48 protein-coding genes and 1 other annotated feature (2 of these 49 running past the window's edge) are annotated in these 57671 nt (G+C 57.5%); of the genes, 23 read left to right on the forward strand and 25 right to left on the reverse strand.

Annotated features, from left to right (window positions below; all coding sequences use genetic code 11):
- The 7 genes from JTM80_RS01460 to rplL all read left to right on the forward strand — a co-directional run.
- On the forward strand, positions 1–141 hold the 3' end of the coding sequence (locus JTM80_RS01460; RefSeq protein WP_172353828.1) for a glycosyltransferase family 4 protein. It extends 1062 nt beyond the left edge of the window; 141 of the gene's 1203 nt are visible here — the last part of the coding sequence; the start codon falls outside the window, past its left edge; the stop codon is at positions 139–141.
- A gap of 380 nt (positions 142–521) precedes the next feature.
- Entirely contained in the window at positions 522–716 is a 195-nt protein-coding gene (gene secE, locus JTM80_RS22565) for a preprotein translocase subunit SecE (protein WP_225906908.1), read from the forward strand.
- 14 nt (positions 717–730) lie between these two features.
- Complete coding sequence (nusG, locus tag JTM80_RS01470) at positions 731–1384, forward strand: transcription termination/antitermination protein NusG (RefSeq protein WP_172353830.1); 654 nt, start codon at positions 731–733, stop codon at positions 1382–1384.
- Positions 1385–1391: 7 nt separating this feature from the next.
- Complete coding sequence (gene rplK, locus JTM80_RS01475) at positions 1392–1817, forward strand: 50S ribosomal protein L11 (protein WP_172353831.1); 426 nt, start codon at positions 1392–1394, stop codon at positions 1815–1817.
- Between the two features lie 115 nt (positions 1818–1932).
- The gene (gene rplA, locus JTM80_RS01480; RefSeq protein ID WP_172353832.1) at positions 1933–2649 is read left to right on the forward strand and encodes a 50S ribosomal protein L1; all 717 of its coding nucleotides are present in this window, start codon (positions 1933–1935) and stop codon (positions 2647–2649) included.
- A gap of 96 nt (positions 2650–2745) precedes the next feature.
- Positions 2746–2902 (forward strand) — a sequence feature (ribosomal protein L10 leader region).
- 66 nt (positions 2903–2968) lie between these two features.
- The gene (gene rplJ / locus JTM80_RS01485; RefSeq protein WP_172353833.1) at positions 2969–3502 is read left to right on the forward strand and encodes a 50S ribosomal protein L10; all 534 of its coding nucleotides are present in this window, start codon (positions 2969–2971) and stop codon (positions 3500–3502) included.
- 102 nt (positions 3503–3604) lie between these two features.
- A complete protein-coding gene (gene rplL, locus JTM80_RS01490) occupies positions 3605–4003 on the forward strand; it encodes a 50S ribosomal protein L7/L12 (protein ID WP_172353834.1) in 399 nt (132 codons plus the stop codon).
- 261 nt (positions 4004–4264) lie between these two features.
- Here the strand turns inward: rplL and JTM80_RS01495 are convergent, their stop codons facing one another.
- From JTM80_RS01495 to nadD, 10 genes are all read right to left on the reverse strand, one after another.
- Positions 4265–5566: a valine--pyruvate transaminase gene (locus JTM80_RS01495; RefSeq protein ID WP_172353835.1), complete on the reverse strand. Its 1302-nt coding sequence runs from the start codon at positions 5564–5566 to the stop codon at positions 4265–4267.
- A gap of 285 nt (positions 5567–5851) precedes the next feature.
- Positions 5852–6562, reverse strand: a complete 711-nt coding sequence (locus JTM80_RS01500) for a diacylglycerol/polyprenol kinase family protein (RefSeq protein WP_172353836.1) — start codon at positions 6560–6562, stop codon at positions 5852–5854.
- Positions 6563–6619: 57 nt separating this feature from the next.
- Complete coding sequence (locus JTM80_RS01505; protein ID WP_172353837.1) at positions 6620–7381, reverse strand: MinD/ParA family protein; 762 nt, start codon at positions 7379–7381, stop codon at positions 6620–6622.
- A 199-nt stretch (positions 7382–7580) separates the two neighbouring features.
- Positions 7581–8675: an arginine 2,3-aminomutase gene (gene blsG, locus JTM80_RS01510; protein WP_205370429.1), complete on the reverse strand. Its 1095-nt coding sequence runs from the start codon at positions 8673–8675 to the stop codon at positions 7581–7583.
- Between the two features lie 111 nt (positions 8676–8786).
- A complete protein-coding gene (locus JTM80_RS01515; RefSeq protein WP_205370430.1) occupies positions 8787–10109 on the reverse strand; it encodes a hypothetical protein in 1323 nt (440 codons plus the stop codon).
- A 218-nt stretch (positions 10110–10327) separates the two neighbouring features.
- The gene (locus JTM80_RS01520; RefSeq protein ID WP_205370431.1) at positions 10328–11407 is read right to left on the reverse strand and encodes a HAMP domain-containing protein; all 1080 of its coding nucleotides are present in this window, start codon (positions 11405–11407) and stop codon (positions 10328–10330) included.
- Between the two features lies 1 nt (position 11408).
- Positions 11409–12980 (reverse strand): hypothetical protein, encoded by a 1572-nt coding sequence (locus JTM80_RS01525; RefSeq protein ID WP_205370433.1) that lies wholly within the window; start codon positions 12978–12980, stop codon positions 11409–11411.
- 144 nt (positions 12981–13124) lie between these two features.
- Entirely contained in the window at positions 13125–13799 is a 675-nt protein-coding gene (locus JTM80_RS01530; RefSeq protein ID WP_172353842.1) for an HAD family phosphatase, read from the reverse strand.
- 163 nt (positions 13800–13962) lie between these two features.
- The gene (locus JTM80_RS01535) at positions 13963–14586 is read right to left on the reverse strand and encodes a TetR/AcrR family transcriptional regulator (RefSeq protein ID WP_068508874.1); all 624 of its coding nucleotides are present in this window, start codon (positions 14584–14586) and stop codon (positions 13963–13965) included.
- 162 nt (positions 14587–14748) lie between these two features.
- Entirely contained in the window at positions 14749–15426 is a 678-nt protein-coding gene (gene nadD / locus JTM80_RS01540) for a nicotinate (nicotinamide) nucleotide adenylyltransferase (protein ID WP_172353844.1), read from the reverse strand.
- Positions 15427–15623: 197 nt separating this feature from the next.
- Here nadD and JTM80_RS01545 point away from each other — a divergent pair, with 197 nt between their 5' ends.
- The 3 genes from JTM80_RS01545 (at position 15624) to murB (ending at position 19350) form a co-directional block, all read left to right on the forward strand.
- Positions 15624–15779, forward strand: a complete 156-nt coding sequence (locus tag JTM80_RS01545; protein ID WP_172353845.1) for a hypothetical protein — start codon at positions 15624–15626, stop codon at positions 15777–15779.
- 723 nt (positions 15780–16502) lie between these two features.
- Positions 16503–18107 (forward strand): UDP-N-acetylmuramate--L-alanine ligase, encoded by a 1605-nt coding sequence (gene murC / locus JTM80_RS01550; protein ID WP_172353846.1) that lies wholly within the window; start codon positions 16503–16505, stop codon positions 18105–18107.
- 295 nt (positions 18108–18402) lie between these two features.
- Positions 18403–19350: a UDP-N-acetylmuramate dehydrogenase gene (gene murB, locus JTM80_RS01555; RefSeq protein WP_205370435.1), complete on the forward strand. Its 948-nt coding sequence runs from the start codon at positions 18403–18405 to the stop codon at positions 19348–19350.
- Positions 19351–19380: 30 nt separating this feature from the next.
- On the opposite strand, the gene ribH is transcribed toward murB, so the two are convergent.
- Positions 19381–19959: a 6,7-dimethyl-8-ribityllumazine synthase gene (ribH, locus tag JTM80_RS01560; RefSeq protein ID WP_172353847.1), complete on the reverse strand. Its 579-nt coding sequence runs from the start codon at positions 19957–19959 to the stop codon at positions 19381–19383.
- A 20-nt stretch (positions 19960–19979) separates the two neighbouring features.
- On the reverse strand, positions 19980–20168 hold the full coding sequence (psbZ, locus tag JTM80_RS01565) for a photosystem II reaction center protein PsbZ (RefSeq protein WP_068508879.1): 189 nt from the start codon (positions 20166–20168) through the stop codon (positions 19980–19982).
- Between the two features lie 107 nt (positions 20169–20275).
- Between psbZ and JTM80_RS01570 the strand changes: the two genes are divergently transcribed.
- The 4 genes from JTM80_RS01570 (at position 20276) to JTM80_RS01585 (ending at position 26979) form a co-directional block, all read left to right on the forward strand.
- Positions 20276–23083, forward strand: coding sequence for a CBS domain-containing protein (locus JTM80_RS01570; protein WP_205370436.1), 2808 nt, complete (start codon positions 20276–20278; stop codon positions 23081–23083).
- Positions 23084–23259: 176 nt separating this feature from the next.
- A complete protein-coding gene (locus tag JTM80_RS01575) occupies positions 23260–24198 on the forward strand; it encodes a hypothetical protein (RefSeq protein ID WP_172353849.1) in 939 nt (312 codons plus the stop codon).
- 224 nt (positions 24199–24422) lie between these two features.
- Positions 24423–26357 carry a sensor histidine kinase gene (locus JTM80_RS01580; RefSeq protein WP_225906733.1) on the forward strand — a complete coding sequence of 645 codons (1935 nt, stop codon included), beginning with the start codon at positions 24423–24425 and terminating at the stop codon, positions 26355–26357.
- A gap of 175 nt (positions 26358–26532) precedes the next feature.
- Complete coding sequence (locus JTM80_RS01585; protein ID WP_172353850.1) at positions 26533–26979, forward strand: tellurite resistance TerB family protein; 447 nt, start codon at positions 26533–26535, stop codon at positions 26977–26979.
- 67 nt (positions 26980–27046) lie between these two features.
- Here the strand turns inward: JTM80_RS01585 and JTM80_RS01590 are convergent, their stop codons facing one another.
- Together JTM80_RS01590 and JTM80_RS01595 are read right to left on the reverse strand one after the other, a co-directional pair.
- Complete coding sequence (locus JTM80_RS01590) at positions 27047–27748, reverse strand: hypothetical protein (RefSeq protein WP_172353851.1); 702 nt, start codon at positions 27746–27748, stop codon at positions 27047–27049.
- A gap of 227 nt (positions 27749–27975) precedes the next feature.
- Positions 27976–28578, reverse strand: a complete 603-nt coding sequence (locus JTM80_RS01595; RefSeq protein WP_205370437.1) for a CHRD domain-containing protein — start codon at positions 28576–28578, stop codon at positions 27976–27978.
- 266 nt (positions 28579–28844) lie between these two features.
- Here JTM80_RS01595 and argG point away from each other — a divergent pair, with 266 nt between their 5' ends.
- Together argG and JTM80_RS01605 are read left to right on the forward strand one after the other, a co-directional pair.
- Positions 28845–30083 carry an argininosuccinate synthase gene (argG, locus tag JTM80_RS01600; RefSeq protein WP_172353853.1) on the forward strand — a complete coding sequence of 413 codons (1239 nt, stop codon included), beginning with the start codon at positions 28845–28847 and terminating at the stop codon, positions 30081–30083.
- 665 nt (positions 30084–30748) lie between these two features.
- On the forward strand, positions 30749–33487 hold the full coding sequence (locus JTM80_RS01605) for a GAF domain-containing protein (protein ID WP_205370438.1): 2739 nt from the start codon (positions 30749–30751) through the stop codon (positions 33485–33487).
- A gap of 93 nt (positions 33488–33580) precedes the next feature.
- On the opposite strand, the gene JTM80_RS01610 is transcribed toward JTM80_RS01605, so the two are convergent.
- The 3 genes from JTM80_RS01610 to JTM80_RS01620 all read right to left on the reverse strand — a co-directional run bounded on the left by JTM80_RS01610 (position 33581) and on the right by JTM80_RS01620 (position 36024).
- On the reverse strand, positions 33581–34219 hold the full coding sequence (locus tag JTM80_RS01610) for a Uma2 family endonuclease (protein WP_205370439.1): 639 nt from the start codon (positions 34217–34219) through the stop codon (positions 33581–33583).
- A 107-nt stretch (positions 34220–34326) separates the two neighbouring features.
- Positions 34327–35004: a trimeric intracellular cation channel family protein gene (locus JTM80_RS01615; RefSeq protein ID WP_205370440.1), complete on the reverse strand. Its 678-nt coding sequence runs from the start codon at positions 35002–35004 to the stop codon at positions 34327–34329.
- A gap of 33 nt (positions 35005–35037) precedes the next feature.
- Entirely contained in the window at positions 35038–36024 is a 987-nt protein-coding gene (locus JTM80_RS01620) for a hypothetical protein (protein WP_205370441.1), read from the reverse strand.
- Positions 36025–36451: 427 nt separating this feature from the next.
- Here JTM80_RS01620 and JTM80_RS01625 point away from each other — a divergent pair, with 427 nt between their 5' ends.
- From JTM80_RS01625 to JTM80_RS01635, 3 genes are all read left to right on the forward strand, one after another.
- Positions 36452–37267, forward strand: a complete 816-nt coding sequence (locus JTM80_RS01625; protein WP_172353857.1) for a TerC family protein — start codon at positions 36452–36454, stop codon at positions 37265–37267.
- 92 nt (positions 37268–37359) lie between these two features.
- Complete coding sequence (locus JTM80_RS01630) at positions 37360–39921, forward strand: U32 family peptidase (RefSeq protein WP_205370442.1); 2562 nt, start codon at positions 37360–37362, stop codon at positions 39919–39921.
- Positions 39922–40632: 711 nt separating this feature from the next.
- Positions 40633–42222: a DUF3370 domain-containing protein gene (locus JTM80_RS01635; RefSeq protein WP_172353859.1), complete on the forward strand. Its 1590-nt coding sequence runs from the start codon at positions 40633–40635 to the stop codon at positions 42220–42222.
- A gap of 57 nt (positions 42223–42279) precedes the next feature.
- Here the strand turns inward: JTM80_RS01635 and mutL are convergent, their stop codons facing one another.
- The 4 genes from mutL to JTM80_RS01655 all read right to left on the reverse strand — a co-directional run bounded on the left by mutL (position 42280) and on the right by JTM80_RS01655 (position 48763).
- Complete coding sequence (mutL, locus tag JTM80_RS01640; RefSeq protein WP_205370443.1) at positions 42280–44037, reverse strand: DNA mismatch repair endonuclease MutL; 1758 nt, start codon at positions 44035–44037, stop codon at positions 42280–42282.
- A gap of 272 nt (positions 44038–44309) precedes the next feature.
- Positions 44310–44774 carry an SsrA-binding protein SmpB gene (smpB, locus tag JTM80_RS01645; RefSeq protein WP_172353861.1) on the reverse strand — a complete coding sequence of 155 codons (465 nt, stop codon included), beginning with the start codon at positions 44772–44774 and terminating at the stop codon, positions 44310–44312.
- A gap of 33 nt (positions 44775–44807) precedes the next feature.
- Positions 44808–45074: a YciI family protein gene (locus tag JTM80_RS01650; RefSeq protein ID WP_172353862.1), complete on the reverse strand. Its 267-nt coding sequence runs from the start codon at positions 45072–45074 to the stop codon at positions 44808–44810.
- 191 nt (positions 45075–45265) lie between these two features.
- Positions 45266–48763, reverse strand: coding sequence for a hypothetical protein (locus JTM80_RS01655; RefSeq protein ID WP_205370445.1), 3498 nt, complete (start codon positions 48761–48763; stop codon positions 45266–45268).
- Positions 48764–49028: 265 nt separating this feature from the next.
- On the opposite strand from JTM80_RS01655, the gene JTM80_RS01660 reads away from it, so the two are divergent.
- Positions 49029–50618, forward strand: coding sequence for a glycoside hydrolase family 57 protein (locus tag JTM80_RS01660; RefSeq protein ID WP_172353864.1), 1590 nt, complete (start codon positions 49029–49031; stop codon positions 50616–50618).
- A gap of 332 nt (positions 50619–50950) precedes the next feature.
- Here JTM80_RS01660 and JTM80_RS01665 read toward each other — a convergent pair whose 3' ends face one another.
- The 3 genes from JTM80_RS01665 to JTM80_RS01675 all read right to left on the reverse strand — a co-directional run bounded on the left by JTM80_RS01665 (position 50951) and on the right by JTM80_RS01675 (position 53654).
- Entirely contained in the window at positions 50951–51256 is a 306-nt protein-coding gene (locus tag JTM80_RS01665) for a hypothetical protein (protein ID WP_172353865.1), read from the reverse strand.
- A 549-nt stretch (positions 51257–51805) separates the two neighbouring features.
- Entirely contained in the window at positions 51806–52147 is a 342-nt protein-coding gene (locus JTM80_RS01670; protein WP_172353866.1) for a hypothetical protein, read from the reverse strand.
- A gap of 265 nt (positions 52148–52412) precedes the next feature.
- Entirely contained in the window at positions 52413–53654 is a 1242-nt protein-coding gene (locus JTM80_RS01675; protein ID WP_205370447.1) for a hypothetical protein, read from the reverse strand.
- A gap of 170 nt (positions 53655–53824) precedes the next feature.
- On the opposite strand from JTM80_RS01675, the gene JTM80_RS01680 reads away from it, so the two are divergent.
- The 3 genes from JTM80_RS01680 to JTM80_RS01690 all read left to right on the forward strand — a co-directional run bounded on the left by JTM80_RS01680 (position 53825) and on the right by JTM80_RS01690 (position 55996).
- A complete protein-coding gene (locus tag JTM80_RS01680; protein ID WP_172353868.1) occupies positions 53825–54352 on the forward strand; it encodes a hypothetical protein in 528 nt (175 codons plus the stop codon).
- A gap of 122 nt (positions 54353–54474) precedes the next feature.
- On the forward strand, positions 54475–55266 hold the full coding sequence (panB, locus tag JTM80_RS01685) for a 3-methyl-2-oxobutanoate hydroxymethyltransferase (RefSeq protein WP_172353869.1): 792 nt from the start codon (positions 54475–54477) through the stop codon (positions 55264–55266).
- Between the two features lie 274 nt (positions 55267–55540).
- Positions 55541–55996 (forward strand): hypothetical protein, encoded by a 456-nt coding sequence (locus JTM80_RS01690; protein WP_172353870.1) that lies wholly within the window; start codon positions 55541–55543, stop codon positions 55994–55996.
- A 167-nt stretch (positions 55997–56163) separates the two neighbouring features.
- Here the strand turns inward: JTM80_RS01690 and JTM80_RS01695 are convergent, their stop codons facing one another.
- Positions 56164–57671 carry the 3' portion of an amylo-alpha-1,6-glucosidase gene (locus JTM80_RS01695; RefSeq protein WP_172353871.1) on the reverse strand. 763 nt of this gene lie beyond the right edge of the window, so the window shows 1508 of its 2271 coding nt (coding positions 764–2271); its start codon lies beyond the right edge, outside the window — the gene reads right to left on this strand; its stop codon occupies positions 56164–56166.

Consider the following 57671-nt stretch of genomic DNA (forward strand, 5'->3'; position numbering starts at 1 on the left):
CGCCAGCGCGTGCTAGATCGCTATACCCTCAGCCGTAACATCAGCCGACTCGAAGATCTGTATCGACAGGTGCTAGCCCAGCATCGAACTCAGCTGATCTCGTCGCCCCCGTCGATTCAGCGAAACTGGTACAGCCACTAGACAGCCACTTGTCTGCTCAGTCCTCTTGACTTTATTGCATCAGAATCATTTCAGAAATTCTCTGTGCTATGATGGGAAAGCGCAATTTGGGCCTAGAGGGGTTGCTGCTGCGGCTGGGTGTGCCTTGGATAGGCTAAGCAGGGATAAAAAACGTTTAGAGTGATTCTGCACTCTGACTTATTCTGTCTCTCTTTGCAATCTGGTGTGAAGCGCTCTGACGCTGGTAGGCAGGTCGTCCGCTCTGGAAGATGCGCGTTTTTCTCCATCTATTCCCCGTTCAGGCAAGGAGTGTGATCGTGGCAGAGAAAAAAGAGGAAACGGCTCAGGATGTCGTCAAGTCTGCGGAGACGAAGCCTGCAAAGGGGGCTGACTCAAAGGCGATCGCCGAAAAATCAGGGTTTAACATTTCTGAGTTCCTCAAAGGAACCAAAGAAGAATTGGATAAGGTCGTCTGGCCGAGCCGCCAGCAGTTGGTCAGTGAATCACTTGCCGTCATCCTGATGGTGACCCTCTCCGCTACGATCATTTATCTATTTGATAATTTCTTCATCTGGGCTGCCGGAAAGGTGTTCTAAGGGGGTTCTGAATCATGCTTGCATCGGATGAGTCAGACAATCTGCTGTCTGTTGAGGAAGAAGCCGCCAATACCGAGCATTACGAAGATGAGTCGTCGCCCCGTGGAACGCCCCGTTGGTATGCCGTCCAGGTTGCCTCAGGCTGCGAAAACCGGGTCAAGATGAACTTGGAGCAGCGAATCGAGACGCTCGATGTAGCCGATCGCATTCTCCAAATTGAGATTCCCCAAACGCCAATCCTAAAGCCGCAAAAGGGCAACAAACCCAAAGAGGCAGCAGAAAAAGTGTTTCCGGGATATGTCCTGATCCGCATGGTGATGGATGACGAAGCATGGCAGGTCGTGAAAAACACGCCCAACGTCATTAACTTCGTTGGCGCAGAGCAGAAGCGCCGCTATGGACGGGGGCGCGGGCATGTTAAGCCAATGCCGCTCGGTCATTCGGAGGTAGAGAGAATCTTCAAGCGTGCCCAAGAGCAAAAGCCAGTCGTCAAAATTGATATGGCGGCTGGGGACAAGATCGTGGTCTTGTCGGGGCCGTTTAAGGATTTTGAAGGTGAGGTGATTGAGGTCAGCCCAGAGCGCAGCAAGCTCAAGGCACTGCTCTCAATCTTCGGGCGAGATACCCCGGTCGAGTTGGAATTTAACCAGGTTCAAAAGCAGAGTTAGTGGGGCAATGGCAAAAAAGGTAGTCGCGATTATTAAACTGGCAATTGATGCAGGCAAAGCAAACCCTGCGCCGCCGATCGGCCCTGCGCTGGGTCAGCACGGGGTCAATATCATGATGTTCTGCAAGGAATATAATGCCAGGACGGCTGATCAGGCTGGCATGGTGATTCCGGTAGAAATTTCGGTGTTTGAAGACCGCAGCTTTACGTTTGTGCTGAAAACGCCTCCGGCATCCAAGCTGATTGCCAAGGCAGCTAAGATTGACCGGGGGTCGGGTGAGCCAAACAAGAAGAAGGTTGGTTCAATTACTCGCGCTCAACTGCGGGAAATCGCCCAGACGAAACTGCCTGACCTGAACGCGAACGACGTTGAGGCGGCGATGAAAATTGTGGAAGGCACGGCCCGGAACATGGGTGTGACGATTGCCGACTAGAATCGGCGCGATTGAGTTTTGTGTGATTGAGTTTGCTGTTTGGTTTGCTTTGTTGAACTCGTTCATGATTCGGGGGAGGGCGATCGCCCGTTAACACCCCAAGGAGACTCTCAAAATGGTGAAAAAGGTATCGAAGCGCTTGCGGGAACTGCAAGCCAAGGTTGAGGATCGCCCCTACGCCCCGCTAGAGGCGCTTGCCCTGCTCAAGGAAACCGCTACGGCGAAGTTCCCGGAATCTGCCGAAGCCCATATCCGCTTGGGGATCGATCCCAAGTACACGGATCAGCAGCTCCGAACCACGGTGGCACTGCCCAAGGGCACGGGTCAGGTCGTGCGGGTGGCAGTTATTGCTCGCGGCGAGAAGGTGACAGAAGCCACGAATGCAGGGGCAGATTTGGCGGGATCTGAGGAGCTAATCGACGAAATCCAGAAAGGCATGATGGATTTTGACGTGCTGATTGCTACGCCAGACGTGATGCCGCAGGTGGCAAAGCTGGGTCGTCAGCTTGGGCCTCGTGGTCTGATGCCCTCTCCCAAGGGCGGCACGGTGACCTTTGATCTGGCTCAAGCCATTGACGAATTTAAAGCGGGTAAGCTGGAGTTTCGGGCTGACAAGTCGGGCATTGTTCATGTGATGTTTGGCAAAGCCAGCTTTTCGCCCGACGACCTGCTGATCAACCTGAAGGCGCTGCAAGAAACCATCGACCGCAACCGTCCTTCGGGCGCGAAGGGTCGCTACTGGCGAACGATGTACGTCGCTGCCACGATGGGGCCTTCGATCGAAGTGGACATTGCGGCACTGCGCGACATGAAGGCGAGTGACGCAGCCTGAGCGCTGAGTCTTCATCCAAGGAGCCAAGGAGCCGTTTCTTTTAGGCTTGTTTCCAATCTCAGGAGCATAAACGCCGATTCAAAGTTTGACCGTTTTACAACTGAATCCTGGTGGCCAGAGACAGCAGGGGCAAATGGCTTAATCATCCTGCCGAGGTCAAGTGTTGATGTTGGGTTAGAACTCGCCAAATGGTGGAGTGGTTAACTCTGTCTGGACTTGCCCTGGCGATCGCCGGGGCTTTTTCTTTTCGTTTCATGTTCAGGATTCAGCGCAACCAAGTTTGGTGATTCACACCCAAAGCTAAGGAGGTGAGACAGAGATGGGTAGAACACTAGAGGACAAAAAAGAGATTGTCGCAGAACTCAAAGAGAGTTTGAGCCAGTCTCAAATGGCCGTCGTGATTGACTACAGGGGGCTAACCGTTGCCGAAATTACCGATTTGCGGCGGCGGTTGCGTCCTTCGGGAACAGAGTGCAAAGTAACCAAGAACACGCTCATGCGGATTGCCGTGCAGGGCGACGCAACTTGGGAACCGATGACAGCTCTGTGCAAAGAGTCTTCGGCCTTTTTGCTAATCAAAGAAGACGTAGGCGGCGCGATCAAAGCCTATCAGGAGTTTCAGAAGGTCTCTAAAAAGACCGTGCTGCGCGGCGGCGTAATGGAAGGGCGTGCCCTGACCGAAGACGACGTGAAAGCCATCGGCGATCTGCCGTCGAAGGAACAACTGATGGGGCAAATTGCAGGCGCAATCAACGCGGTGGCGACCAAGGTGGCTGTAGGCATCAAGGAAGTGCCGTCTTCGCTGGCTCGCGTGACGCAGGCGATCGCCGACAAGGACAAAGATGCTGCCTAGTGGAGTGTGTAGCCCGGTTGGGGCGATCGCGCTTTGACCAATGGTTCCAATGTTTGCTCCTATCGTTTCGTGGTTTGGAAATTCAACTCGTAGAGGAAAACTATGTCTACTGCAACCGATGAAATTTTGGAAAAGCTCAAGACGCTGACCCTGCTGGAAGCGGCCGAGCTGGTGAAGCAAATCGAAGAAGCCTTCGGCGTGACGGCTGCGGCTCCTGTTGGCGGCATGATGATGATGGCTCCGGGCGCGGGCGGTGGCGCGGCTGCGGCTGAGGAAGTCGAAGAAAAGACCGAATTCGACGTGATTCTCGAAGACGTACCTGCCGACAAGAAGATCGCCGTGCTGAAGATCGTCCGTGAACTGACGGGTCTGGGTCTGAAGGAAGCCAAGGAAGTGGTGGAATCCACGCCCAAGGCTGTACGCGAAGGAGTGCCCAAGGAAGCCGCCGAAGAAGCCAAGAAGAAGCTGGAAGAAGCCGGTGGCAAGGTCGCCATCAAGTAGGGTTTGGGGGTTAGAAGTCAGCATTAAAGGCTTTGCCTCTGGCATCTGATCCCTCGTTTCTACAGCCTTGATTCCTACAAACCTAAAAAAGACAGGACTTACGCACTTGCGATAGGCTTTCTGGGTTTTGGACAATTTCTCGTGGGCTGCGCCCGCGAGAAATCGTCCAACCGCGTAATTCATAAAAGAGGTCGTCCCAATTTGCGACGACCTTTTTTGATGGCTTGCTTTTGCTGGTTTGCGTTTTTGCCGATGCGACGGCTAACGGGCTGCCAGTTCTGTTTGGCTGATGCTCGATTGAGCATAGACCCGATCGGCGACTTGCGCGAGTCGGCGCATTGCCTCAGCCAGCTCCGACTCGGAGGCAGTCAGGCTGATCCGGAAGCATTCCTGCGTGTGGGTCCAGTCCTCTTGCAGGCCGGGGAAAAACGGGCTACCGGGTACGACGATTACTCCCGCCTGCTTCAGCTGCTGATAAAACTCCCAATCGCTCATTGGCAAGTCTTTGAGCCAGAGCCACGCAAAGATCGCCCCTTCGCCCCGATGCAAGAACCAGGGTAGGTTTGTGGGCATGGCCTCGTCTAGCGTAGCCTCTAGGGCGGCAAATTTCTGCTGATAGTGGGGGCGGATGACCTGCTCGGAAATGGCGGCTAAGCGACCAGAGCGAATAGCACGGGAGGCGATCGCCTGTCCATAGCGGGGCGAATGCAGACAGAGATTCGTGAGAAATGCCTCCAGGTGTTGAATCACACGCTCGTCGCCAATGGCAATGCCCACGCGCTCACCAGGCAATCCTGCTTTTGAGAGGCTGGTGCAATGAACAATATTTGGGCCAAAAATCGGTGTCATCTCGGTGAAATTTAAACACGGGAACGGCGGCGCATAGGCCGAATCGACAAACACAGGCACATCGTAGGGTTCCGCCATTGCCGCGATTTTCCGCACCTCATCATCCGTCAGCACGTTGCCCGTGGGGTTGCAGGGCCGAGAAAACAGCACAAAGCCCGTGGTTGCGTTGATTTCAAGCTGGTCAAAGTTGGGGCGATACTTGAAGCGATGGGCGGCGGCATCGATTTCTAAACGGGGGCGATAGGCCCGCAGCGCTTCGGGAATCAGCGTCACGCCGCCATAGCCTGTATAGTCCGGGCTGAGGGGCAGCACGATCTGCTTCAGCCGTCCGTCGGTGGTGTAGCCGCCTAGCGCGTTTGCTGCCAAAAAGTAGAGCGACTGGCTACCGGGGGTGATGAGAATGTTGCGATCGCCCAGGTTCAGCCCATACCGCTGATTGTAGTCTGCGATTACGGCCTCAATGAGCGGCTGATAGCCCTGGCTAGAGCCATAGCGACACACCACCTCGCCATATTCAGGGCTGTCCAGCAGTTCTATCGTACAGTCGCGCCAAAGCTGCTCCACCTCTGGTAAAATCACCGGATTGCCCGCACTCAGGTTGATAAACTCGCGTCCCTGGGCAGTTCGCAGCGTTTCGATAATGTCCTTCATAATCGCCCGCACCCCGGTCAGGTGGGACATCTGTTCGCCAAACTGAGTGAGAGCAGGACGCATAGGCGGGTAAGGGGTGAGGGGTGAGAGATGGGGAAAGACGGCTCCGAAACGCTGACTCGAACAGGGATCGACGGGATGTAGGAAGAGGCAAGCGGCACCAATCCTTTGCACCTGAGCCTCGACTCCAGATCGGCCTCCAGATTTATATCCAGATTTAATGTCCAGATTTATGTAATGTGCGCGACAAAAGGGCTTCTGTCAATCCGACAGTTGGGGCGATTTTTGGATGGAATTGTTCTGGGCGGCGGGCAAACTTGAGAGGGAGGAGGGCGATCGCCCTTGTTTCTAACCCAAACCGCCCAGCCCAACTTGTTCCACCAAAGCAGAGGCCAGCAGGGCGCTGCCGATGGGCACGGTGAGATTATCGATGCCCCATTTTGAGAAAGTTTCGAGAACCGTCGCGGCGATCGCCACCAGGGCCGCCACGCCCCACAGCGCCGCGGTTCCCTGAGAAATTCCCAGCACCAGCCCACCGACCAAAAAACTCGCCAGCGCCATCGTCAGCGTCCCTTCCCAGCTTTTTTCGATGTCGCCAATTTTGTAGCGGCGTTGCCCCAAGGACTGGCCCACCAGCGCCGCCAGCCCGTCGCCCCACGCCATGATCAAAATGCCGAGCGCAGCATAGTGCGGACGCGCCTGCCAGAACAGGGCAATCAGCACGCCGATGCTGACGGCATAGAAAAAAGTGCCCAGGCTCTTGCGCCCGACGCTGTTGATCCCAGGCAGAATCGGGAACCGATAGGACACCAGCGCCACCAGGCTAAACAACACCGAAAAGCTCAGCCCCACCCAGGGCGGAATCTTGAGCCACCAGGCAATCAGAATCACGTTACCGGTGCCGATGTGGACGATTTTGCGGACGGTTTCCGGCTCCAATAGCTGAAACCGATTTAGCCCTTCCGCCAGCAGCGTAATTCCCGCCACCCACAGCGCCGCCGCCGCCAGTTGCAGCCACAGCGGCGGAGCAGATGCATACCAGGGGAGGGCACTCAGCAAGGGTTATCCTTTGGTGGAATATCTGGTGGAGTATCCATCCGGCGAGCCACGCGGCAACTAGGCCATGACCTGATGGGCGATCGCCTCTACCACGTTCGTCAGCGGATTGTTGGGATACTTCATTGTAAAAATGCCCGTGCTAGCCAGCACCATCATGTCGTCCGAATGGGGCAAAATGCCTGCCACAGGCGCATCGTAGGTTTCCTCAATGCGCTGCTTGAGTTGGTTAAAATCCAGCACTTGCGGAGCCTTGTTCACGACGATTAGCAGCTTGGGCACTTCCAGCTTGCGGGCCACATCCACCGTCACTGCTGTCCCCTGATAGTCCTGCTGGTCGGGACGCAGAATCAGCACCAGCACATCAGAAATCGTGATCGACAAGAGGGTTTCTTCGTTCAGTCCGGGGTGCGTGTCGATAAACAGATAGTCGAGCTTGAGGGTTTCGATCAGTTCCCGAAAGCCCTCATTCAGCAGCCCCACGTCGTAGCCCTCGCGCAGCACGCGGGCAATTTCTCCTGCCTTGACGCTGGAGGGGACGAGGTAGACTTTGCTGCGATCGCCCCCCTTGCCTTCCAGCACCGAGGTCACGTCGTAGGCTACATCAGAAATCGAGCGCCGCCCCCAGAGGTAATCATTGAGCGATCGCTCCATGTCGTCTTCTGCAAAGCCAAACAGGACATGGATTCCGGGGGACTGAATATCCGTGTCTACAATGCCCACGCGATAGCCCTGCCGCGCAATCATGGTGGCCAGATTTGCGGTCGTGTTGGACTTTCCGGTGCCGCCTCGATAGGAGTGAACGGAAACCACTTTGGACATGAAAAACCTCGAAGAAAATGCGTCGGCGGGGCGGGTAGGAAATGGTAGACCCGGAAATGATAGATCGGAAATGGCGGGTACTGGCAGCCGATCCAGATCAATACAGCTCGATACAGACCGATCGATTCGATGCAGTTTCGATGCAGTAAAGAGCGATACAGAAAGAGTGATACGGGCAATCGCTCAATCCTGGATGCTGCTAGTATCCGTCTGATTTGGCAAGGCGGAGGATTTCACCCTGATAATTTTCCAGCCAGTAGCCCTGCTCGTCACGATGAACCTGGGTTTCCCACAAGGGAATTTTGCCTAGTTTCGTAGTGACGATATATTGGGGCACGGCAAATCCGGTGGTATGACCCATTAATCCTCGCATGATTTCTCGCCCTTTTTCCACACTGGTGGCGAAGTGCGACACGCCCGTCACGTTGTCGCAATGATAGAGATAGTAAGGGCGGACGCGGATTTTGAGCAGTCCATGCAGGAGCGATCGCATGGTCTCTAGGTCATCGTTGATGCCCTTCAGCAGCACGCTCTGGTTTTGCACCGGGATGCCGTGCCGCAGGAGGCGATCGCACGCTTCAGCCGCTTCCGGCGTGATCTCCTTGGGATGGTTGAAATGCGTATTCAGCCAGATGGGATGATATTTCTCCAGCATGGCGCAAAACGCTGGCGTAATCCGCATCGGCAGCAGCACCGGATAGCGACTGCCAATCCGAATCACCTCTACGTGGGGAATCTTCCGCAATCGGGAAATAATCAGCTCCAGCTTTTCGTCAGAATAGGTCAGCGGATCACCGCCCGTCAGCAGCACGTCGCGGATTTCGGGATGGCTGGCGATATAGTCAAAATCCTGCTCCCAGGAGGCTGCCTCGCTGGTTTCAAAATATGTGCCCTCCAGGTCGGTCGTGTGAAACTTGCGGGTGCAGTGGCGGCAGTATACAGCGCATACCTCCGTCACCAGCAGCACGATGCGATCGGGATATTTGTGAACGACGCGGTTCGTTTTGCGATAAACCGTGTCGCCGACCGGGTCGGGTTCTGCGCCAGGAAAGGACTGGAACTCTTGCAGCGCGGGCACAGACTGGAGGCGAATCGGGCAGTTGGGATCGTCGCGATCCATCAGCGAGGCATAGTAGGGCGTGATGCTCCAGCGATATTTCCCAGCCGAAGCCCGGATTGCCTCTGCCTCGTTGGGTGTGACGTGGACCCACTGCTGCAAGTCTTCGAGGGTCTGGATGCGGTGCTGAAGCTGCGATCGCCAGTCTGACCAAACCAAATCCTGTGTTTTCGGCATTGATGAATTCCCCCGATTTCAGCCAAAATTTACGACAAAGGGCTTCAGTTACGCAGATTTGCGCGGTTAGTCCCTGAGAATCGAAATTTCTACACTTTGCTGCCCTGTCGCTTAGAGAGATAGTCGAGTTGTGAGCGCGTGTTGGAGAGCCAGCGCATCAGCCTGATTGGCCGCCAGAATGGCGTAGCCGATTTGATGCCGGACTAGCCCCGCGCTGTTTGTGATCACCACGCCCCAGCCCGAAGCTTGCGGAAACAGCAGATCGGCGATCGCCCTTTCCAGGTCAGCCCAGCAGTTCACCGCAGGACATGGCGCACTGGTGCGGCTGAGCAGGGTCGCTGTTTGCGCCCGGCGCTCTCCCAGCAAAAACTGGGCCAATTCATACACATGCGTTCCCCCGGTGCGCCGAGCGTTGACCTCCAACAGGTATAGGGTTCCCGCGTCATCCACAATTCCATCGAGATCAAAGTGCCCAATGTAGCCCATTGCCTGGAGTTTTTTGCCGACTTCTAAGGCGGCGGCACTCAGGTCGGCATACCAGGATGCATCGGCCCAGGACGGGCTGACCAGTTCCCCTGCATAAGCGCCCGATGGCAGCACCTGCTGGGCGCAAATGGCCGCCAGATAGGGCGGCTCAGCTCGATTCGCAGGTACGACGACTTCTGCTGAAGGAGAAAGCGCCTGAGCGCTAGGAATCTGCGCCTCCACAATCAGCAGATCATTGGCGTAGTAAGGATTTTGCCGGAGTGTTGATTGCATTTCGTCCAGGCTGGGGGCGGCTTCTGGGCGAAACACCGTATGCCCAATGCCCAAAAAGCCCGTATTGGCCTTGACGATGCAGCCCTGACCGCGCTGAAGAAACGTGTGGGCGATCACCCCTGCTTCTTCCACACTCCGCGCCACATAGCCCTCCGGCAGCCAATTCCCCATCCACTGCCCCACCAGCATCCGAAAGCCCAGCTTCGTCTGCACATACTCCCGCAGCCACAGCCGATCGGGTGCAGGACTTTCCGGCAGGTACACTGTCAGCCCATAGGTCTGTCGCAGCAGATCCGCCAGCTTGTGAACCGCAGGCGTAGTGGCGTAGGGAATGAGTTGCAGTGCGCCCGCATCGTCTGCAAAATCTACGATCCGCTGGAGCAGCGCAGACTCTCGCAAAATATCGGCACAGATGGAATCTGAGGAATGCTCTGGGCAGGCGTGCTGAAGCTGCGAATAGCCCAGCCGATCTCGCAAATAGTCCACATGAGCAACGGGCGCTTCGGTGATTACCAGCTTGCGATCGCCCAGCCACAAGAGCGATCGCTCATTGGCCACCCGAAATCCGCGAATCAGCGCCTCCCGCCTTGCCAAATCTGGCTCTCGATAAAGCAGATAGCCGTTTGCCTCTAGCGTATTGCCCAGAATGACTAAGGGAGTGGTAGGTGCGAGCATGATTGGGATTGAGCAGGTGATTGAGCAGGTGAATGGTGACGCAGCCCGGCAAATGCCAAGACCATTTGGCTTGAGCAGATCAGCTCGAGTAAATCAGCTTGAGCAGATCAGCTTGAGCAGATCAGCTTGAGTCAATTGGCTGAGCAGATCAGCCTGCGTCAATTGGCTGAGCAGGTGAATGGCTACGCCGCGTCGCCAGGCAACAACTCACCCCAAATTTATTCTTCCATTGGCCGATTTCGCAGCTTCCGCGCCTTAACGACCAAATCCTGAAAGAAATCAGTTTCCACGATTTCCTGCACCTGCTTTTGGCGTTTTACCTGATCGATTTCGATTTTGAGGCTAGCCACCTGCTGTTTGAGGGATTCTTCCCGTTGGCGCACTTTGTCTACCATGAGTTGGAACACGCGAGCAAGGGTAGAAATTTCGTCCTGCACCTCGCTTTTGCTCAGTGCAGTGAGATCCTGGCTATAGTCGCCTTCCCCGATGCGCTCGGCGGCGGCGGATAGTTCCTTCAGCGGGCGAGACAAAATGCCCGACAGCAGGTAGACCAGGCTAAACAGCGTGCCGTAGGTTGCCAAAAACGACAGCAAAAGGCGATCGCGCAATTGTTGCTGTACTTCAAATACGTGATCGGCTTCGATGTCGGCTCCCAGCACAGCGACGATTTTTCCATTCTTGTCGCGGATGGGGGTGTAGGCGGAAATCCAGCTTCCCCACTGGTCAGTGTAGAGGTCGCGGTTGACCGTTTCGCCCTCCTGAAAGGCTCGCAGCGAGTAGGGTGAGGGCTTGTCGGGTTCCAAAAACGGCAGCGCCCGTTCTGGCAAAAATCGCCAGAGGGAATCCACCAGGTATATCGCCTCCAGTTCATCGCCTGTCGTGGCTGGTTTGCCGATGCGGCGGTTTTCGCTCGGCTTGCCCAAGATGAAGCTGTAGGCGTAGACATTGGGCGAAATGCGGTGCGCGGTTTCAAACCATTCCAACTGGTGCAGATAGCGCGGATCGTCTGAAAAGCCCTCTGCGTTGCGTTCGCCCGTTTTATACAGTGCCAGCAGTTCCTCTGCGTCGATGTCGTGGGCAGTGCCAATGGCGGTACTTTCCAGATCTTGCTTGAGGCGGGCGATCGCCTTTTCGGTGGAAAAGTTGTAGAACCACCAATACACCACCGCAAACACCGTGCTGAACACCAGCGTAAAGCCCGTGAGCAGTTTCCAGCGGAGACTCCAAAAGCGCTGTCTCTCCGCCAGTTTGGCAGCAGATGCAGAGGAGGTGATCTGGCTCATGGCAACCTTTTGCACGCTAAAACTCCAGTTTGTCGAGGACGCTCTTGCCGCGCTGACGACGCTTTAGCCGCCAGTTGAGCAGGCTTTTGTCATACACGGCTCGCATCTGCAACACGGCCCACAGCGACAGCAGCGCCATTAGCCCAGCAACGCCCAGATACAGCAGGTGAGGAGGCAGGCGATCGCCCCATCCCAAGCGCCCCACCAGCAAGATGGCTCCCGTCATCAGCGCTCCCAGAATACTGCCCAAGGAAACCAAGTAGCTGTCTAGCAACAGGCTCACCCGCCCCCGCCGCTCCTCTGGAACCAGTCCGGCAAAGGCTTTGCGAGCAGTTTCGTCGATGCTGTACTGAGGGAGTTTTTGCAGCGACACTCCGGCGATCGCCCCGCCCAGTCCCGGCATTGCCAGCATCGCCGAAGCGCCCAGCAGGCTGCTGACGGGCTGAACCAGGAACAGATCCTTAAGCTGGAGATGGGTAATCAGCCGCTGGGTCAGGAAGGTCTGGATGCCCAGATAGGCGACCGTGCGCCCCAGCGTGAACAGGCTGAGGAAGGTTTGGTAGGTGCCCGCATTGGCGATCGCCCCGCCCGACACCGCATAAAATCGGTATTCCACAATCGTTTCGCAGACGATCATCGCCAGAATGGAAACCATCAAATAGCGGAACGCAGGCACCTGGCTAACAAACTCCCAGCCCTCAGACAGGGCCTCACGCAGAGTTTCCGACTTTTGCTGAATCTGCCGCAATTTGGTGTCCTTCAGCCCCATTTCCAGCCCTACATACATCAGGAAATAGAGCAGGATATTCAGCATCAGCAGTTCCTCTGGCTTGATCTGCAAATGCAAAAATAGCCCCGGCGACAGCGCCGTAATCCCAATTCCTACAAGGCTGCCTGCAAATCCCAGGCTGCCCAATAGGGGAAATAGCCGCTTGCTCTGTGCCACGTCAAACACATCGCTCGACAGCACCCAAAACGCCATCGGGAAGAAAATCAACTGCTGATCCGACAGCAGATAAAACAGCCCGTAGTTCAGCCAGCCGGGGGTTCTCAGCAAAAACATCAGCCGCAACACCATGAACGACAGCGCCAAAATCGCGCTGATGCCGCGCACCATCGTCAGTCGATCAAACCGATCGACCCAGAGAGACTGTAATCCCGTCATGGCGATGGTAATCAGGCTGCTGAGAACCAGCACCACCAAAAATTGCGACGGCCCCACGTCTACCAGAAAGTTGCTCAGGGAGGCGATTTCCGACACCTTTTGGGCGAGGGCATTGGCAAACAGCGCAAAGCCCAGCGTCAGCACCAGCCTGGTTTCGTCGGCTCGCACGTTCAGAAATTGATTAACATTCAAGGGCATGGCAAGGGCATGGGTGATTCCGCAGTTCTGGGAGGATTCCGGCGAAAGCCAGCACAGGGTCGCGATCGCGGAGATGCAGGGCGAACCTTGCCCAAAGCACCAGGCATATTCGCTGACGGCATATTCGCTGACGGCATATTCGCTGACAACGCTCTTGGCGGCCCAACTTGGGTTTGATCCAGAGTTCCTTGCAACCTGCACGGGCGATCGCCACTGGAGAGGCACCCCTACATCACGACGCTGTGTCTAATGAAGTTCGCAGTCTGTCCTATTTCGTAGGTTGCCCGGAATCGGAGCGAGTTCACCAGCCTGACAACAAGCTTTCGTGAAGGAACGCGCCTCCAGAATTGGGGATTTGAAGCCCGGTGTTTAGGAATGGGTAGGTTGCAGACTCCTGGCTGATTCCAGCAGGCTCCACAGACGCGGATCGGTGAAGTCCTGAACCACCAGCAGCGTACCCAACTGGGTTAGTTCCTCGGCCGAATGGGTTGCTGCGATGCCGATTGTGGGAATGCCCGCACCCACCGCCGAGCGAATCCCAGAGGGCGAATCCTCAAAGGCGATCGCCTCGGTTGCCAACACGCCCAGACAGTCCAGCGCCGTTTGGTAGGGCAGCGGATCGGGCTTGCCCTTGGGCAACTCATCACCCAGCACCACTACCGAAAACAGCGGCTCTAGGGCCAGGGTTTTCATCATGAACGCTGCATTTTCCACGGGCGCATTCGTCACCACAGCCCGCTGCAACTCGTGATGCTGCATCCAGTGCAATACGTCCCAGAGTCCCGGCGTTGGTTCCATGCCCGTGGCCTGTTCGCGGAATCGGGCCTCTTTTTCGGCACTCAGCTTTGCACCCGCCTCTGCCGATAAGTGCGGCAGCAAATCGCGGACAATCTGCTCGTTCAGCCGCCCGCTGAAGTGGGCATCATAAAACTCGCGGTCGATTTCCATGCCCAACTCTGCCATCACCGCCTTCCAGGTTTGGTAGTGCAGCGGGTCTGTGTTGGCAACGGTTCCATCCAGGTCAAACAATAGCGCTTTCAACATACCAAACGTCCCTCTGCCTGCGTCTTGTCACCCGCAGTATGACAGAAAGAAGAGAGGGAAAGGATTTTGGGTTTTGGATTTTGAGTTTTGGATTTTGGGCGAGGCAAGTCAACAATCCAAACTCTAAAATCGGCAATCTAAAAATCGGCAATCTAAAATCGCTTCATGCTTCGCTGGAGTCTGCCAGCACGCCGTGGAGAAAGATATCGGCGATGCCTTCGGCCATTTCCTGCATGGCGGCGGGGGAGGACTGTTCGGGCATAATCGTGTCGCGGCTAAAGCCTGCCACCGTAAACATTCCTAGAAATACCTGGGCAACTGTGCGCGGGTTCATGCGGCGATAGATGCCGTTGTCCATCGCGGTCTGGAAGAAGGCTTCGGCGACATCGGTCATTTTGCTGATGACTTCGGTCTGGATGCGATCGCGCAAATCGGGATGAAACTGTGCTTCCAAAAAGCACACCCGCAGCATGTCGGCGTTTTGGTGCAGGTTCAGCATTCGCTTTCGCATCACCTGGGCGATCGCCCTAGAGCTACCCATTTCGCTGAGTTCTGTCAGCAAGTCGGTGAGCAGTTCCACCCAGCCTTGGGTTACAACTTCCACCAAAATTGCTTTCTTGTTTTCAAAGTGTCGAAACAGCGTCCCCTCGGCCACACCTGCTTCGATTGCCAGATCGTGTGTCGTTGTGCCGTCGTAGCCCCGCCGCGCAAACAGCCGCTGCGCCGCCCGCAGGATGCGCGTGCGCGTTTCGCCTTCGGTCTGGGGGGGTCGCTGAAAGAGAGGCATAGCGCCAGTCGGAGGGGACGGGGAGCGGGGGAGATAGAGAGAGTTGTGGGGTAAGTGGTCAAGAAATGGAAGACGGAAGGGCGATCGCCCCACCGCTTATCCGTATGCAACATTGTCGATCGGGAAACCCAGAAAAGACACACCTGTTACAGAAATTAGGGATTAGGGCACTGAATAAAGCTGCTTCTCTTCGATGTATTCGCGCACGGCATCGGGGACGAGGGTGTGAATAGACAGGCGATCGCCCACGCGCTGCCGGATTTGGCTAGAGGAAATGTCTAGCGGCGACAGGTCGAGCTGCTGCCAGCGGATGTCAATCCCCTGGGACTGGAGAATCTGGACGGTGGCGGCAGGAGTGGTAGCGGGAGTAGCAGCGGCAGTGGCGGCAAGGCTACTGGGACGGCGCGGCGCAACCAGCCAGGTGCAGCGGGGAATGAGTTCCCGACGACGATACCAGCGGGGCAGCGTGGCAAAGGCATCCTGCCCGATAACCCAAAACCATTGATTATCGGCAGCTTCGATTTCATGATCGTTACTTATATATTGCGTGTATTGCGTTTCTAGCTGATGGAGCAGGTCGATGGCGTAGGAGCGATCGCCCGCTGTTTTGGGATCGACGCAGCAGAGTGCAAAGGACTTGTGAGGCGCGATCGCCCGCTTCACTAGTTCCAGCCGATGGGCGATCGACACCAGATCCTGTCCCTGGCGATGGGGCGGCACCGCCGCAGGAACCCACAGCACCCGGTCGAGTTGCACTTGGCGCAAAGCAGACTCCGCGATATGCAGATGCCCAAAATGGGGTGGGTTAAACGTGCCTCCAAAAATGCCCAGACGTTGCATAGGGGTTTGAAATCACGGGCAGGACATCTCAAGCCTGTCCGAATCTTGTCCTGAAATCAAACTTGTCCTGAAATCAGGGACGTGGGCGCTGTATTCATGAGTATTGCCAGATAACAGAACTGTCGAGCGGCGGACTTGCCCGCTTCTGCTATTATCAGGGGTCGCCATTATCAGGGTCATTCGATGGGCGCGTCGGGATGTATCCCATTGCTTGGCGACTTGCTTGGCAACTGCTTGGCGACTTGCTTGGCAACGAGGTGCATCGGGGCGATCGCCCAATCAAGCCACTCCCTCAGACTGTGGTACGCCTCAAGACAGGCTCAAAGATTCAGCAATTTCAGCAATTACCGTAATAAATTTGGGAATCTTGAGTAAGATTGTGTAAATTCCAGCCTACCTCTGAGGCAACCAGTAGTTTTTCAAGTCTTTGTGGTGCAACAAGACAAAATTCTCTAGGGCAGAGTTCTTTAGGGAATTTTGCAGAAAGTTCAGATTTGCAGAAAGTTCAGAGCTGATTAAGTGTCGGTTCAAGCGTTTATACACAATCTATGTCTCGTTTCGGAGTGTGTCGATTAAGAACTGGGAGGATCGGGCAAAGCTGGATCTTAATCCGCCTCGCGCGGGCAAAAGCAGAGCAGATTTTGCATTGCCTTGCCCCTACGAACGCTCCATGAAACAGCCAGTCAGGGGCTTCAGAGGTTTACCAAATGCTGACTTTCAAGGAGTTCCTAAACTCAACTAAATGAGTCTATGAACTAGATTTGTGCAGTTATTCAAGGCAATACTTTAGAGGCAAGTTTTAGATCGGCAGGTAGGCTGACTTTTTACTTGACTCTTTTTACAAAGCGCTGCAAGTTGGCAGTCATTATCGGCAGTTATTCAATGGGGGCACCTAGTTCTTAATTTGGTTCTTTCAGATGATGCTTCGTTTAGTCGTCAACCCTATTTGGCTCAAGATTTGGCTCAAGATATTAACCAACCAGTTATTTGAGCCATTCAGCCCCTCGGTCAATACCTCTGATCTGACTCAGGACGTGAATCGCCCCATTAGCTATCCCGAAAAAGTAATTCTTGCTATGATATCGCGTGACATTGTGTGGTGTGGTGTAGAAGGAGTGAGGACGTTGAATCCTGTTGATTTTAGCGGTATGCCGTTCCATTTCATCGGCATCGGCGGTATTGGTATGTCGGCGCTTGCCTACATCCTAGCCAAGCGGAACCTGCCCGTCTCTGGGTCAGATATCTGCCTAAATGACATTACTCGAAGATTGCAGGCAGAAGGCGCTCATATCTTTTTGAGCCAGGATGCCTCTAACCTGGAATTTTTTGGAGCGGATGCCAACGGCAAAGCAGTGGTGCGGGCTGTTCCCGAAGAAGCTGGCAATCTGGCCGTGATTAGCGTGGGTGCAGAACCCGTGGCTCGTGGGGCGATCGCCCCGAATCCCGCCCCTAGTTCCCAACTCTTGCCGCAGGTTATTTGCTCAACCGCTATTAACCCCAATAATTCTGAATACCGGGCAGCACTAGACTTGGGCTGTCCGATTTTTCATCGTTCTGACCTGCTGGCGGCGCTGATGCAGGAATATCGCGGCATCGCTGTTGCGGGCACCCACGGCAAAACCACCACCAGCAGCATGATTGGCTATCTGCTGCTGCGGGCAGGGATTGACCCGACAATTGTGGTCGGGGGCGAGGTCAGCGCCTGGGAGGGCAATGCGCGACTGGGGCAGGGCGAGTATCTGGTGGCTGAGGCGGACGAGTCGGACGGTTCGCTGGTGAAGCTGGCGGCTGAAATCGGCGTGATCACCAATATCGAGCTAGATCATCCCGACCACTATGCCACGGTGGATGAAGTGGTCAAAACCTTCCAAGCCTTTGCTGATAACTGCAAGGTGCTGGTGGGCTGCTGGGATTGTGACCTGCTGCGGGCGGAAGTGCCGCCGCATATCAGCTACAGCCTCAATCCTGCCTTGGGCGCTGATTACACGGTGGATCAGGTGGTGTATGGAGCCGCAGGGACGACGGCCCGCGTGTGGGAGCGGGGCACGCTGCTGGGTACGCTGAAGCTGACGGTGCTGGGTCGCCACAACCTGAGCAATGCCCTGGCGGCGATCGCCGTGGGTCGCCATCTCAACCTGGAATTTGACCAAATCGCCACGATTCTCAAGAGCTTTCAGGGGGCCCGTCGTCGGTTCGAGCTGCGCGGCGAAGCCAACGAAATCCTCTTTATCGACGACTACGCCCACCATCCCAGCGAAATTCAGGTGACGCTGGCGGCGGCGCGGCTGCGAGTCGAGTCTTTTGCCAGCGAGCAGCGGCGCGTGGTGGCGATCTTCCAGCCCCACCGCTATAGCCGCACGCAGGTCTTTTTGGAAGAATTTTCTCGGTCGTTTGGCGATGCCGATTTAGTAATTACCACCGACATCTACAGCGCAGGCGAAGTCAATCCGACGGGGATTTCTGGAGAAGACCTGGCAACGGCGATCGCCCAGCACCATCCCAACGTCATTTACCAGCCCACGCTGAATGACGTGTCTGCCTTCCTGGCCCGCGCCCTCAAGCCGGGGGACTTGGCGCTGTTCCTGGGTGCGGGCAACCTAAACCGGATCATTCCAGAACTGGTGTCTGCCCATCAAACCCTGGAAGCCCAGACCGCACTGGCAAGCTATCAGTCTGCCTAACAGTCTGCTTGAAGCTCTATCAGTCTGCCTGAAAGTCTGCCTAAAACGGTCGTCTTCCGGCAGCATAGCGGTCAGTTCTGGGGTCGATGCCAGGGTCAGCGCTGAGAGCTTCTGGCGCAGATTCTCGCAGGGGTGCTTTGGGCCCGGTTCAATCCGGGTTTAAACTGAAAAGCGGCATGATTCAGAACGGTGCAGCAAGAAGCCGTCTGCTGTTTTGCCGCGCTCGGAGTCTTGGCCTGGAGTCTTGACTCAGACTCTTGTGCGCTCTAGCGTCTGCACTGCGTTTCCTCAGGTTATGACATTGGCCAACCCAGTCCCTCAGCCCAGTTTTGAACCTCGCGTTCCCTTTACGCCCATTGGTGCGACCTGTGCGGTTCGCCCGATGGTCTCTCTAGCCGGGTTCACGTCTTACCGAGTCGGTGGGCCAGCGGAATGGTTCGTCTCGCCGCGCACCGTGGAGGATTTGCGGGCGTGCTTTGCCTGGGCAACGGCGGAAGGGCTGCCCCTCACGCTGCTGGGGCTGGGGTCTAACCTGCTGGTGAGCGATCGCGGCTTGCCAGGGCTGGTCATTTGTACGCGCCATCTGCGCCAAACCCAGTTTGATGAAGAAACTGGACGGCTGACGGCCGCCGCAGGAGAACCGATCGCCCGTCTAGCCTGGAAAGCGGCGGATCGGGGCTGGGCCGGGCTGGAGTGGGCCGTGGGCATCCCCGGCACCGTTGGCGGCGCAGTGGCCATGAACGCAGGCGCACACCAGGCTTGCACCGCCGATATTTTGGTAAAGGCTCAGCTGGTGACGCAAGCGGGTGAAACGCAGGAACTCTCGCCAGCGGATCTAGGCTTTCGCTATCGCACGTCCATTCTTCAAGGCGACACCAGCCGTTTGGTGACGCAGGCAACCTTCCAGCTTTGCCCTGGTGCGGGCGCTGCGGTGGTGACGGCTGAAACCCGCGCCTGCCAGGAGCGCCGCCACGCCACTCAGCCCTACCATTTGCCCAGTTGCGGCAGTGTCTTTCGCAACCCCGAACCGCGCACGTCGGGCTGGCTCATCGAGCAAACCGGGCTAAAGGGCTTCCAGATTGGCGGGGCGCAGGTGTCGCCTATGCACGCGAACTTCATCGTGAACCTGGGCAACGCCACCGCTAGTGACGTGTACCGCGTGATTCGCCATGTCCAGGAAAAAGTCTCCCAGCGTTGGGACATTACACTGGAGCCAGAGGTGAAGATTTGGGGAGAGTTTTAGCGGTTCACCAACACTAGAACCAGTCGGGCGCTAGAATCCGTCGGGATCGGTCGGGGCGATCGCACTCTTCAACGGCGACGGCAACTGCGGGTTGTTTGCCGCTGGTAGCCCGTTGCCCAGATCAGGATTTGCCGTGCGGATCTGGCGCATCAGCGTTGCCATCTCGATCGCGCTCATGGCGTAATCCCAACCCTTATTGCTCTTGATGCCCGCTCGCTCCAGCGCTTGCTGCATCGAGTCTGTCGTCAACACGCCAAACACGACCGGCACCCCCGTTTGAAACGAGGCAGCTGCAATGCCCTTCGACACCTCGCCTGCTACATAGTCAAAATGGGGCGTTTGCCCTTTGATGACTGCGCCGATGCAGATGATCGCGTCATAACGGCGAGTCAGCGCCAGTTGCCGCGCCACCTGCGGAATCTCAAAAGAACCTGGCACCCAGGCATAATCGACCTGAGTGCCCTGCGGATCTGGATCAATGCCGTGGCGCTTCAGGCAGTCCTGACAGCCCTCCAGCAGCTTACCCGTTACCAAATCGTTGAACCGCCCAATCACGATGGCAAAGCGCAACGACTCGGTTTGGGTAAACGTTCCCTCAAAAACGGCCATGAATTTACCAGACTTGGTTTCTATACCACGAAATAATTCAGCACACCAACCACAATCACCAGCGCCACCCAGGCAAAGGAACCCAGGAATAGAAGCTGCTTGGACTGATCCCAGTTGCGGGGCGAAGCGTAGGCCACAGGCACTCCCACCACCATCACAAACGACAGCAAGACCAGAGCGGCAAGCGCAAGCTGGAACAAAATGGACATCGCGTTTCCTCCCAACACAGCTAAAGATGAAATGTTATAAGGCAGACTAGAAGCAAACCCCGTGCCCCAATAGCCCCAGTAGTTAAGCTATCAGAAATTGAACCCTCATGGATCTCATCCTCTGCCATACCACGGCTGATTTCGACACGCTGGGTGCGGCGGTCGGGCTGTCGCGGCTGTGGGCGGGGGCGAGGATTGTGCTGACCGGGGGCAGTCATCCTGCGGTCAAGGAATTTTTGGCACTGCACCGGGATGAGTATGCGCTGATCGAGCGGCGGGCCGTGAACCCGCAAAATATTCGGGCGATCGCCGTAGTAGACACACAATGGCGCGATCGCCTCGGCAAAGCAGCGGAATGGCTGGATCTCCCGGTAGAAATCACCGTTTACGACCATCATCCAGAGGGCGGCGGCGACATTCCTGCCAAAACGCAGCAGATCGAAGCTGTCGGGGCAACCACGACGCTGATCGCGGAAGCTTTGCAGCAGCGCCAAATTCGCCTCACGCCTGCGGAAGCAACGGTGATGGCGCTGGGGATTCATGTCGATACGGGGTCGCTGACCTACGACCATACCACCGTGCGCGATGCGGCGGCGCTCACCTGGCTGATGCAGGAGGGTGCGACCGTGCAGGCGATCGCTGCCTATGTGGAACCGGGTCTGTCGCCCCAGCTTCAAGACTTGCTGGCGATCGCCCTCGATCAGCTCCACACCGAAACCGTGCAGGGCTATCGATTGGCGTGGGTGCTGCTGCCCACGGCAGACTATATTCCCGGCCTCTCCAGCCTGGCCAGCCACCTGACCACGCTGACGGAAAGTGACATGCTGCTGCTGGCGGCGCAGTATGGCCAAGTTGAATCGGGCGAGTCGGAGGAACGCCTGGGCGAGTCGCGTCTGACGGTGATCGGGCGCAGTCGCGGCGCAGTGGCAGACCTGGGGGCCCTGTTCAAGCCGCTGGGTGGCGGGGGGCATCCCACGGCAGCGGCGGTAACGCTGCGAACGAGCGCTCCTCAAGCCACGCTAACGGAACTGGTGCAGCGGCTACGCACTGCGATTCCAACCCCGCCCACGGCCCGCAGCCTGATGTCGTCCCCCGTCCGCACCATTCGTCCCGATGTCACCATTGCCGAGGCCCAGCGAATTCTGTTGCGCTACGGGCATTCTGGTCTGTCGGTGGTAGACGAGCAGGATCGGCTGGTGGGCGTGATTTCTCGCCGCGATCTGGACATTGCCTTTCACCACGGCTTTGGGCACGCCCCGGTTAAGGGCTACATGACGACGAATGTGAAAACCATCACCCCCAGTACGCCGCTGCCAGAAATCGAATCGCTCATGGTGACCTACGACATTGGGCGACTGCCTGTGCTGGAGGGCGATCGCCTAGTGGGCATTGTGACGCGGACGGACGTGCTGCGGCAGGTGTGGCAGCAGCGGGAAGGCGAGGCGCTGAATGGCACAACCGGGCGCGGCGGCCTGTGTCCGCTGCCGGAGGCGATTTGGGAGATGCTGGGCGATCGCCTCGTGCCCGCCCTGTGGGACATTTTGCGAGACACGGCCGACCTAGCCGCAGCGCGGGGCTGGCAGCTATACATGGTGGGCGGGTCGGTGCGCGATTTGCTGCTGCAAACCCACGGGCCGCTGCTGTTGCCAGACATTGACTTAGTTGTAGACGGCTTTCACCAGGCGGCCGATCAGGCAGCAGGTGTAGAACTGGCGCGATCGCTCCAGCAGCAGCATCCCGAAGCCCGCCTCCAGGTTCACGGCAAATTTCAAACCGCCGCCCTCACCTGGCATCACCATCCCCAGCTTGGCTCGCTCTGGGTCGACATCGCCACCGCCCGCACCGAATTTTATCCCTACCCCGCTGCCAACCCCGAAGTCGAAGCCAGCTCAATTCGCCAGGATCTCTATCGCCGCGATTTCACCATCAACGCAATGGCAATTCGTCTGACCCAACCGCGCCGGGGGGAACTGCTCGACTTCTTCGGCGGCATTTTGGATTTGCGCGATCGCCAGATTCGAGTCCTCCACGCCAACAGCTTTATCGAAGACCCCACCCGCATCTATCGAGCGGTGCGCTTTGCTGTGCGCCTGGGGTTCACCCTCGACCCGCAAACGGAGGCGCAAATTCGCCATGCGATCGCCAGCGGGGTCTATTTCCGCATTCAGGAAGAAATGAACCGGGCCCCAGCGCTGCAAACCCGTCTGCGGCGCGAACTCAAGTTCATCCTGGAAGCGCCCTACTGGAAAGCAGCCATTCGGCAACTGGCTGACCTGGACGCACTGCGCTGCCTGCACCCCGCCCTGACGCTGGACGCAGAACTATGGCAGCAACTGCGCCTGGGCGATCGCTGGCTGACCCGGTTTGACCCTGACCATCGGCTAGAACACTGGCTACTGCTGCTAGAAGTGGCGATCGCTCACCTGCCCGCCGATTCCGCCACAGACGCACCGGAACCTGCTGCACCCAACGATCCGTCTAGCGTCCGAGAGCGCATCGCCGCTGGACTCCAGCTTCCTGCCGACAGCATCCAGCGCCTCGCTAGCCTGCACGCCGTTGAAACTGCCCTGGATGACTTTGAGCAGTCAATGCACCACTCTGCCGAACCGCTGCGTCCCAGCCAGATCGTGCGCCACTTCGCCGCCTATGACCTGCCCACGCTGGCCCTGCTAACGGTTCGCAGCCCGCGCCCCCGCCGCCGCCTAATCTGGCACTATCTCACCGTCTGGTCGCAAGTGAAACCGCCCCTCGACGGCAACGACCTCAAGCGCCTTGGATACAAACCCGGCAAGCAGTTCAAACCCATGCTAGATAGGCTGTTGGCGGCGACGCTGGACGGCGAGTTGCAGGGCGACCCAGAGACCCTGCGCCAACAGGCAGAGCATCTCCTAGCTTGCCAATTTCCCCAGCGCTAGCGCTGAAAATCGCGGTAAATTGCTGTAAACATAGGAGCATCCCGATCACGGTAGGATGGTTGGGAATGGTGAAGTATTCTAAACAGCGCGGCGGCTGTTCTTCACAAGCAATCCATGGCCATCCTCTGGAAATGCTTGCCCAACAATCCGCAGTGATCCTCCCCACAACTCCGCCTATGACTCCACCCAACGACTCTGGCTCCAATTCCATCACCCCATCCGACCGCATCGACGTAGAGATGAACGGCAGCGGGGCTAGCAGCAGTGGCAACCAATCGCCTCTGGAGTCATCTCAGGCAACGCTCCAAGAAACGACTCAAGAAACAACTCAGGCAACGACTCAGGCAGCATCCCAAAAGCCGCCCCAAAAGCTGCACCAGAAGCTACCTCAGGGGGCGATCGCCGATGCAGCAAGGGGAAAGCCCAAAACAACGATCATAGTTTCGCCAGCTATAGTTTCGCCAGCTATAGTTTCGCCAACCTCTGCGCCCCCATCGTCTGGCAAGGGCAGACAGGGCTGGCTAATCGCGTCGCTGCTGCTAACCTCTGTGGTTGCTGGTCTAGGGGGTGCAGCCTTGGGCTGGGCCATCCGCCACCACTCTCAAAATCCTCATGCCGGAGAGCCACCGGCGCTGCTCGATCCGTTCGTGAATAATGAGCAATCCTTTCCGCCGATCGAAGGCTGGGTGGGAGATGACCCAGTCAGGCGGTATTCCCCAGAAGCCTTTTCGGAAGAGGTGCTACCCGAAGCGCCCCCTCATACAGCACCGATTCGAGAACGACAGTTTCAAGAGTCTCCTCCAATCCAGACCCGCCGCCAAATTCCAGAAGAGTTCGCCGATCCATCAGGTCTTCCCCCAGTCGATGAACCGGCCTGGGCCGCGCCAGATACGGTTCCTGTAGAGCCACCTCCTCAAGTTTCACAGCCCCCCGCCCCTTCCCGCTTTTCGTCGGAGCCTGCTCCGCCTGAACCTCCCCCTCCTGTGCAAGCGCCTCCTCTCTCAGAGAGCATTCACAAAACCAAGCCCAGTTCCGACATACCCGAACCCCCTCGACAAACTCAGTCCGTCGAAATCCCGGTTTTGCCAGCCCCCTCGTCGCCGTCCTCTCCCTAGCCCCCCGGCCCCTGCCTTTTTTGGGCTGCTCAGAGAGAGGAAGCCATTGCCACAAGCTAGCGGCTCAGGACATCCCAACGAATGGATGCTCTGAAGTGAGAGTTTTTCGCGGGTTATTCTGTTAAACGATTGAAAAATCGGGCATCTTAAGTAGTGAGATTCATCGCGAGATTCAGCACATCCCAGCGCTGGCCTTCCTAACCTGGATCGAGAGTGTGCCAGTTATGTCCTTAGACTTTTTGCCGCGCAGTGGCCGCTTTAGCTGCTCTACTTCACAGCCTCGCTCTCCATTTATCAGCCTCCAGTTCAAGCTCATGTTGGGCGTTGCGCTGGTCAGCGGGCTGGTTTTTGTCGGGTTATACGGCTGGCTTTATAGCAAAGCTTTAAATCGGGTGAGGGAGGGGCTAAGGCAGGACATGGTGAATACGCTGGACGGGGCGATCGCCGGTGTTGATGCGACCGAGTTTTCCCAGCTTTCCCAGTTGCCTGCGCCGCAGGGCGAGCCAGTGCCCGCCTCAAACCCGCTCTATCAGCGCCATCAAGAATGGCTGATCCGAATTCACAACGTAGAGCCACGGGCCAATCCTTATACCTTGGTGAAGGGAGCCAAACCCTACGAAGCACTCTGGATTGGGGATAGCTTGCGAGTCTTGCAGCCGGAGAACGCCACAAGCTTTCGGGAAGCCTACCTCGCCACACCGGACGAAACTCGCCTCTATCAGGGATTTTCGGAGGTGACGCTGACGCTCTCGCCCTACACCGACTCTTGGGGAAACTGGATTTCTGCCTATGGCCCGATTAAAAATGCTGAAGGGCAGGTGATTGGGCTGCTGGGGATCGATTTTCAGGCTGACGAGATCTACAGTGTTGAGCGAGACATTCGCAAAAGCTTGGCGATCGCCTTTGGCAGCACCTACCTGCTGCTGCTGGGTCTGGTGGCGCTGCTGGCTCGCTCCTTTACGCGACCGATTATCGATCTGACCGATGCCACCGAGCAAATGAGCCAAGGCGAGTACGATCGGGCGCTGACACAGTTTCATCGTCGCTATGTGCGAGATGAGATTAGCCAACTGGCAAGCAGCTTTGAGCGGATGGTAGAGCAGGTGCAGCAGCGCGAGGCAGACCTGGCCAGCGCCAACAGCAACCTGGAAGAACAAGTCCGGCAACGCACCCAGGAGCTAGAAGAGAACAACGCCCACCTTGAGCAAACCCTGCGAGATCTCAAGGCCACTCAGTCGCAACTGATTCAAACGGAAAAGATGTCGAGTTTGGGGCAGCTTGTGGCAGGTCTAGCCCATGAGATTAACAATCCCCTAAGCTTCATTCAGTCCAATTTGCTCCATGCCCGCGAGTACATGCAGTGCTTATTGGAGATGCTGAACCTTTATCAGACCCATCTCCAAAAGGTGCCAGCGATCTGCGAAAAGGCAGAGGAACTAGGGCTGGAATTCATTCAGGATGATCTGCCCAAGCTGCTGGGGTCGATGCAGGTTGGCACGCAGCGGATTAGTGAAATCGTGCGATCGCTCCGTGTGTTTGCCCGGTTGGATGAGTCTGAGGTCAAGTCCGTTGATCTGCATGAAGGGCTGGACAGTACGCTGCTGTTGCTCAATAGCCGTCTCCGGGGCACTCCTAGTCGAGCAGGTATCCGCATTGTTCGGGAATACGGCGATCTGCCGCTTGTCGAGTGCTACGCCGGACAGATTAACCAGGTGTTTATGAACCTTTTGAGCAACGCGGTCGATGCTCTGGAGGCGATGCGAGAACAGGTGGATGGTTTACGCAGCGCCGCTGGGCAGGCTCATTCCCCGGCATACTGCATGGACTGGGCCAAGGATTTATTGCCAGAGGAACAAGACGAGATTCCCACCATCTGGATTAGAACCCGTCTGGTCGAAGGGAATCGCGTCTCGGTGTGCATCGCAGACAATGGAATTGGCATTTCGACGGACGTGCAGCAGCGGATCTTTAATCCCTTTTTCACCACTAAACCTGTGGGACGCGGAACCGGGCTGGGGCTATCAATTTGCCATCAAATCATTACCGAGCGCCACGGCGGTACGCTGAAATGCACCTCTTGCCCCGCTGAGGGGTCAGAATTTTGCTTTGAGATTCCGCTGAAGCTGCCTGCCAACCAGCCCCAACAGACCCAGGCTTAGGCTTAGGCAAGTAGAACTTATGCGGTTGGTCGCCAGTCCGAGCAAAGGCGGAGAGAGTTGGAGGAATTGAGGGAACTCTGAATTAGGCCGTAGCTGCTCAGACTGGCTGAAAGATGAGCCATCAGACCAACAGGCTGTCGGCGCGGCTCATTCCTTCTACTTTGGAGATATTGCTATGGGTTTGTTCGACCGAATGTTTGGCGTACAAAACACAGTTCAGGAAACCTTTAGCCCAGCCGAAGCCTATGCAGCGATCGCCCTGGCCGCAGTTGCTTCTGACGGCTATCTGGCAGACGAGGAGCTATCGGGTCTGATGAGTACGCTGAACCGCATGCAGCTCTTCCGGAGCTATTCAAGCGACATTATGCGACGGATGTTTGACAAGCTGTTCAGCATCCTGCGGCGGGATGGGGTCGGCGTTTTGTTTGCGATCGCCAAAGACTCTCTCCCCTTTGAACTGAAGGAATCGGCCTTTGCAGTTGCCACCGATCTGGTTTTGGCCGACGGCCGTGTCACCCAGGAAGAGCAGCAGTTTCTCAACGATCTCTATCAAGCCCTTGGCATTTCCGAAGCCGCGGCCGAGAAGATTGTAGACGTAATGCTCATTAAAAATCGCGGCTAGGTTGCAAGTCGGTTCATCGTAAGAGGCGATCGCCCAGCGCAAGAGGCGATCGCCCTTTTTTATCGCTCTACTCCCGACACCCAGCCGCACGAAACTGCTCCATCAGCGCTGTGGGCCAGGTGGGGTCGATCGCAGGGGGCCGCTGGGACGCATAGACCTGCATGTTTCCCGTTGGCTCCACCGTTGCCAGAAACTCGCTGTCGTAGTTTGAGACCGTCACTTGCCGCAAGAGCGATCGCGTAGACTGCGTATTGCTAGCCAGCAGTTGCCCCTCCGCCACCTGCGCCACGGAAAACTCTAGCGGCGTGTCATACACCTCAAACGGCACGGTTGCCGTTTCCTGCTTGCTATAGCGCACCAGGCACACGCGCCCTGGTACTTCCGACGGAAACACCGTCATAAAGTAATGGGGCAGCATATCCCACTCTTTGGCCCAGGTTCCCAAAAACGGGGCCATGTCTGGGTCTGTCTCTGCCCAGGTTTGCCGATAGGCGACCAGTTCTGAAGAAATCGGCGACCCCACTGAACCAATCTTGCCCAGCCCCAGCAAGTCCAGATCGGACTGAATCCGCTGCTGCATCTCGGCCTCTGCCTGACGGAGTGCGTCTTCTGTCAGCGGCGGCCGTAGCGGCGCATCGACAGGATGCAGCACCACAGCAGGATCGGGAGTGGCTGCGTCGGGCGCAGACGGGGTGCAGGCTATGGCCGTTCCCAGCCCCGCCGTCAGCACCACGGCCGCCGCCCACTTCACCCGAATTGCATGAGTCATCAATCGTTTTGCCATAACCCTCGTAGCCCAGACCATCAATTTCTGGGGTCTTCTTTTATTAGGTCTACAATTTCTGGCAGCAGGTTCCGCAATGAAAAAGCCCCACTTCACCGATTGGGAAGTGGGGGCAGACCTTTCTGCTTGAGAGCCAACTTGTCAAGAGCCAGCGGAGAACCAACGTCCTTTAGACCCGGAGGAACGGGCGGAGGCTTGGGCGAGTCCGGGCGTTAGTAAGGACGCAGCACGCCGCGCAGTTCGCCGGCCCGGTTGCGCGTGGTGTGAAGATCAAGATAGAGATTGCCGCTTTCCAGCGCTTGCCGTTGTTCTGGCGTGAGGGTGTATTCTCCCGCAAAGCGACCGTCGCGATCGCCCCTCATCGTCACCGTCAGCGCATACTGGAAGGGGCCGTTGGCGGTGGGTTCGCCCCGATGGATATGCACGGCTGAGGTGATGTTGGGGTTGGGCGGATCGGTGGGGTCAACGGTATAGTCGCGCAGGGGACCAGCCAAATTGCGAAAGTCGCCCCGCACCACCAGGCGATCGCCCGCCAGCACGGCCCCGGCCACACCTGTCGCCCGACCAGAGGGAGACGCGCCCACCACTGCACCCCGGCTCAGGGTTGCCGAAAAGCGCTGTAAAGAAGAGCGGGTCATCCCCTGCGCCAGCAGCACAGTTTCTGCCTGACGCACCTCTGCGATGGGGGCGGGGTCTGCCGGACGCATCCTGCCAGAGACGGCTTGGGCCAGGGACGGGGTAGACAGCCCCACGAGAGATAGGCACGTCAGCGCACCCAGAACGAAATGGAAAAGAATCTTTTTGGGATGAATCATGGCTTTGAGGCGTTCGATAGCGCTTGGAATCAAGACTCGCGATGAATCCTAATGAACACTACGCCCAAAACTGCTGTTTGGATGTGTGATTTCATCCTTAGCCTGGAATCTGCATCAGAAATCTGTACCCAGCCCGACAGAATTTATCAAAAGACAGGGGATAATGCTCTCTGTTCTGGGTGAGGCGATCGCCAGTATTTGAACCCATCACGACTGGTCGTGCGCTGCTCAAGCAAAGGCGCTGCTTAGATTGAGGAAGGCTGTTCATGAAAGTGCAAGATTTAAAGGGAAAAACCGTTGCGTTTGCCGGGTCGGGCGGGCTAGATAGCTGCACCATTACGCGCTGGCTGACAAACCAGGGCGTAAACGTGGTGTGCTTTACGGCCGACCTGGGGCAGCCGGATGAAGAAGACATGGATGCGGTGCGCCAGCGGATGCTGAAGGCGGGCGCGGTGGACTTTGTGCTGCTGCCTGTGCGAGAGGCGATCGCCGAAGACGGCCTCAAGGTGATCCAGTCGCAGGCCTGCTACGAAGGGCGCTACTGGAACACCACGGGAATCGCCCGCTGTTCCCTGACCAAGGCAATGATTCTGGAAATGAAGCAGCGCGGGCTGACGATTTTTAGCCACGGCGCAACGGGGCGCGGCAACGACCAGGTGCGGTTTCAGCTAATTACCAATATGCTGGCTCCAGAGTTTGAGGTGTATGCACCCTGGCGCGACGAGAGCTTTCTGGCGCGGTTCCCCGGCCGCAGCGAGATGATTGATTTCTGTCAGGAAAACGGGCTGCCCGTGACGGCTACCAAAGACAAGCCCTATTCCACCGATGCCAACCTGCTGGGGTTGACGCATGAATCGGGAATGCTGGAGGCGCTGACCACCCCGGCCCAGTTTGTGAAGCCGATTATGGGCTGCTATCCGCAGGATGCGCCCGACACGCCAGAAGCTTTTACCGTGCGGTTTGAAAAGGGTCGTCCGGTGAGCGTGAATGGGGAATCGGTGAATCTGGTGGATGCGTTTTTGAAGACGAATGCGATCGCCGGAAAGCACGGCATCGGCATCGGCACGCACCTGGTCGAAAACCGCTTTGTGGGCATCAAGTCGCGCGGCGTATACGAAAGCCCCGGCGTAGAAACCCTGGGCACTTGCTATGCTTATCTGCTGCAACTGATTCTGGATCGGCGGGCGCGGGAGTTTTATGACCAGCTTTCGCTCCTGGTGGCCAAGCAAATCTATCAGGGCTACTGGTTTGACCGGGCAACGCAGATGATGCTGGCGGCGATCGCCAACACGGCCGAACTCGCCACCGGAACCATCAGCGTGTCCCTTTACAAAGGCAATATCTCCTTCGTGGCGGCCGACGACGTGCCCCACATCCTCTATTCCGAAGAAAACGCCTCAATGGAGGGCGTGGGCGACTATAACCACGGCGACTCGGAGGGGCTGCTGCGGGTCTTTGGCGTGAGCGCCCGCGTGTTGGCCACCAGCGGTCAGGTCGGTCTTTGAAGAACTGAGGACTGCGTTGAACGTGGGCCGAAACCCGGATGCGAGTTGATTGTTTGTGTGCGATGCACCCAAGCAGTCAACTCGCATCTCTAGAGTTTTGCGCTTTGGCAGGCTAAACATCGGCAGGCGAAATCCTAACGTTTTAGCACAATCCGATACCGCGCCTTGCCCGATACCAGATGCTCAAGGGCTTCGTTAAGCAAACTAAGCAAGCAATGAAGAACTGGAGGAAGAACTGGAGCGGTGGATAAATCACCAATCAGATGAACAGGGATTCACCCACGCCGCCGCTGATGATAAGGGGGGTTTTGAGGGAGCAACAATCCTATGTCTGGATGCCTATGTCTGGATGATTCCGTATCCTCTGCGCCTTGTCGATCCCCAGTTGGGCGGCTAGAGTCTTAATGAGTGCATCCAGCTTGGGCATTTTGCGGATGGGGATGGAGTTGCGCGATCGCCCCTTGGTAGGATAAATACGAGGGCGATCGCCACCTCAAAACCCCGTCAGATGCTTCTCCTAAGCCCTCATTGCATGGTTCGTTGCATAAGATGCACAGGAGATGCATAGGACTGTCGAATTCATTGGCTGTGAATCCGTAATGGCGTTTGGGTAACTTGAAAGAAGTTGAGTCAGACGCATCGCCCTGTTTCTACCTGGAACTGCCATGAGCGCCCCCTCCTCGCATCTACATTCCACATCCTCCCCATCGGCCGACCCGCTTGATGGGGACAATGCAACGGTTACGGTAGAGGTAGAAGTCCTCACCGATGGTTCGAGTGCTGGGCAATTGAGTGGGCGATCGCAGCCGCCAGAATCACCCGCTTCCCCCCCCGTCCCTCCCCCCAATCCAAACAGCGACCCAAGCGCCACCAGCCCCTCCAGCAGACCCAACCCCGGCAGCGCCCTGGCCACCACCAAGGGATCTTTCTCGTCCTTTCTCGCGCCGCTGACCCAGGATACGTTCAAGCAGGTCGTTACCGATGTTGAGCAAAAGCTAAGAGTGGTTAATCAAACCCTCTCGATGCTCGACAACCTGATGGATTCTCAGGGATTTGATGCCATCTTGAACGAGATGCTGCATTCCATCACCCTGAAAACGGGGGAACTGCTGAACGCCGATCGCGCCACTATTTTTCTCCTAGACGACGAGAAAGACGAACTGTGGGCGATCGTCGCCGAAGACGAAAACGGCAATAACCTGGAACTGCGAATTCCCAAGCATGTCGGCATTGCGGGCGAAGTCGCCACCACCAAGCAGGTCGTCAACATTCCCTACGACTTTTACGACGATCCCCGCTCTAAGGCGGCTCAGGCGCTCGACAAGAAAAATCACTACCGCACTTACACCATGCTGGCCATGCCCCTGCTGAACGATCAGGGCGACTTGGTGGCCGTCGTGCAACTGATCAACAAGCTCAAGCCCAACTGTGATTTGCAAGCGCACCTAGACGAGCGCATCGACCTGGGCGGCTTTACCGCGCAAGATGAGCAGGTGTTTGAAGAGTTTGCGCCCTCGATCCGGCTGATTCTGGAATCGTCCCGCTCGTTCTACAAGGCAACCCAGCAGCAGCGGGCCGCCTCGGCGCTGATGAAGGCGACCAAATCTCTCAGCCAGAGCAGCCTAGATCTGGAGGAAACCCTGGGACGCGTGATGGAAGAGGCCCAGGAACTGATGCAGGCCGATCGCAGCACGCTTTGGCTCTTGGATCGCGACCAGCACCAGCTCTGGACAAAGCTGCCGATCAACGGCGTGCTGCAAGAAATTCGCATCCCGATGGATGCAGGCTTTGCGGGGCAGGTGGCGATGTCGGGTGAGCCAGTCCTCATTCCCTACGACCTCTACAACCACCCCAACTCCGACACTGCCAAGGAAACCGACAAAAAGACGGGCTATCGCACATGCAGCATGTTGTGTATGCCCGTGTTCAACGCAGATGGCGAACTAATCGCCGTCACTCAACTGATCAATAAGAAAAAGCAGGGCGACCATCCGCCCTACGATCCGGCAAACTATCCTGAAGCGCCGGAGATCTGGCGGGCTAGCTTTAACCGAAACGATCAGGAGTTCATGCAGGCGTTCAACATTCAGGCGGGTGTGGCGCTGCAAAACGCCAAGCTGTTCGCCACGGTGAAGCAGCAGGAGCAACTCCAGCGCGATATTCTGCGATCGCTCTCTAACAGCGTTATCTCCACCGACAAAGAGGGACGCATCATCGCCGCCAACGAAAGCGCCCGTAAACTGCTGGGTCTGAGCGACACTGACCCGCTGGAGGGGCTGCACGCCGAGGAACTGATTGGGCTGGAAAAGGGGGATTTTTCCAAGTGGTTCAAAATGGCGCTCATGCCAACAGATGACAAGTGCCGTCAGCAGTATTACCCGGATCAAACGCTGAACGCGGTCAAAGGCGTGGAGCAGCACAGCATTAACCTGTCGATTAACACCATCGCCGATGCGAGTGACCCAGAGCAGGTGTCGGGAGCGCTGGTGGTGATGGACGACATCAGCGGCGAAAAGCGGCTAAAAAGCACCATGTCGCGCTATATGTCGCAGGAAGTGGCGCAGTTGCTCTTTGAGAACCCCAACGCTGCCAAAATGGGGGGCGATCGCAAAGAAGTGTCTGTCCTGTTTTCCGACATTCGCAGCTACACCACGCTGACCGAGAGCATGACCGCCGAAGAGGTGGTCGAAATGCTGAACCAGTATTTCGAGAGCATGGTAGACGCGGTGTTTACCTATAAGGGCACGCTGGACAAGTACATCGGTGATGCCATCATGGCGGTGTTTGGGTCGCCGCTGCCCTTGGACGACCACGAGTGGATGGCCGTACAAACGGCGATCGAGATGCGGCACCGACTTGCCGCGTTCAACGCCGACCGGGTACAGCGCCAAAAGCCACCGATTCGGATCGGCATCGGCATCAACTCCGATATCGTCATCAGCGGCAACATCGGCTCCAGCCGCCGCATGGAGTTCACGGCCATTGGCGATGGGGTTAACTTGGGGTCGCGCCTGGAAAGCGCCAGCAAGCAATACGGCACCGACATCATCATCAGCGAGAACACCTACAAGCCTTGCGCCGATCGGGTCTGGGCGCGAGAGCTAGACTGTATCCGGGTGAAGGGCAAGACGCAGCCCGTCAGCATTTATGAACTCGTTGGGCTGCGTGACGAAATCATTCCCGACGAGAAAAAGCGGCTGATTGACCTCTATCACGAAGGGCGCAAGCATTACCTGAATCGCGATTTCGTTAAAGCGATGAGCGCTTTTGCCACGTTGCTGCAAGACGTGAACAACGAAGACAAAGCCGCCAAGCTCCACCTCGACCGCTGCACCCACTGGCTCAGCCATCCGCCCAACGACGAAACTTGGCAAGACGGCGTGTGGACCATGACGGAGAAGTGAGGATTAAGGGGTCAGGGGTCAGGGATCAGGAACTATGGGTCGGGGATTAGAGGCTGAGCAGACAAGCTAACAACGGGGCTTATGCAAGGGGGCTTATGCAAGCTCTGCCTCAAAAGCGCGCAGGGCGCTGCTTGAGCCTTGGCTCCAGGCTAGCTCGACATAGCGGGGGATCAACTGCTTGACCGCAATATCTGGAAAAATGCCGCTGACCTCGCTTTCCTGATAGTGTTCGCTGTCGAAGATGTAGATTCGCAGGCCCTGACTCCGATAAATCCAGAGTTCTGGAATGGCGATCGCCTCATAATCTGCTGGCTGAGTAAAAGACGTGAGATCGACCTCAAGCGCTAGATCCGGCGGAGGATCAATTTCCAAATCGATACGTTCTTTACCCAAAATAGCCAATCGATTTTGGATGTAAAAACAGGCATCGGGTTCTACTCCGGTTTGGCTGACTCGCTTCAGCGTGAGGGGATCGAAGGCGTGCCAGTCTTGGTTCTGATGCCGCAGCAGCGCCTTCACCAAATCAGTGAGGGTAGCGGAGCGGTTGCTATGGCCAGGCAAAGGAGCCATCAAACGAATTTCCTGTTTCTTGACTCCAAAGTAGACTTTGACCGCAGCGCGATCGCGACGGCTTGACAACAGCCCTTCGTAATCTGCCCAGCTTTGATGACGCAAGATCACCTCACTACCCGGCGGTAGTTCAATTCCATCGGGGCTAATGGTCAAATTCATCAAGAAGCCTGTTGGGTTGGGTTTGTGAAGTTGGCACCAGATACTTGACGACCCTTAATTCTAATCCTTAGCTCATTGCCCTGAGCAAGCCATCCCTGATTTTCATTTTATTCTTCCTCTCGTGGGGTGGGCAGCGTCAGGTTATAGCGTAGCGCCAGCATTCGGAGCAGAACGATGGTGCAAAACCCGGCAACGGTGGCGATCGCCATATCCACCTGCCACAGCACCAGCACCAGATAAACCCAGCAGCCGACAAAGGCACAGGTGGCGTAGAGCGTGGCGGTTTTGCGAAAGACCACGGGAATCTGCACCAGCAAGATATCGCGCAATACGCCGCCCACCACGCCCGTAATCACGCCCAGCAGCGACGCGGTGAACGGCGGCATTCGATATTCCAGCGCAAAGGCCGTACCGGAAATGCTGAACAGCGCTAGCCCAAAGGCATCCAACAGCGCAAAGACTCGATAGGCAGGCGCTTTGACTGGCTTCAGCAGGCGCGACCCGTAGACATATAGCGCCGCCAGCAGCAGCACCAGCACCGCATAGCCCTCATAGCGTACCCAAAAGAACGGTCGCCGATCCAGCAGCACATCGCGCAAGGTTCCGCCCCCAAAGGCATTCACAAAGGCGATCGCATACACACCCACCAGATCCAGCCCTTTCTTGCGAGCAGCGATCATCCCCGATAGGGCTGAGGTGATCACGGCCGACACTTCTAGCGGATATTGCACCATGGCGAAGCGTTCGAGTTGAGCGGCGATCGCATCTATCGCATCTAGAGACATCAGAGGATTAAGCAGAGGATGAAGCGCTGTGGGTCAGGGATTGGGCTGAGACTTGAGAAAATCCAGAAAGTCGTAGAGTTCGGTTTCGTTGAGTTCCTGGCGCGATCGCTTGCTGTAGGTCGCTTTCAGGTGTTCGCGGCCGCGCTTGGCATCCCACCCCAGGCGGCGCAGTTCCACATCGGTCTGGGCGAGGATATCGGAAAAGTCGATGGAGGCGGGGGCGGGGCCAGGCGGCGCGGGTTCGGGGTTGGGCGGCGGGCTAGCGGACTTCTTGCGAGAGGGTTTGGCGCTGATCTGTGAGGCAGGTTTGGTGATTTGGGACAAATCGACGGGTTCGGAGGCTTCTGAAAAACCGTCGTCGGATGCGGAAATATGGGCGTAAAAATCTGCCACGACGGGGCCAGAGTCTAGCTCGTCTTCAGGCGGCAGGGGCGGGTCAAGCGGGTCGGGTTTGTCCCAGTCGCTCTCTGTGGGGAGTGTCGCCGCTTCGGTGACAAAGTCACGCGCTGGGGCAATCGGCGGCATCGCAGACCCCGCACTCTCCACGGGCAAACTGGCGCTGGGCAAACCGCTCGGTGAACGATTCCAGGCTGCATCCATCGGCGCAAATTCAGGCGTTTGGCCATCAGTCTCGCCAATTTGCCCGCCCGATTGCCCCCTCAACTGCCCGCCCGGTTGCCCACCGATTTGCCCCGTTACTTGCCCCGTTACTTGCCCAGGAGTCTGAACAGAGGTCTGAGCAGGGGTCTGAACAGAGGTTTGGACAGCGGCCGTTGATCCGTCATTCATGCCCAATCCATGCAGCCCCAACGCCTGGAGCGATCGCCCCCGTGCCCGGTCTTCTGCGTCTTCGATACTGGCGCTTTCGGCCAGCCCAGTGGCCAGCGTCAGCCCACCCATGATTACGCTAGCCCGCACGATATAACGCCCGTTTTGCACGGTCAGCAGGTCGGTAATCAGGCTAGCGAAGGGATACACAGCCCGAAATCGCGCCAGCAGTGCGGGCAAGTTCTCAGGCAAATTCTCAGGCAAGTTCTTAAGCAGGTTTCTAGCAGAATCAGCAGAAAAGGACGACATGACCAAGCACGGGAGGGAACGATTCGGAGAAGCAGGAACGATTCGGAGAAGCAGTGTAGCAGCGGGCGCGTTTGCATAGTGCGATCGCCTCCTCACCATACCCGGATTTCAGCCCAACGAAGCGAGTCGGGTCGAGGTCGGATTTCATGCACGGGTCAGACGTTTTTGCTGAACCCGCAAAAGCTTTGGATTCATCCCTGGAATTTTCTGAGACAAAGATTTGGGTTTAAATTCGATATGCTGTGAGAGACGCAGTTTGTCAAACTTGCGTTGATCTGCTGCTTTTTAGCAGAGTTTTTTACAGATTCTTGCAGACATTCTGCTGTTTGCGTTTGCTGTTTGCGTTGCTGTTTGCCTAGAGATTGCCGCCATGCTAGATAGATTGCTCGACTTGTCTCCCAACCTGGGTGTAGACACGTTCCTTCTGCTGACGGTGCTGGTGGCCCTCGAAACGCTGCTATCCGCCGACAATGCGATCGCGCTGGCGGCCATCGCCCAAGGGCTAGACGGCAAAAAAATGCAGCGAGACGCGCTGAATTTGGGGCTACTCGTCGCGTTTATTTTTCGGGTCATCCTGATTCTGACGGCAACCTGGGTGATTCGGTTTTGGCAGTTTGAGCTGGCGGGTGCGCTCTATTTGCTCTGGCTGGTGTTCAAGTATTTCACCTCCGATGAAACAGAGGACGGCGAACACCACCACCACGGGCCGCGCTTTACATCACTCTGGCAGGCCATTCCGATGATTGCGATTACGGATCTGGCGTTTTCGCTGGATAGCGTTACCACGGCAATCGCCCTGTCTCAGGAAGTGTGGCTGGTGCTAACGGGCGGGCTGATCGGGATTCTCACGCTGAGGCTATTGGCGGGGCTATTTATCCGCTGGCTGGATGAATATACCCATCTGGAAGACGCGGGCTACATCACCGTGGGGCTGGTGGGGCTACGCCTATTGATTAAGGTGTTTAACGACAGCCTGGTGCCGCCCCAGTGGGCAATGATTTCGGTGATTGCGCTGCTGTTTGTCTGGGGCTTTTCGGAGCGCAAACCGGAGGCGATCGCCGCTGAATCTGGCTCTGCGCCCCTTGCTGAAGCCCACACCCCACCCGATCCGCCGCCGCTCGAAGTTCCTTCTGGGGCAAAGCCAGAAGCCGATGAGCGCGAGGCGCAAGAAATTTCTGCGGACTGAGCCAAAGATAGCGCCCAAATAGCGCCAAATAGCCCCTAGATCGCTCCTAAATAGCTCATAATAGCCCCTCAGCTACAGCGTGATACAGCGTTATGGATACTCTGCTGTCTTCAAGTCCAGTGGCGATCGCCCCACCGCGCTGCCCAGACCTGCTGGCCCCCGCCGGCAACTGGGACTGCGCCCGTGCTGCGGTCGAAAACGGAGCCGACGCAATCTATTTCGGGCTGGATCGGTTTAATGCGCGAATGCGGGCGCAAAACTTTACCGAAGCCGATTTGCCGGAATTGATGGCATTTCTACATCGGCGCGGCGTGAAGGGCTATGTCACGCTGAACACGCTGGTCTTTCCGGCAGAACTCGCCGAAGCCGAGCAGTATGTGCGAACTATGATCGCGGCAGGCGTAGATGCGGCGATTGTTCAAGATATCGGCATTTGCCGCCTAATTCGCCACCTGTCGCCCGACTTCCCCATCCACGCCTCCACGCAGATGACCATCACCAGCGCTGCCGGGGTCGCCTTTGCCCAAGCGCTGGGCTGCAACTTGGTGGTGCTGGCCCGCGAGTGTTCGCTGAAGGATATCCGAAAGATCCGGCAGCAACTGGGCGATTCCCTCAGGGATCGCGGCGCGAATCGCGCGATGTCCATGCCGCTGGAAGTTTTTGTCCACGGGGCGCTTTGCGTCGCCTACTCTGGGCAATGCCTGACCAGCGAATCCCTCGGCGGCCGCTCTGCCAACCGGGGCGAGTGTGCCCAGGCCTGTCGAATGCCCTACGATCTCATTGCAGACGGGCAGAAGGTGGATTTGGGCGATCGCCACTATTTGCTCAGCCCCCAGGATCTATCTGGACTCGACGTATTGCCCGACCTGGTAGCCACAGGCGTAGCCTGCCTGAAAATCGAAGGTCGCCTGAAATCGCCAGAATACGTCGCCAACGTCACGCGGGTCTATCGCAACGCGCTTGATCGCGTTTGGCAGATGGTTTCAGAGCGCCAGAGCGATGAATTCGCAGCACGCCCCAGCGCCTCATCTCCTGAAGACCGCTACAACCTCGAAATGGCTTTCTCTCGCGGCCTCTACACGGGATGGTTTCGCGGCATCAACAACCAGGAACTTGTCCATGCGCGATTTGGCAAAAAGCGGGGCGTATATCTGGGCGAAGTGACCCGCCTCCGCAACGAGCGAGCCATGATCAGGCTCCAGGCTCCGCTAAAACCGGGCGATGGTGTGGTGTTCGACAGCGGCCACCCCGATGCCCCGGAAGAAGGCGGCCGGGTGTATTCCGTCGAAATGCAGGGTAACGAAGCAACGCTCACCTTTGGGCGCGGCGCAATAGACTGGCGGCGGGTGCGCGTGGGCGATCGCCTCTGGAAAACCAGTGACCCCGAACTGGATCGTCAGCTTCGCCAGAGCTATGCAGGCGACACGCCCAAGGTCCAAAGACCGATTGCCATTGAAGTGCATGGGGAAGCGGGGCAGCCGCTGGTGGCGATCGCCCGCGACGAACAGGGCCACATCGCCCAGATAGAATCGGAACTGCCACTGGCGATCGCCCAAACCCAGCCCCTCACCACCGAACGCCTGCGGGCACAACTGGGACGGCTCGGCAACACGCCCTTCTATCTCGACTCCCTGCAAAATCACCTGGGCAACGCCACCATGCTGCCCCTCAGCGAACTCAACCGCCTTCGTCGGGAACTCGTCGCCCAGCTCGAAGCCCAGCGCGCCCAGCCAAAACCCTGGCATCTCAACCCCCATGCCACCCTGCACACCCTCCTGCCCGCTGCTCCTGCTCCCTCCTGCTCTCCCGCATCCACCAACCTAATCGCCCTCACCCGCACCCTGCCACAACTTCAGGCCGCCCTCACTGCCGGACTCCGCACGCTCTACTGCGAATTTGAAGACCCGCGCAAATACCGCGAAGCGGTCGGGCTGGTTCGGAGTCACCCCAACTCTGACTCCCTGGAAATTTTCGTTGCGCCGCCCCGCATCACCAAACCCAGCGAAACCTGGATCTTGCGGCAGGTGAAGAATGCCCAAGCAGATGGCTATTTAGTGCGAAACTACGACCATCTCCAGTTCTTCGCCGACCAGCGCCGTATCGGCGATTTTTCGCTGAATGTGGCCAACGCGCTCTCCGCCGACTACTTTCAACGGGCGGGGCTAGAGCGACTCACCGCGTCCTACGATCTCAACCTCCAGCAGCTAGAGGGCCTATTGACCAGTTGCCCACCAGACTGGTTTGAGGTCACGATTCATCAGCACATGCCCATGTTTCACATGGAACACTGCGTCTTTTGCGCGTTTCTGTCCCAAGGGACAGACTATACAAACTGTGGTCGCCCCTGCGAAAAGCAGGTAGTCAAGTTGCGCGATCGCACGGGCACAGAGCATATCCTGCAAGCCGACGCAGGCTGTCGCAACACCGTATTTAACGGCACTGCCCAAACTGGAGCAGAAGCGGTTCATCGACTTATGCAGCTTGGGGCACAGGCGTTTCGCCTAGAATTTCTCAACGAAACGCCTGCTCAGGTCATGCAAACCATCCAGCGATATCAAGCGCTGCTGGAGGGAACATTAAGCGGAACTGCGCTGTGGAAAGATCTCAAGCTACAAAATCAGCTCGGCGTGACGCGGGGAACCCTCAATTCTTAACCTACTTTTCTCTTGACCCACTTTTCTGGAGACATCCTCCCTAGATTCGCAAGATTCGCAGGCTGGTTTGTCAATTTAGTTTGTGAATTTTTGATGAACTTATGCCTTCTTTCCTGAAAGGAAGCATAAACCTCGACTAGGCATTAAAAAATCCCGGATCAACTCCCTTAGGATTTCTTCATCTTGTGCCGATTTCTCGTATAGTTTTGACAGGGTTTTCAAGCTGAGACATTAGGTACATGTGTCTTCTAGTCAATCTCTGGGTAACCTGATTGAGGAACCGCGACCAGCGGCTTATGCCCCCTTGCTCGCTGTCACGACTTCCGGGTGTGCCCTAGTTGTGAAAGTAGTGTGTAGTGGTTTGGAGTGATATGGTGAGACGTTGCATTACAAGGCGTTGCGTTGTGGATCACGGTCGATCCTCCCTTTCCCTTGGGACTTGTCTACAGATGCGCTTTTGACTCTGGTAAACCGCTGACCGCTAGAAGGCGCGGCTCAGCGCGATAGGCGGACTAGCACATCCGCTTTTGAGGATGAAGCGCACTCCTTAGGTGCTTTTGCCAAAAGTAAAAATCGGGGCTTTTTGGGTCAGCTCATTCGATCTGCTCAAGCTCGACATTTTCTGCTTGATCTGACCCGACTTGTCCTGTTGCTTTTGCCCCTCTCAAGGTGATTTGGAGTCTTTTAGATTTGGGTTTCTTGCAGGTTCTCATGCTTCCATTTTTGCCACTGTTTCCCCTAGCTCAAGCCACCCCGGCCGAGGTCTACATCCCTACGCCACCTCCACCGACCCCACGACTCAGCCATGTGGTCGAAGCTCAAGAGGTGCGCCCACTGCCGGGGCAGCTTGATTCGGTGCCAGTGTTTAACAGCAACAGCCCGGAACTAGTGCAGCAAGAAGGCATCTTGCTATCCACCTTTCCCCCGCAGGGGATGCGCGTTCCCTCTGCCCACTTGAACTACGCCTTTGAAGGGCGCTTTGACGTGTTCGCCCATCACATTGCAAAAGGGCGCACGCCAACCGACGTGCGGACGCTCTACATTGGGCTTCTGGCCTACAATCCATCCGATCGCCCGGTGACGATTCAGGTTCATCAGTCTGCGAGTTACCTGAGCCAGGAAGCCCCGTTCTACGATCTGCCCTCCTACGTGGCAAACGCCGGACCCACGGTGTTTGCAGGGCCAGGCAGCCGCACCATGGGCGACATCTTGCGAGGGCTGAGCCAAGCCATTTTGCCGGAGCGGGTGACGATTCCACCCCGGTATGTGCAACTGCTGCTAAACGAACCCATTCCCCTGCGGAGCTTGCAGTCTTACCGCAATCGTGAGCCGTTGCCCATTGTCGATCCGGAGGATATGGGGCTAGACGCGGCAGAGGCAGCCGATGTTGTGCAAAACGGTGAGGCGCGTCGCCCGGCTCGTCCATCCAATGCCAATCTGCCCATCAACGGGCGATCGGCGCTGCTGCACTTGTCCAGCGATGGCCCCGTGCATCTGGCGAGTTTGGGCATGTTTGCCAGGGTGAATGGCAACGGCACCGAGCGATCGCCCCGCATGGAGGAGTGGCTGGCACTCTTGCAGCAGGGCGATGTGGCTGGGCCGCGCGATCGCGTTCCAACGCCGCCCAATGCCCGCCAAATTGGTCGGTTTTATTACAGCCGGGTATCTGGCGTGACGCAGGGTTCTCGCTGGGATGCTGTGCTGACGGATGGCGATGGGGTTGATCACTTGACGATTCCCCAGCGGGGCGGAGCGATTTCCTATGCAATTAGCACGGTCGATCGGCACACCCTGGGCACTGGGCAAATTCAGAGTGCGCCCATGCTGGTTCGTTATCCAGATACTGCCTATCGGGGGCATGGCAACTATGGCGTGCGCTACAACCTGACGCTGCCGCTGTATAACAACACCAATCAGGAGCAGACTGTGGCGCTGCTGTTCCAAACGCCAATGAAGGACGAATCGCTGCGGGGTCAGGCATTGCGGTTCCTGAGTCCGCCCGATCGCCGCATCTTTTTCCGAGGGACGCTGCGGCTGCGATATGTGAACGATTGGGGAGTGGCCCAGACCCGCTATGTGCATGTGGTGCAGCGACGAGGACAGCAAGGTGAGCCGCTGTTGACCTTAAATCTGAGACGGGGCGATCGCCGTCAGGTGCAGGTTGAACTGCTCTACCCGCCCGATGCCACGCCACCCCAAGCGCTCACCATCCAAACACTGGCACCAGAACAAGCGCCTCGGCCGACCCCGCAAGAAGAAGGCGGTACAGCCGTTACGCTGGAAGCCTCTCCTCAGCCGTAGGCAGTTCTTTGGGGACAGAATCACATCTGCAACCCCTAAACTTCAACCCCTAAATTTCTAAATTCCGTGGCTCTTGCCGATCACCCAATGCCGCCGGAAAAAGCGCGACAGGCTGGACTCTTGCAGCGACAGGCAAATCGGGCGACCGTGGGGGCAGGTGCGTGGGTTGCGGGTCTGCTGCCAGCGATCGAGGAGGGTTTGCAGTTCGGGTAGGGTCAGCGGCGTGCCATTGCGGATAGCCGTGCGGCAGGCCGTTGCTACCAGCGCCGTTTCCAAATCGCCGCCCAAGCTGAGTTCCAGCAGGGCCTCCGTACAATCTTCCCGCTGCGCCAGCGGAGCCGGAGCCGTGCGGATGGCCCACAGTGCTTCTCCGAAGGGTTCCACCGTCAGCCCAATGCGGACGAGTTGTTCGACCTGGGCCGTCGCGAGGTTGGGCAATAGCGCAGGCGGATCGAGGGGCACTACGGTCCAGCGATCGCACAGTTCTTCATACAACACCCGCTCATGGGCAATGTGCTGCTCAATCAGCCAGATGCCTGCGGGGTGTTCTGCCAAGATGTACATGTTATGAACCTGGGCGATCGCCCGCAGCGGAGTGGGCGCGGAAGAAGGCGGGAACGCAGGCACAGAAGCTTCCTCAGAAGATTCTTCACGAGACTCCTCGCCGATGGGCTGGTTCGGTTCGTCCAGTCTGCCCAGCCTGTAGCCCCCGCCAGACTCGGCAGCCCTCAGCACTTGCCCTAGGCGCTGGCTATGGGCAGCGTCGCTGAGGCTATGGGCATGAAGGCTGAGGGCGTGGGCGATCACCTCCTGCACCTGCGCTTGCAGCCGATCTAGTTCCTTTAGGTAAATCTCGGCTTTGGCCGGGTGGCGATTCCAGTCAATTTGCTCCGGCGGCAGATGCAGATGCAAGAAGCAAACGGGATGGCGATCGCGCGGCAGCGTCCGGCGAAACGCGCCCAGGATCGTCTGCTCCAGTTCTGGAAGCTGAACGACCCGCCCATTCACTGCCACCTTTACCCAATCTGGGCGGCGGCGATGGCAGCGGTCGGGTAGACCAATCAGGAATGTGGAGCGCGGGGGATGGGGCGTGCTGGCATCCTCACCACTCCCATCCGCCCTCAACCCAACTCCCAACTCAACCTCCACCAAATCCCCCGGCTGCACGTCCCGCAGGATTTGGGGCAGGATCTGTCTCGCCGTCTGGCTGGCCCACAGGCTAAACCAGGGGCGATCGCCCTGCTGAACCACCCACGTCACCTGCGGATGGCCCAGCGCCAGATGATAGACCACCTGCTGGATGGCGCGGAGTTGTTGGGTCATCGGCGGCAATCCCTCGCGGCGGGGCAGCCAGTTGCCAAACAGGTGCGAAACCGTGACCACCGTGCCAGGGGCGATCGCCACCGTGGTTTCCAAGACGGGGTTGCCCTGGCAGTCGTAGCGCACCCACCAGCCTTCCGTCGAGCCTGCTAGACGGCTGCCAATTTCCAGATCGGCTAATTGCGCCAAACTATGCAGCGCCTCGCCCCGAAAGCCCAGACTGCGGATGTTCCACAAGTCTTCGCTAGCGTGAATTTTGCTGGTGCTGTGGGGCGCGGCTGCTCGGCGCAAATCGGTATGGCTCATGCCGCTGCCATTGTCCGCCACGCGCAGCGACCACCGCTCGGGCCATACGGCAATGCTGACGTGAGTTGCGCCCGCGTCCAGCGCGTTTTCCGCCAGCTCTCGCACCACCGCCCCCAGCGAGTCGATCACCTCGCCCGCTGCAATGAGATTGACGACTGCTTCTGAAAGGGGCTGGATGGATTGCGTCATCCGGTTTGCTGGGTCAAGACAGAACCCCTAACATTTTGCCTAATTTTGCAATTTACGGGTTAACCTCGATCTTTCGATCCACCCTCCAAACGCGCCAATCCAAACTCGCCAATCGCTAGTGTCCTTAGTTTTTCGCCTGTCCTTAGTTTTTCGCCACTTCGATCTGGCGACCGCTATGGCTGCTCTTGATTGGTCATTTTGGGGGTGGCGAATAAATCGGGACACTAACCAAAATCGAAAATCAACATTCCCACCTATCGCTTCATTCCCACCTATCGCTTCATTGCCCGCTGCATCTCTCGCTTGGCTTGCTTCTGCTTCAGGTCTTCGCGCTTATCGTGCAGCTTTTTGCCGCGTGCCAGCGCCAGAGAAACTTTGACCCAGCCGCGCTTGAGGTACATTTTCAGCGGCACCAGGGTCAGGCCCTGCTGTTCGACTTTGCCAATCAGTTTGCGAATTTCCTGGCGGTGCATCAGCAGCTTGCGGGTGCGGCGGGGGTCGTGGTTGAAATATTGGCTGGCGGTGTCATGGGGTGAAATGTGGACATTGTGCAGCCATACTTCGCCGTTGCGGATGAGGGCGAAGCCGTCGCGCAGGTTGGCCTTGCCCGCCCGCACAGACTTGACCTCTGTGCCGACTAGCTCAATGCCGGCCTCAAAGGTTTCCAGAATCTCGTATTCAAACCGAGCTTGTCGGTTTTCTGCCACCACTTTGTAGCCGTCGCCGTTGTCTGCCATGCGCTCTCGCTCAAAATTACCCAACGCCTTGTGTTACTCGACCACGATTTTCCACTCGTGTAGCTCGTAGCTGACGCAGCCATTTTGCACTAGTGGGTCTTGCGCCACGATCGCCCTAGCTTCTTCCATCGAGTCTGCCTGAAACAGCAGCATTCCTCCGCCCCGCTCGGCCCAGTACCCGGTTTTAGCCTGATGCCCTTTGGCGATCAGGTCACGGACAAACTGCTTGTGGGCTGGCACAGATTGATCAAACGTTGCCTTGTCCACAAGCCCTTTTTCGATCTTGACGAACCAGGGCATGGTGAAGCTGCAAAGAAACAGAGGAGACAGGACGGCAGGAGACAGAACAAAGCGCGATCGCCCTATGGGGCAACCGTTTCGCCCAGCATTGGCTCAGGGACTTGCTGCTCCACGCCAGAATGTCGGCCAAATGAATCGACCGGACTTCCAGGATATCGCGATCGCCCACTATCTGGGGTTATGCGCTGGGCTTAAGAAAACGTAGAGAAGGGCGATCGCCCAGGGTTCACATCCTGCGACTGGGGCGACACCTCGACTGGGGGCACTGGAGGCGGCTCTGGCTGCGTCAATTCTGTCCAGAGCGATCGCCCAATCAGCGCCAAGATCCATGCCAGCAGCGCCAGCAGCACCCCATACAGCAGATTGGTGGCGCGTGCGCCAGACGCTTCTGCCTGTTCCCCAGCCTCCGACTCATCGACTGTGGCCAGGGCTGGCGGATGGGGAGCGCTCGCGGGGTAGGCAAAGGTATCCTCTGGCGGGGGCGGCGCAGGCGGAATGCCGTAGTTCCAGCCTTCCTCAGCAGAACTGAGCGGCGAAACGGGCGGATTTGCAGAGGCAGCGACCTCGCTAGCCAGCCAATCCAATTCCTCGCGGTCGAGTTCTGGCGACTGGGGCACAGTGCCAAACGAAGTTCCCGGATAGGTGCTGGGATCTAGCAGGATGGTCGCTTCATCGTCGTCCTCCAGACCAAACGTGGTTTCGGGCAGCGGGTCTGGCTCGTTCTGCCAATCGGCTGCGGGTGCATCCAGGTCAAACTCGTCTGTTCCATCCAGCCCAAAGTCATCTCTGCCAGCCGCTTCTGCTTCAGAGGGCTGAAACTCTTTACTCCCCAAGCTTTCCAGCCCCAGCCCCAGGTTATCCATCTCGACGCCACCGGACTCATCCAGGTCATCAACTAGCAGTTCCGACGGCAGCGTTTCTTCGCCAGAAGGCATCAGTTCTGTGGGAGCCGTTTCGTCTTCGAGGGTGAACTCGTTGGCTGGGGCACTGTCGTAGATGTTGTCAAAGGCAATCTCATCAAACTCAACGCCAGAAAGGGGTACGTCGAGAAAGTCGGGCGCGTCTGGCTCATCGTCCCGAATTTCAGACGAGGGAATCTCGGTGGGCAGTTGCGAGAGGGGAATGTCTGAGGTTTCCTCAAAGGTTTCCTCAAACAAATCGTTATCCAGCAGGCTGTCCGAGCCATCGGCAGGGTCAAGATCATTCACACTGTCCAAGCTGTCCAAGTTATCCAGGCTATCCAGGTTGTCCAAATTTTCCAGATCAAAGCCAACATCACCCGCAGCAGCAGGCGGAGAGGATTCTGGGGAGATGCTGTCTGCCACCGACTCAAAGTACAGGTCTTGGGCTTCTAGCTCTAGATCCTGCGCCAGTTCTAGGGACTCTGGGGCGATCGCCCGCGACCCCTCATCCTCCAACAGGCCCACCCCAGCAGCATCCAGCAGAGAGCTATTCAGCGTGACATCAATGGCAAATTCGGGCGGTAGCTCACTCAGCCAGGGCGCAGAATCTCCCGCAGGCGCAAAAATCGGCGCAGCAGGAGACTCTGCAAAATCCGCCGGGAAGGGCGCAGGAGCAGACTCGCGCCCAAAGGTTTCGTCAAATTCGCTGGGTTCCGCCATCGGCAGCGCAGTCTCCCAGTCGCCACTGGTCAATTCGTCGGTAGCAAACTCGCTGTTGGCAAACTCATTGTCCAACTCTAGTGCGTCTGGTTCTGCCGCTGCCTCGAACGTTGGTTCCGCAGGCTCCGCCGGATCGGCAGTAAAGTCTGACAGGTTTTCTTCGGTCAAGTTGCCAAACTCCAGATCAGCATCCCAATCATCACCGCCTTCGGTCGTCACGGGTGGCAGTTGGATGTCATCCAGATCCAGGTCGAGGGAGATTTCTTCGGCAACGTAGGGCGGTGGAGTTGGGGCTGGCTCGTCAAAGTCCGTAGAACTGCCGCCTTCGTCAAATGAGGATTCTGGTAGCAGGTCGTCAAACTGAGCTTCGGTTTCAAATCCAGCGGCGATCGCCCCCAAATCATCCTCCTGCCAACTGTTCGCGGCTGGCTCGCCCGTCGCGAACAGTCCTGCAAAATCCCTTTCCAGATCACCAGAATCACCAGACACAGAGGATTCGCTGAATAGCTCTGAACCGCTCGCGTCAAAGTCAAAATCGGCATCGCTCAGCGAAGCATCGTCAAAGTTCGGGCTACCGAATTCTGTGCTGCCAAACTCGGGATTGCCAAACTCGGTATTGTCGAATTCTGTGCTACCGAGTCCCATATCACCCAACCCTGCATCCTCCGGGGTTGATGGGGCTGAGTCCCCAAAGTCCAGGTTTTCCAGACCCGACAATGGCTCACTGGCGCTTGACGGGGTGCTGAGTTCGTCAAAGTCCGTCAGCGGGAAATCGACCTGTTCGGGAGTCAGATCGAAACTGCTGTCCAACGTCGAACTGGATGGCTCCAGATCGGGCAAGCCAAGGTCAAACTCGTCCGCGTTACTCAATGGCTCCATCAATGGCTCCATCGAAAAATCGGATGAGAAATCGGACGACAAATCGGCAGATAGGTCAAACTCGTCTGGTTCCAGCCCCATGCCAGGACGGGATTCTCCAGTCACCGCATCGGTTCCCAAAAACTCGTCGCCCAACTGCGCCAGATCCCCTTCGAGAGAACCGAGATCGCTGAGCATGTCATCGGGCCCGTCGAGCGACCAATCTTGTGTCGATTCCAATGCATTGAGATCCGAGAGCCGCGCATCGCTTGACGGTTCGTGCATTTCTGCGTCGGCGGGTGTGCTAGTTTCAAAGGCGCTGTCGAAAGAACCCGTGCCCTGGTCAAATTCTGAAAAATCGCTGCCCAGATCTGGGGCAGGCAAGCTGCCTTCTAGTCCGTCCAGATCTTCCAGTCCGTCCAGTCCGCTTAGTTCCAGGTCGTTGTCTAGCCCCGCGCCAAGGCCGGTTTCTAGGGCATTATCTAGGTCATCAAAGGAGTCTAGCCCCAGATCGCCAGATTGCAAATCTGCCATCGGGTCGGGTTCTAGACCCGCACCCAAATCCAGATCTGCCAGCAGATCGTCGCCCAGATCGCCTGACAAGTCGCCTGAGATGGGATTTTCAGGGGCGATCGCCCCCAGCGAAAAATCCCCCGAAAAATCGTCGCCCAGAGCGGGCAAGTCGCCCGATGTGAACTCATCCTCAAAATCCAGCGGGGGGGGTTCCAACGACAAGCCCTCTGGCTCGAAGGTGAGATCCGGTGGCGGCGCAGTCAGTTCTGAGAGAATATCGCCGACGGGGTTGGGGGCGGGCGCAATGTCGTCTAGCCCGTCGAGGGAAATGCCTGCATCGTAGGGCGGGGCAGTAGGTTCTGATGGCTCCAAATCACCCAACCCTAAATCGCCCAAATCGGTGACCTCGATTTGTAAGTCCTGCGTCCAGGCAGGTTCGGCCATGCCAAACTGCTGCCCGGCAATCTTGACCAACTGGATTGAGGACACACCCAGGTTGCTGATGCCGTTCTGCACAAACGCAGTAAGTACCTGGCGATTGGGCACCTGCTCTGCTTGCAGCGTGACATACAGGCAGGCTCCCTGGCGATCGACCGAGGCGGTCATGCCGCGCGGCTGTAGGGAGCGATTCATGAGCGTGGCGATCGCCTGTGGGTCACCTTGCTTCGCGAGTTCAAGCAGGTTCGTTTGTGCCATATCTCATCCAGGTTGATCCGTCGCGTGATAACTTTTGCTCTACGATACTTGGAGATAGCCCAGCCGGATCGATTTTTTTATTGAACCCACTCTAGCCCACAGTCTAAAGTTGCTGCCTGCGATACCGTTTGGTGCCCTGGCTACCAGTAAATCTCTTAAGAAGTTCAAGGAATCTTAATTAATCGTTATACATACGCTGCTCTAAAACTGCCATTATCCGGCTCTTTACCTAGCTCGTCCACTCGCCCATCCACCTGCCAATCCCATGAGCATCGGATACCTTGCCTTCGTCCTCCACGCCCACCTGCCCTTTGTGCGCCACCCAGAGAGCGACTATGTACTCGAAGAAGAGTGGCTCTTTGAGGCGATTACGGAAACGTATATCCCATTGCTCCAGGTATTTGAGGGGCTGAAGCGCGATGGCGTTGATTTTAAGCTGACGATGAGCATGACACCGCCGCTGGTGTCGATGTTGCGCGATCCGCTGCTGCAAGAGCGATACGACATCCACCTCGCCAAGCTCGAAGAACTGGCGGAGATGGAAATTGACCGCAATGCCCACACGGGCCACATGAAATATCTGGCAGAACACTATGCTGCCGAGTTTAACAGCGTGCGCCAGGTGTGGGAGCGCTGCAATCATGACTTGGTGGGCGCGTTCAAGGGATTTCTGGATTCCAACAACCTCGACATCATTACCTGCGGGGCAACCCACGGCTATCTGCCGCTGATGAAGATGTATCCGCAGGCGGTGTGGGCGCAAATTCAGGTGGCCTGCGAGAGCTATGAGGAGCATTTTGGGCGATCGCCCAACGGCATCTGGCTACCGGAATGCGCCTACTACGAAGGGGTCGAGCGGATGGTGGCGGATGCGGGTGTGCGCTACTTCATCACCGACGGCCACGGCATTCTCTACGCCCGTCCCCGCCCCCGCTTTGGCACTTACGCGCCGATTTTCACCGAAACAGGGGTCGCCGCCTTTGGGCGCGATCACGAATCGTCGCAGCAGGTCTGGTCATCCGAAGTGGGCTATCCCGGTGCGCCAGAATACCGCGAGTTCTACCGCGACCTGGGCTGGGATGCCGAATATGAATACATCAAGCCCTACATCATGCCCAACGGCCAGCGCAAAAACGTCGGCATCAAGTATCACAAAATTACCGGGCGCGGACTAGGGCTGAGCGACAAAGATCTCTACGACCCCTACTGGGCGCGAGAAAAAGCAGCAGAACACGCTGGCAACTTCGTCTATAACCGCGAACGCCAGGTCGAACACCTGCACGGCATCATGCAGCGCCCGCCCATCATCGTGTCGCCCTACGATGCCGAGCTATTTGGTCACTGGTGGTATGAAGGGCCCTGGTTCCTGAACTATCTCTTCCGCAAGTCCTGGTTTGACCAACACACCTTCGAGATGACTCACCTCTCCGACTATCTCAAGGCGCACCCGACCCAGCAGGTCTGCCGCCCATCCCAGTCAAGCTGGGGCTTCAAAGGCTTCCATGAATATTGGCTGAACGACACCAACGCCTGGATTTATCCACATCTGCATAAAGCTGCGGAACGGATGATCGACCTGGCCAAACGCGAACCTGCCGATGACCTGGAATGGCGGGCGCTGAACCAGGCAGCGCGGGAGCTGCTGCTGGCGCAATCGTCTGACTGGGCGTTCATCATGCGGACGGGGACGATGGTGCCCTATGCGGTGCGTCGGACGCGATCGCACTTGATGCGGTTCAACAAGCTGCGCGAAGACATCCTAGCGGGCAAAATCGACAGCGGCTGGCTGGAAAAAGTCGAGGCGATCGACAATATCTTCCCCAATGTGAACTATCGTGTCTACCGACCGCTCTAGTCCACCCCCTCGCCATGCAAACGCTTCCGCCGACGCAGGATCAGCGAATCGTTCAATCGGGGCGCACTTGGGAGCAGTTCAAGCTGATCCAGGAAGGCTTTAGAAATGCACTGGGCGTTCGGCTGTTTTATTTTGATGGAACGATTGAGGTGCTTATGCCTGGGCGAGTTGACTCAGTGTGTTCTGATGGGTCAGACTTCCCGCTTGGATGCCGCCAGAGCGTTTCAGCAGGGCATCCGCCGCGCTTCGTTCTAACGAGCTTAGGATGAGCTTAGGATTAGCTTTGTTCCGCAAATTTGTCCTAGCTCAAGCAGCCAAATCAAGCAGCCAGATCAAGCGGACAGTTGCAGCGTGCGGGAGGGCTGGCTGTCGGCGTGCAGCGCGGCAATCGGAGACAACAGCATATTCACGATTGCATCGCTCGACTCTAGCATGCCCTCTTGGGTAATGTGGCAGGTCTTCCACCAGTCGGCCTTGTGGCGGTGCAGCGCTGCCAGCATTTGGGAATAGCGGCCACCGCGCTCATCCACCACGCGGCACGACATCCGCAGATAGGACACGACTCTCAGTTGCAGAGGCACATCAGTCTGCTGAAGCTTTTGGCGGATAGTTTGCAATTTTGCGTCTAGGCGAGTCATGGCAATGTCCTCTTGTTGATTGGAGTGGATTGGAGTTGACTTTGATAAGTTGAATTAGGCTGGGAGGTTGGCTGAAACTGGGAAATTCGGTCGAAAGCGGTATGCGTGTCTTGGAGCGATGATTCTTTTATAGGATTTTCCCTTGGAGACATCGATATGGAAAAGTTAGGGACTTTGAGGGGTTTACCGGGGGCGATCGCCCTGCTGGAATCGGAAAAGTTAAGGTCGCTGAATCAAACAAACCGCCGAGACGAAGCACGGGTTGTGCAACCTCTCAGCGGTTCGCATGGGTTCAGTTCAGAGATAGTGGGCGAGAGATAGTGGGCGATGGAATTCTGATGGAATTCTGGTGGGATTCTCATGGAATTCCCTAGGCAGTGTCTTAAAACTTTCTAGGTCGTTGATTGCCTTGAGTCGATCCCCCTAAATCCCCCTTATTAAGGGGGACCTCCGGAGTGGTTCGGCTCAGTTCCCCCCTTTTTTAAGGGGGGCTAGGGGGGATCGAATTTAAGGGGGGATAGAGGGGATCGAAGGATTTTAAAACATGCTCTAGGCAGACGGGCGCACCTCGCGAGCCAGTTCCCGGTAGTCGGCCGGGTCGCCCCCGGCGGTGGGCAAGCGGTCATCCTCTGAAGAGATGTTCACCTCTTCCGGCTGAGCCACCTCATGCTGAGGGGCGACCTGCTTTGCTGCTTCCCTAGGGCTGAGCGTGCCCTGGCTCATGGCTTGTGCCGCTGCATAGTCTTTGTCCAAATCCAGGTTTTCTTCGGGCGACTTTTCTTCACCTTCGGCGATCGCCGCCCTGGTTTCCCGCGCATCAAAGCTTTCGGTCTTGTCCGACACCGTGTTGGCGGGAACAATCGGTGTGGAATCGGTGGAATCGGTAGTCATGATTAAACGCCTCATTTCGCAATGCTAGTACGCTATCAAGCCGCACTCAGCATCTCGAGTTTCCAGAGGCAGATTCCTGGCCTGTTTCTATGGGCAGAAAAATAGGCAGAAAATGAGCTTCTACAGGTGAAAAACTGGGCCCCCGACGTTCCTCATTCCCCCAGAATCCCACAGGACTGACGCACTTGCGATTAGCTCTTTGGGTTTTGAACACCTTCTCGCAGGCTACGCCCGCGAGAATTTATCAAACTTAAGTCCTGCCCAATTAAGCCGCTTGCTCTGGCTGGAGGCTGCGCTTGAGGATAATCATGCGATCGCCCACCACAGGACTGCGAGCCAGCAGCGTACCGTCTGGTGCAACCAGTTCCAGCTTGGTGAAATCCAGCCTCGTTGCCCGTTTCAGCAACTCTGCCGCAAGTTTATCCTGGCTGGCGGGCGACAGGGCATACCAGCCATCGCCCAAGTTCACCCTCAGGCGGCCGCTGCGGAAGCTGGCTTGGATGGTCTGGATCAGGTTTTCGCTGTAGGCATCCGTGACGCTGGTAATCTCCTCCTGGATCGCTGCCACCAGGGGCTGATCGGGCAAGGCGGGACGGGCAGGTGTGGCGGGTGTGGCGGGTGTGGGCAAGGGCGATGGCTGCGGCGGGGGCGTGGGCTGGGGCTTGGCAGTCGGACGAGACGGGCGCAGGCTGTCGTCTGGGTTGGGGGCAGGCGCGGGCGGCAGGTCATCGGGCACCACTTCAGGAATTGTGGTGATACGGGGGAGGGGCTGCTCGACGCGGCGACCATCTGCTGGCGCTTCGCTGATCAGGGGCGGTTCGGTAATGCGGGTTGGCTCCTGAGACGGCAGCAGGTTGGGCACGACGAAGACCAGGAGAGTAGCAATTCCGGCGATCGCCCCACTCAGCACCGAATCCGCCAGCGTATCCCGAATCGACGCTGGCAGGATGGCTCGAATCTTTGGCAACGCATTGGCTGTCCACCAAGCCCAGCCCTTTTCCCAGTAGGGCTTTGCCACAGCCCAGACCTGCCGAGCGGCGGGCTGCACAGTCGCCCACACCTGCTGAACCGCCATCCACAGGCGGCGACCCAGCGATGGCGCAACCGGGACAGGCGGCGCACCTGGCTCTGTGCGGACGAGGGCACTGCTGTCGGCGGCGAGTTCTCCCGGTGGGCGATCGCCCAGGGTGGTCTGGGCCTGTCTGGGCGGTGCTTCCAGGGCAGCAATCCATCCCTCTAACAGCCGCACATTCGCCCGCAGCAGCCCAATCAACAGCCGCTTGCCCAGCCCCACGTATTCCGTCTGCAAATCTTGCAGCGAGGGCGGCCCATAGCCGGGTACGTTCGTGGGGGGTCTCTCTGGCAGTTCCGGCGGGTTATTGGGCGAGTTGGACGGTGGGGGCGGCTCCTGAGTCATGGCGCTGGGCGTAACCTTTGCAATGGGTTCACGGCGTTGGGCGTAGCGGTGGGTTGTGGGCAGTTTCGCAGTCCACCGGGCAGGTGACACGGCCGCAAGGAAACGCGATAGAGTTTTACAGGCGGCGTGCGCGATCCCAGAAGACACTATACCGCCTGGGCGAACGGCAACCTGGCAGATCACCAAAGAACTTCACGGATTCACGCTGTTTTCCCGTGTATCTCTCTGTGTACTTTTTCTGTACGTCCTGGAGATCAATCATGAGGCGATCGCTCCCCATGCTGCTGGGTTTTGCGCTAGGTTTTCCGTTGATTCCGATGCTGATCGCGGGCTGTGCCCCGTCGCTGGCGGGGGCCCCCGTTCCCGTCGATCAGGTGGTCAGCCAACTGCGTCCCCAAACGCCAATTCCGATTTTTCTGCCGGACACAGTGCCGGGGATGGAGGAGGTGTATGTCCACGCCTATGGCGACGAAGACAGCTACGGCGTAGATTTTGACTATGTAGCCGACTGCAACGGTGCGACGGCCTGTAGCTATGGCGGAACTTGGGCGCAACGCTATGAGGGCACGATGACTCCGGCGGAGATCCTCGGCATTTCGGAAACGGTGGAAGCCGTGGCCCTGACCAACGGCGTGGGCGGGCAATATGCCAACACCTGCGGAGCCTATTGCGTGGCGACGGTGATGTGGCAGGCAGATGGTATTCTCTACGGCGTGAGCATCAAAAACGGCGAAAAAGAGGCGACCATTGCGCTGGCTAACGGGGCGATCGCCGCGGGACCTCGATAACCCCAATTCGGGCTACTGCGCCAGACGAAACCTCTCCATCTTCACCCTCTACCGTCAACCTCCACCGCCAAGCTCCACTGCCACCTTATAATCGCCAACCTCAACCTCGGAGTTTCTGAATCATGGGCGTGACCACCCAACAGCTCAGCCGATTCAAACGCGACGGTCGCCCGATTGTGGTGCTGACGGCGTGGGATTTTCTGATGGCGCAAGTGTTGGATCGAGCAGGCGTGGACGTGATTTTGGTGGGCGATTCGCTGGCGATGGTGGCGCTGGGCCACGAAACCACGCTGCCGCTGACGCTGGAGGACATGCTGCACCACACGAAGGCAGTGCGGCGCGGCGTAAAAAATGCGCTGGTGGTCTGCGATTTGCCGTTTATGACCTATCAGGAGAGCGTGGCGCAGGCCATGCACTCGGCCGGGCGAGTGCTAAAGGAAACTGGAGCGCAGGCTGTGAAGCTAGAAGGCGGCCATCCCGCCATGCTAGAGACGGTAGAACGGCTGACGCAGGCAGGCATTCCCGTGATGGCCCATGTGGGGCTAACGCCGCAGTCGGTGCATCAGTTTGGCGGTTTTCGCAAGCAGGGCACGACGGCAGAGGCGGCTGAGCGAATTTTGCAGGAGGCGATCGCCCTAGAATCGGCCGGCGCGTTTTCCATCGTGCTGGAGCATATCCCGGCTGACCTGGGGCTGCAAATTTCCCAAAAGCTGACCATCCCCACCATCGGCATCGGCGCAGGCCCCCACTGCGACGGCCAGGTCCTCGTCACGCCCGACCTGCTGGGCCTGTCAGAATGGCAGCCCCCCTTCGCCAAACCCTACACCAACCTGCGGGATATCATTACCCAGGCCGTGCAGACCTACGCGGCGGAGGTGCGAGAGCAGCGGTTTGGGGATTCCCCCGGCGCATAAAGTTCGCTAGGGTATAAAGTTCGCCAGAGCATAGCGCTCGCCAGAGCATAAAGATTTTTCTAGTTTCATTACAGCCAGGGTTGCGATTTGCCGAATCTGTGCCGAAGGATCGCAGAATGAGGGGAAAGCGCAACACAGACTTCAACACAAACTCAGGACTTACGCCCTTGCGATAAGCTCTTTGGGTTTTGGACGATTTCTCGCGGGCGCAGTCTGCGAGAAATCGTCCAACTGCGTAAGTCCTCAAACTATCAACATCAAACTATAGAAACTTATGATCATTGCAGCCACAGCGCCCGATTTGGGGGCCGAAGATTATCTGGTGGTGGGTCTAGCGACCTGTTTTCTGAAGGCAGATGGGGAGGTGCATACGGTAACGATTGCGGAGCCGATTCCCTCGGCCGCGCTGGAGGCGATCGCCCGTGGCATTCCCACTTCCTACACCCAGGCCGTGGCGACGACGCTGGGGGCAGTGCTATCGGGCGAGGAACCGCAACTCCCTGCGGGCTTTCCGGCAGACACGCAGTTTTGTGATGAGTTTGCCGCGAGGGCGATCGCCGCAGCCCGCACCTACAAGGTTCGTCCCGTAGCCAAGTCGCTGATTCCCCTGGGCACGGTTCGCACTGATTTCAACCATTCCACCGAGCGCAAGCGCGTGCTAAATTCTGACCGCCTGGTCAAGCCCGAAGACAACGTAAAGCAGCACGCCTACACGCATCAGGTGCTTTAGGAATTGCGGCGCTGGCCGTTCCAAAGAAATCGGTGGCTCCCATTAATTTTCCCAAGCGGATTTGCCAGGGAAATTGCTGGAAGCGCGCCGAAGCTTGACGGGCGATCCAAAATCGCGAGTCCAAAATCGCAAGTCCAAAATCGCAAATCCAAAATCGAGAATCAACCCTACGCCTCGATGACCACGCGCAGGTTGCCGCGCTTTTTCACCACACGGCAGGCCGTGGCGCTGCCCACCCGCTCAAATTCCAGATCCAGCAGCGTTTGACCAATCCGCAGGTTGTGCAGCGACAGGCGGTGCATCGTGTCGGGCAGGGCCGGATCGAGAATTCGCAGGCAGTTGTTGGGCGCGTCGGGCACCAAGTTCGCCATCGTCAGCAAAAGCTGGAAGATGGAACCCGTGGCCCAGGCCTGGGGCGAACAGGCAACGGGGTACTGCACGGGGCTGTTGTCTGCGGTGCGCTCATAGCCGCAAAAGAGTTCGGGTGGGCGCTGGTAGGGCTGGCGCAGGGTCATGTCGAAAATGCCCTGTGTGACTTCGAGAGCCTGGTCAATGAGTCCGAGCGATCGCAGCCCCAGCACGGTCATGCTGTTGTCGTGGGGCCAGACGGAGCCGATGTGATAGCCCATTGGGTTGTAGGCAGGCGACAGGCTGCTGAGGGTGCGGATGCCCCAGCCGTTAAACATGTCGGGTGCTTGCAGTCGCTCGGCCACGCTCAGGGCTTTGTCTTGGTCGAGAATGCCCAAATTCAGGCAATGGCCGGGGTTGGAGGTGATGCTATCGACTGGGTTGCCCTCGCCGTCTAGCGCCAGGGCACAAAAGTCTAAGTCATTCATCCAAAAGTCGCGGTTAAACCGTCGCTTGAGGTCTTGCGCTTCTTCCAGCCAGCGATCGGCCAGGTCGATGCGCTTTTTCAGGCGGGCGATTTCTGCCAGTCGCACCTTTGCGGCATAGACGTAGGCCTGCACTTCGCAGAGGGCGATCGCCCCTTCGGCCAGTTCGCCCCGGCGGTTCACAATGCAGTTGCCAGAGTCTTTCCAGCCCTGGTTTTGCAGCCCGCGAGAGGAGCGCCGCGCATAGGCCAGATAGCCCGTCTCCTTGAGGTTTTCGTCAATCCACTCCATTGCCGCCAGCGCGTTGGGCCAGAGTCGCTCTAGGGTTTCTTGGTCATGGGCCCAGGCGTAGTATTCGGCGTAGAGCATGAGCCACAGCGGCGTTGCGTCTACTGTACCGTAGTAGGGCGTGTGGGGAATTTCCTGGCAGCGGGCCATTTCGCCCAGGCGCAGCTCGTGCAAAATTTTTCCGGGCTGCTCGTCGCGCCAGTCGTCGTGCTGCTTGCCTTGATAGTAGGCCAGGATGCTGAGGGTGTCGCGGGCAATGGTGGGGTCAAGAATCAGCGTTTGCGAGGCGGCAATGATGGAGTCGCGCCCAAACAGCGTCGAAAACCAGGGTACACCTGCCGACAGCACCTTGCCCTTGCCGAAGGTCTGCCGCAAAAGGTACACATCCCGCTGCGCCCGCTCAATGATCTGGTTGATGGCCTTGTTGTCGCAGCGAATGCGCGTCACCTGCTCGCCCCACTGGGTCTGCTCCAGCAGTTCCGCTGCTTTGGCCTGCATCAGCGTCATGGGCGTGTTGACGGCGGAGGGCGATCGCCCATTCAGCAGCGGTTGCA

Origin of the sequence: Thermoleptolyngbya sp. PKUAC-SCTB121, from assembly GCF_016919485.1 — a bacterium.
Classification (GTDB): Bacteria; Cyanobacteriota; Cyanobacteriia; order Elainellales; family Elainellaceae; genus Thermoleptolyngbya; species Thermoleptolyngbya sichuanensis.

Coding starts and splice junctions, on each gene's coding strand:
- nusG (WP_172353830.1), top strand. CDS start 731: ATGCTTGCATCGGATGAGTCAGACAATCTGCTGTCTGTTGAGGAAGAA.
- rplK (WP_172353831.1), top strand. CDS start 1,392: ATGGCAAAAAAGGTAGTCGCGATTATTAAACTGGCAATTGATGCAGGC.
- rplA (WP_172353832.1), top strand. CDS start 1,933: ATGGTGAAAAAGGTATCGAAGCGCTTGCGGGAACTGCAAGCCAAGGTT.
- rplJ (WP_172353833.1), top strand. CDS start 2,969: ATGGGTAGAACACTAGAGGACAAAAAAGAGATTGTCGCAGAACTCAAA.
- rplL (WP_172353834.1), top strand. CDS start 3,605: ATGTCTACTGCAACCGATGAAATTTTGGAAAAGCTCAAGACGCTGACC.
- JTM80_RS01495 (WP_172353835.1), bottom strand. CDS start 5,566: ATGCGTCCTGCTCTCACTCAGTTTGGCGAACAGATGTCCCACCTGACC.
- JTM80_RS01505 (WP_172353837.1), bottom strand. CDS start 7,381: ATGTCCAAAGTGGTTTCCGTTCACTCCTATCGAGGCGGCACCGGAAAG.
- blsG (WP_205370429.1), bottom strand. CDS start 8,675: ATGCCGAAAACACAGGATTTGGTTTGGTCAGACTGGCGATCGCAGCTT.
- JTM80_RS01515 (WP_205370430.1), bottom strand. CDS start 10,109: ATGCTCGCACCTACCACTCCCTTAGTCATTCTGGGCAATACGCTAGAG.
- JTM80_RS01530 (WP_172353842.1), bottom strand. CDS start 13,799: ATGTTGAAAGCGCTATTGTTTGACCTGGATGGAACCGTTGCCAACACA.
- JTM80_RS01535 (WP_068508874.1), bottom strand. CDS start 14,586: ATGCCTCTCTTTCAGCGACCCCCCCAGACCGAAGGCGAAACGCGCACG.
- nadD (WP_172353844.1), bottom strand. CDS start 15,426: ATGCAACGTCTGGGCATTTTTGGAGGCACGTTTAACCCACCCCATTTT.
- JTM80_RS01545 (WP_172353845.1), top strand. CDS start 15,624: ATGTATCCCATTGCTTGGCGACTTGCTTGGCAACTGCTTGGCGACTTG.
- murC (WP_172353846.1), top strand. CDS start 16,503: ATGATATCGCGTGACATTGTGTGGTGTGGTGTAGAAGGAGTGAGGACG.
- murB (WP_205370435.1), top strand. CDS start 18,403: ATGACATTGGCCAACCCAGTCCCTCAGCCCAGTTTTGAACCTCGCGTT.
- ribH (WP_172353847.1), bottom strand. CDS start 19,959: ATGGCCGTTTTTGAGGGAACGTTTACCCAAACCGAGTCGTTGCGCTTT.
- psbZ (WP_068508879.1), bottom strand. CDS start 20,168: ATGTCCATTTTGTTCCAGCTTGCGCTTGCCGCTCTGGTCTTGCTGTCG.
- JTM80_RS01570 (WP_205370436.1), top strand. CDS start 20,276: ATGGATCTCATCCTCTGCCATACCACGGCTGATTTCGACACGCTGGGT.
- JTM80_RS01575 (WP_172353849.1), top strand. CDS start 23,260: ATGACTCCACCCAACGACTCTGGCTCCAATTCCATCACCCCATCCGAC.
- JTM80_RS01580 (WP_225906733.1), top strand. CDS start 24,423: ATGTCCTTAGACTTTTTGCCGCGCAGTGGCCGCTTTAGCTGCTCTACT.
- JTM80_RS01585 (WP_172353850.1), top strand. CDS start 26,533: ATGGGTTTGTTCGACCGAATGTTTGGCGTACAAAACACAGTTCAGGAA.
- JTM80_RS01590 (WP_172353851.1), bottom strand. CDS start 27,748: ATGACTCATGCAATTCGGGTGAAGTGGGCGGCGGCCGTGGTGCTGACG.
- JTM80_RS01595 (WP_205370437.1), bottom strand. CDS start 28,578: ATGATTCATCCCAAAAAGATTCTTTTCCATTTCGTTCTGGGTGCGCTG.
- argG (WP_172353853.1), top strand. CDS start 28,845: ATGAAAGTGCAAGATTTAAAGGGAAAAACCGTTGCGTTTGCCGGGTCG.
- JTM80_RS01605 (WP_205370438.1), top strand. CDS start 30,749: ATGAGCGCCCCCTCCTCGCATCTACATTCCACATCCTCCCCATCGGCC.
- JTM80_RS01610 (WP_205370439.1), bottom strand. CDS start 34,219: ATGAATTTGACCATTAGCCCCGATGGAATTGAACTACCGCCGGGTAGT.
- JTM80_RS01615 (WP_205370440.1), bottom strand. CDS start 35,004: ATGTCTCTAGATGCGATAGATGCGATCGCCGCTCAACTCGAACGCTTC.
- JTM80_RS01625 (WP_172353857.1), top strand. CDS start 36,452: ATGCTAGATAGATTGCTCGACTTGTCTCCCAACCTGGGTGTAGACACG.
- JTM80_RS01630 (WP_205370442.1), top strand. CDS start 37,360: ATGGATACTCTGCTGTCTTCAAGTCCAGTGGCGATCGCCCCACCGCGC.
- JTM80_RS01635 (WP_172353859.1), top strand. CDS start 40,633: ATGCTTCCATTTTTGCCACTGTTTCCCCTAGCTCAAGCCACCCCGGCC.
- mutL (WP_205370443.1), bottom strand. CDS start 44,037: ATGACGCAATCCATCCAGCCCCTTTCAGAAGCAGTCGTCAATCTCATT.
- smpB (WP_172353861.1), bottom strand. CDS start 44,774: ATGGCAGACAACGGCGACGGCTACAAAGTGGTGGCAGAAAACCGACAA.
- JTM80_RS01650 (WP_172353862.1), bottom strand. CDS start 45,074: ATGCCCTGGTTCGTCAAGATCGAAAAAGGGCTTGTGGACAAGGCAACG.
- JTM80_RS01655 (WP_205370445.1), bottom strand. CDS start 48,763: ATGGCACAAACGAACCTGCTTGAACTCGCGAAGCAAGGTGACCCACAG.
- JTM80_RS01660 (WP_172353864.1), top strand. CDS start 49,029: ATGAGCATCGGATACCTTGCCTTCGTCCTCCACGCCCACCTGCCCTTT.
- JTM80_RS01665 (WP_172353865.1), bottom strand. CDS start 51,256: ATGACTCGCCTAGACGCAAAATTGCAAACTATCCGCCAAAAGCTTCAG.
- JTM80_RS01670 (WP_172353866.1), bottom strand. CDS start 52,147: ATGACTACCGATTCCACCGATTCCACACCGATTGTTCCCGCCAACACG.
- JTM80_RS01680 (WP_172353868.1), top strand. CDS start 53,825: ATGAGGCGATCGCTCCCCATGCTGCTGGGTTTTGCGCTAGGTTTTCCG.
- panB (WP_172353869.1), top strand. CDS start 54,475: ATGGGCGTGACCACCCAACAGCTCAGCCGATTCAAACGCGACGGTCGC.
- JTM80_RS01690 (WP_172353870.1), top strand. CDS start 55,541: ATGATCATTGCAGCCACAGCGCCCGATTTGGGGGCCGAAGATTATCTG.